The 57,671-nt window shown below is 37.9% G+C and carries 54 protein-coding genes and 1 other annotated feature; of the genes, 25 read left to right on the forward strand and 29 right to left on the reverse strand.

What is annotated here, in order from left to right; translation table 11 throughout:
- Positions 1–281 (forward strand): IS3 family transposase (locus BUQ87_RS08520; RefSeq protein WP_143182439.1); only part of this gene is annotated, 281 nt, incomplete at its 5' end.
- A 75-nt stretch (positions 282–356) separates the two neighbouring features.
- Here BUQ87_RS08520 and BUQ87_RS08525 read toward each other — a convergent pair.
- Positions 357–1,151, reverse strand: coding sequence for a hypothetical protein (locus BUQ87_RS08525; protein ID WP_038263218.1), 795 nt, complete (start codon positions 1,149–1,151; stop codon positions 357–359).
- Complete coding sequence (locus BUQ87_RS15670; RefSeq protein WP_278309048.1) at positions 1,151–1,273, reverse strand: hypothetical protein; 123 nt, start codon at positions 1,271–1,273, stop codon at positions 1,151–1,153. The genes BUQ87_RS08525 and BUQ87_RS15670 overlap by 1 nt, the downstream gene beginning before the upstream one ends.
- Before the next feature lie 653 nt (positions 1,274–1,926).
- Between BUQ87_RS15670 and BUQ87_RS08530 the strand changes: the two genes are divergently transcribed.
- The 3 genes from BUQ87_RS08530 (at position 1,927) to BUQ87_RS08545 (ending at position 6,344) form a co-directional block, all read left to right on the forward strand.
- A complete protein-coding gene (locus tag BUQ87_RS08530; RefSeq protein ID WP_038263215.1) occupies positions 1,927–3,474 on the forward strand; it encodes a caspase family protein in 1,548 nt (515 codons plus the stop codon).
- A 321-nt stretch (positions 3,475–3,795) separates the two neighbouring features.
- Positions 3,796–4,401 (forward strand): hypothetical protein, encoded by a 606-nt coding sequence (locus BUQ87_RS08535; RefSeq protein WP_038263212.1) that lies wholly within the window; start codon positions 3,796–3,798, stop codon positions 4,399–4,401.
- 977 nt (positions 4,402–5,378) lie between these two features.
- Positions 5,379–6,344: a DUF2971 domain-containing protein gene (locus BUQ87_RS08545; RefSeq protein ID WP_038263206.1), complete on the forward strand. Its 966-nt coding sequence runs from the start codon at positions 5,379–5,381 to the stop codon at positions 6,342–6,344.
- Between the two features lie 316 nt (positions 6,345–6,660).
- Here the strand turns inward: BUQ87_RS08545 and BUQ87_RS08550 are convergent, their stop codons facing one another.
- The 12 genes from BUQ87_RS08550 to BUQ87_RS08600 all read right to left on the reverse strand — a co-directional run bounded on the left by BUQ87_RS08550 (position 6,661) and on the right by BUQ87_RS08600 (position 15,470).
- A complete protein-coding gene (locus tag BUQ87_RS08550; RefSeq protein WP_038263202.1) occupies positions 6,661–7,125 on the reverse strand; it encodes a hypothetical protein in 465 nt (154 codons plus the stop codon).
- A 71-nt stretch (positions 7,126–7,196) separates the two neighbouring features.
- Positions 7,197–7,631 (reverse strand): DUF2703 domain-containing protein, encoded by a 435-nt coding sequence (locus BUQ87_RS08555; RefSeq protein WP_038263200.1) that lies wholly within the window; start codon positions 7,629–7,631, stop codon positions 7,197–7,199.
- A 104-nt stretch (positions 7,632–7,735) separates the two neighbouring features.
- Positions 7,736–8,797 (reverse strand): IS1595 family transposase, encoded by a 1,062-nt coding sequence (locus BUQ87_RS08560; protein ID WP_038263198.1) that lies wholly within the window; start codon positions 8,795–8,797, stop codon positions 7,736–7,738.
- Positions 8,798–8,885: 88 nt separating this feature from the next.
- The gene (locus BUQ87_RS15825; RefSeq protein WP_038263197.1) at positions 8,886–9,287 is read right to left on the reverse strand and encodes an HNH endonuclease; all 402 of its coding nucleotides are present in this window, start codon (positions 9,285–9,287) and stop codon (positions 8,886–8,888) included.
- Entirely contained in the window at positions 9,184–9,597 is a 414-nt protein-coding gene (locus tag BUQ87_RS15405) for a hypothetical protein (protein ID WP_207647186.1), read from the reverse strand. The genes BUQ87_RS15825 and BUQ87_RS15405 overlap by 104 nt, the downstream gene beginning before the upstream one ends.
- A 17-nt stretch (positions 9,598–9,614) precedes the next feature.
- Positions 9,615–10,634: a 3'-5' exonuclease gene (locus BUQ87_RS08570; RefSeq protein ID WP_074210080.1), complete on the reverse strand. Its 1,020-nt coding sequence runs from the start codon at positions 10,632–10,634 to the stop codon at positions 9,615–9,617.
- Positions 10,595–11,356, reverse strand: coding sequence for a UvrD-helicase domain-containing protein (locus BUQ87_RS08575; protein WP_074210081.1), 762 nt, complete (start codon positions 11,354–11,356; stop codon positions 10,595–10,597). The genes BUQ87_RS08570 and BUQ87_RS08575 overlap by 40 nt, the downstream gene beginning before the upstream one ends.
- A gap of 298 nt (positions 11,357–11,654) precedes the next feature.
- Positions 11,655–11,852, reverse strand: a complete 198-nt coding sequence (locus BUQ87_RS15410; protein ID WP_038263196.1) for an Nmad3 family putative nucleotide modification protein — start codon at positions 11,850–11,852, stop codon at positions 11,655–11,657.
- Positions 11,853–11,874: 22 nt separating this feature from the next.
- The gene (locus tag BUQ87_RS08585; protein ID WP_038263193.1) at positions 11,875–12,297 is read right to left on the reverse strand and encodes an HD domain-containing protein; all 423 of its coding nucleotides are present in this window, start codon (positions 12,295–12,297) and stop codon (positions 11,875–11,877) included.
- Positions 12,298–12,544: 247 nt separating this feature from the next.
- Positions 12,545–13,099, reverse strand: coding sequence for a 3'-5' exonuclease (locus tag BUQ87_RS08590; protein ID WP_038263190.1), 555 nt, complete (start codon positions 13,097–13,099; stop codon positions 12,545–12,547).
- A 471-nt stretch (positions 13,100–13,570) separates the two neighbouring features.
- A complete protein-coding gene (locus BUQ87_RS08595) occupies positions 13,571–14,380 on the reverse strand; it encodes a TIGR00266 family protein (RefSeq protein WP_038263188.1) in 810 nt (269 codons plus the stop codon).
- Positions 14,381–14,507: 127 nt separating this feature from the next.
- Positions 14,508–15,470, reverse strand: a complete 963-nt coding sequence (locus BUQ87_RS08600; RefSeq protein WP_038263185.1) for an HD-GYP domain-containing protein — start codon at positions 15,468–15,470, stop codon at positions 14,508–14,510.
- Between the two features lie 423 nt (positions 15,471–15,893).
- On the opposite strand from BUQ87_RS08600, the gene BUQ87_RS08605 reads away from it, so the two are divergent.
- The gene (locus BUQ87_RS08605; protein ID WP_038263182.1) at positions 15,894–16,991 is read left to right on the forward strand and encodes an NAD/NADP-dependent octopine/nopaline dehydrogenase family protein; all 1,098 of its coding nucleotides are present in this window, start codon (positions 15,894–15,896) and stop codon (positions 16,989–16,991) included.
- 134 nt (positions 16,992–17,125) lie between these two features.
- Here the strand turns inward: BUQ87_RS08605 and BUQ87_RS08610 are convergent, their stop codons facing one another.
- The 3 genes from BUQ87_RS08610 to BUQ87_RS08620 form a co-directional block, all read right to left on the reverse strand.
- The gene (locus tag BUQ87_RS08610; protein ID WP_038263180.1) at positions 17,126–19,138 is read right to left on the reverse strand and encodes a methyl-accepting chemotaxis protein; all 2,013 of its coding nucleotides are present in this window, start codon (positions 19,136–19,138) and stop codon (positions 17,126–17,128) included.
- A 610-nt stretch (positions 19,139–19,748) separates the two neighbouring features.
- On the reverse strand, positions 19,749–20,633 hold the full coding sequence (locus BUQ87_RS08615) for a ParB/RepB/Spo0J family partition protein (RefSeq protein WP_052636001.1): 885 nt from the start codon (positions 20,631–20,633) through the stop codon (positions 19,749–19,751).
- Entirely contained in the window at positions 20,623–21,597 is a 975-nt protein-coding gene (locus tag BUQ87_RS08620; RefSeq protein ID WP_077216482.1) for an AAA family ATPase, read from the reverse strand. The genes BUQ87_RS08615 and BUQ87_RS08620 overlap by 11 nt, the downstream gene beginning before the upstream one ends.
- A 277-nt stretch (positions 21,598–21,874) precedes the next feature.
- Between BUQ87_RS08620 and BUQ87_RS08630 the strand changes: the two genes are divergently transcribed.
- Positions 21,875–23,395 (forward strand): hypothetical protein, encoded by a 1,521-nt coding sequence (locus BUQ87_RS08630; protein WP_207647180.1) that lies wholly within the window; start codon positions 21,875–21,877, stop codon positions 23,393–23,395.
- Positions 23,396–24,223: 828 nt separating this feature from the next.
- The gene (locus BUQ87_RS08635) at positions 24,224–25,243 is read left to right on the forward strand and encodes a hypothetical protein (protein WP_038263174.1); all 1,020 of its coding nucleotides are present in this window, start codon (positions 24,224–24,226) and stop codon (positions 25,241–25,243) included.
- Here BUQ87_RS08635 and BUQ87_RS15180 read toward each other — a convergent pair.
- The 4 genes from BUQ87_RS15180 to ilvA all read right to left on the reverse strand — a co-directional run bounded on the left by BUQ87_RS15180 (position 25,226) and on the right by ilvA (position 28,253).
- Complete coding sequence (locus tag BUQ87_RS15180; protein WP_038263171.1) at positions 25,226–25,420, reverse strand: hypothetical protein; 195 nt, start codon at positions 25,418–25,420, stop codon at positions 25,226–25,228. The two genes, BUQ87_RS08635 and BUQ87_RS15180, sit on opposite strands and share 18 nt — an antisense overlap.
- 389 nt (positions 25,421–25,809) lie before the next feature.
- Entirely contained in the window at positions 25,810–26,151 is a 342-nt protein-coding gene (locus BUQ87_RS08645) for a rhodanese-like domain-containing protein (protein ID WP_038263169.1), read from the reverse strand.
- A gap of 41 nt (positions 26,152–26,192) precedes the next feature.
- Positions 26,193–26,687 carry a universal stress protein gene (locus tag BUQ87_RS08650; protein WP_052636000.1) on the reverse strand — a complete coding sequence of 165 codons (495 nt, stop codon included), beginning with the start codon at positions 26,685–26,687 and terminating at the stop codon, positions 26,193–26,195.
- 321 nt (positions 26,688–27,008) lie between these two features.
- Positions 27,009–28,253: a threonine ammonia-lyase gene (gene ilvA / locus BUQ87_RS08655; RefSeq protein ID WP_052635999.1), complete on the reverse strand. Its 1,245-nt coding sequence runs from the start codon at positions 28,251–28,253 to the stop codon at positions 27,009–27,011.
- An 81-nt stretch (positions 28,254–28,334) separates the two neighbouring features.
- Positions 28,335–28,569 (reverse strand) — a binding site (T-box leader).
- Positions 28,570–28,833: 264 nt separating this feature from the next.
- On the opposite strand from ilvA, the gene BUQ87_RS08660 reads away from it, so the two are divergent.
- The 15 genes from BUQ87_RS08660 (at position 28,834) to BUQ87_RS08730 (ending at position 49,037) form a co-directional block, all read left to right on the forward strand.
- Positions 28,834–31,008, forward strand: coding sequence for a sensor domain-containing diguanylate cyclase (locus BUQ87_RS08660; protein WP_159434294.1), 2,175 nt, complete (start codon positions 28,834–28,836; stop codon positions 31,006–31,008).
- A gap of 72 nt (positions 31,009–31,080) precedes the next feature.
- Positions 31,081–33,228: an SF1B family DNA helicase RecD2 gene (gene recD2, locus BUQ87_RS08665; protein ID WP_038263166.1), complete on the forward strand. Its 2,148-nt coding sequence runs from the start codon at positions 31,081–31,083 to the stop codon at positions 33,226–33,228.
- A 343-nt stretch (positions 33,229–33,571) separates the two neighbouring features.
- Entirely contained in the window at positions 33,572–35,311 is a 1,740-nt protein-coding gene (locus tag BUQ87_RS08670) for a methyl-accepting chemotaxis protein (RefSeq protein WP_038263163.1), read from the forward strand.
- Between the two features lie 727 nt (positions 35,312–36,038).
- Positions 36,039–36,713, forward strand: coding sequence for a GntR family transcriptional regulator (locus BUQ87_RS08675; protein WP_052635997.1), 675 nt, complete (start codon positions 36,039–36,041; stop codon positions 36,711–36,713).
- A gap of 127 nt (positions 36,714–36,840) precedes the next feature.
- Positions 36,841–38,019: a M24 family metallopeptidase gene (locus tag BUQ87_RS08680; protein ID WP_038263160.1), complete on the forward strand. Its 1,179-nt coding sequence runs from the start codon at positions 36,841–36,843 to the stop codon at positions 38,017–38,019.
- 415 nt (positions 38,020–38,434) lie between these two features.
- Positions 38,435–38,950, forward strand: a complete 516-nt coding sequence (locus BUQ87_RS08685) for a TRAP transporter small permease (protein ID WP_038263158.1) — start codon at positions 38,435–38,437, stop codon at positions 38,948–38,950.
- A gap of 13 nt (positions 38,951–38,963) precedes the next feature.
- The gene (locus BUQ87_RS08690; protein WP_038263157.1) at positions 38,964–40,244 is read left to right on the forward strand and encodes a TRAP transporter large permease; all 1,281 of its coding nucleotides are present in this window, start codon (positions 38,964–38,966) and stop codon (positions 40,242–40,244) included.
- Between the two features lie 43 nt (positions 40,245–40,287).
- Entirely contained in the window at positions 40,288–41,484 is a 1,197-nt protein-coding gene (locus tag BUQ87_RS08695) for a M20 metallopeptidase family protein (RefSeq protein WP_242943820.1), read from the forward strand.
- 51 nt (positions 41,485–41,535) lie between these two features.
- Positions 41,536–42,594, forward strand: coding sequence for a TRAP transporter substrate-binding protein (locus tag BUQ87_RS08700; protein ID WP_159434295.1), 1,059 nt, complete (start codon positions 41,536–41,538; stop codon positions 42,592–42,594).
- A gap of 94 nt (positions 42,595–42,688) precedes the next feature.
- Positions 42,689–44,584: an aldehyde ferredoxin oxidoreductase family protein gene (locus BUQ87_RS08705; RefSeq protein ID WP_038263152.1), complete on the forward strand. Its 1,896-nt coding sequence runs from the start codon at positions 42,689–42,691 to the stop codon at positions 44,582–44,584.
- A gap of 31 nt (positions 44,585–44,615) precedes the next feature.
- On the forward strand, positions 44,616–44,813 hold the full coding sequence (thiS, locus tag BUQ87_RS08710) for a sulfur carrier protein ThiS (RefSeq protein ID WP_038263148.1): 198 nt from the start codon (positions 44,616–44,618) through the stop codon (positions 44,811–44,813).
- Positions 44,814–44,869: 56 nt separating this feature from the next.
- Positions 44,870–46,096: a serine hydroxymethyltransferase gene (locus tag BUQ87_RS08715; protein ID WP_038263145.1), complete on the forward strand. Its 1,227-nt coding sequence runs from the start codon at positions 44,870–44,872 to the stop codon at positions 46,094–46,096.
- A gap of 95 nt (positions 46,097–46,191) precedes the next feature.
- Entirely contained in the window at positions 46,192–46,938 is a 747-nt protein-coding gene (locus BUQ87_RS08720) for a maleate cis-trans isomerase family protein (protein ID WP_052635996.1), read from the forward strand.
- 296 nt (positions 46,939–47,234) lie between these two features.
- On the forward strand, positions 47,235–48,125 hold the full coding sequence (locus tag BUQ87_RS08725) for a DMT family transporter (RefSeq protein WP_038263142.1): 891 nt from the start codon (positions 47,235–47,237) through the stop codon (positions 48,123–48,125).
- 363 nt (positions 48,126–48,488) lie between these two features.
- Positions 48,489–49,037 (forward strand): NADH peroxidase, encoded by a 549-nt coding sequence (locus BUQ87_RS08730; RefSeq protein WP_038263140.1) that lies wholly within the window; start codon positions 48,489–48,491, stop codon positions 49,035–49,037.
- Positions 49,038–49,336: 299 nt separating this feature from the next.
- On the opposite strand, the gene BUQ87_RS08735 is transcribed toward BUQ87_RS08730, so the two are convergent.
- The 8 genes from BUQ87_RS08735 to BUQ87_RS08770 form a co-directional block, all read right to left on the reverse strand.
- Positions 49,337–50,491, reverse strand: coding sequence for a tyrosine-type recombinase/integrase (locus tag BUQ87_RS08735; RefSeq protein WP_038263137.1), 1,155 nt, complete (start codon positions 50,489–50,491; stop codon positions 49,337–49,339).
- 18 nt (positions 50,492–50,509) lie between these two features.
- A complete protein-coding gene (locus BUQ87_RS08740) occupies positions 50,510–51,019 on the reverse strand; it encodes an ImmA/IrrE family metallo-endopeptidase (RefSeq protein WP_038263134.1) in 510 nt (169 codons plus the stop codon).
- A gap of 354 nt (positions 51,020–51,373) precedes the next feature.
- Positions 51,374–52,519: a DNA-processing protein DprA gene (gene dprA / locus BUQ87_RS08745; RefSeq protein WP_052635995.1), complete on the reverse strand. Its 1,146-nt coding sequence runs from the start codon at positions 52,517–52,519 to the stop codon at positions 51,374–51,376.
- Between the two features lie 36 nt (positions 52,520–52,555).
- On the reverse strand, positions 52,556–53,722 hold the full coding sequence (locus BUQ87_RS08750; RefSeq protein ID WP_038263131.1) for a phosphoribosyltransferase: 1,167 nt from the start codon (positions 53,720–53,722) through the stop codon (positions 52,556–52,558).
- A gap of 147 nt (positions 53,723–53,869) precedes the next feature.
- Positions 53,870–54,304: a hypothetical protein gene (locus tag BUQ87_RS08755; RefSeq protein WP_038263128.1), complete on the reverse strand. Its 435-nt coding sequence runs from the start codon at positions 54,302–54,304 to the stop codon at positions 53,870–53,872.
- A 91-nt stretch (positions 54,305–54,395) separates the two neighbouring features.
- Entirely contained in the window at positions 54,396–54,623 is a 228-nt protein-coding gene (locus tag BUQ87_RS08760; protein ID WP_207647181.1) for a hypothetical protein, read from the reverse strand.
- Between the two features lie 76 nt (positions 54,624–54,699).
- The gene (locus BUQ87_RS08765) at positions 54,700–55,902 is read right to left on the reverse strand and encodes a type I restriction enzyme HsdR N-terminal domain-containing protein (RefSeq protein WP_052635994.1); all 1,203 of its coding nucleotides are present in this window, start codon (positions 55,900–55,902) and stop codon (positions 54,700–54,702) included.
- 106 nt (positions 55,903–56,008) lie between these two features.
- Positions 56,009–56,356 carry a helix-turn-helix domain-containing protein gene (locus BUQ87_RS08770; protein WP_038263123.1) on the reverse strand — a complete coding sequence of 116 codons (348 nt, stop codon included), beginning with the start codon at positions 56,354–56,356 and terminating at the stop codon, positions 56,009–56,011.
- A gap of 170 nt (positions 56,357–56,526) precedes the next feature.
- Between BUQ87_RS08770 and BUQ87_RS08775 the strand changes: the two genes are divergently transcribed.
- The 3 genes from BUQ87_RS08775 (at position 56,527) to BUQ87_RS08785 (ending at position 57,642) form a co-directional block, all read left to right on the forward strand.
- Positions 56,527–56,718, forward strand: a complete 192-nt coding sequence (locus tag BUQ87_RS08775; protein ID WP_038263121.1) for a helix-turn-helix transcriptional regulator — start codon at positions 56,527–56,529, stop codon at positions 56,716–56,718.
- A gap of 37 nt (positions 56,719–56,755) precedes the next feature.
- Positions 56,756–57,055 carry a helix-turn-helix domain-containing protein gene (locus BUQ87_RS08780; protein ID WP_330391307.1) on the forward strand — a complete coding sequence of 100 codons (300 nt, stop codon included), beginning with the start codon at positions 56,756–56,758 and terminating at the stop codon, positions 57,053–57,055.
- Between the two features lie 143 nt (positions 57,056–57,198).
- Positions 57,199–57,642, forward strand: coding sequence for a helix-turn-helix domain-containing protein (locus BUQ87_RS08785; protein WP_038263119.1), 444 nt, complete (start codon positions 57,199–57,201; stop codon positions 57,640–57,642).
- Positions 57,643–57,671 lie beyond the last annotated feature (29 nt).

Consider the following 57,671-nt stretch of genomic DNA (forward strand, 5'->3'; position numbering starts at 1 on the left):
GAGGGTTCTCGTATACCAATAATGCTTTTAAAAGCAAGATTAAAAACGCAGGAATGATCCAAAGTATGTCACGTGTTGGCAAATGCATCGACAATGGTCCTATGGAAGGATTCTTTGGCATTCTAAAGTCTGAAATGTTCTATGGGAAAATCTTTAAATCGCTTGATGATTTAGTTGATAAAATCAAGGAATACATAGTATTTTACAATGAAAGACGATTTCAAAAAAGACTAAAGTGCTTAGCTCCGATAGAATATCGGAACAAAGCACTTATAGCATAAATTTTTATTTAATTATCTGTCTACTTGACAAGGGTCAGTTCAGAAGAGGTTCCTTTAATTCTCTTTTTGTTCTTTTTATTTTATAGTTTTAGATATTTTAGCAATTAGCTGTAATGGGATATCTTCATTAAATCCTGAGACAAAACTTATAACAACCATGGCAGCAACATTATCTTTAAATGCTCCTAGCATAAGATCGGATAGAATAATTGTGTAAATAAGAATTCCGCTTAAAGAAGATTGAATAAAAGCTATGAAACCTTGGCGAATGGGATAAACTGTAGTTAAATCAACATTTTTGTATATATTTCTCAAATGATACAAAAGACTTCCTAAAGCGCTAAATTCGACACAATATAAACCGTTTTTCAAAAGACTTTCTAAATTATTAAATTTAAAAGAAATTGAACCGTCTTTTGATAGTGTGACAAGTGGAAGTTTATCGAAATATGCTAAAAGGGTAAAAATAGTTAATAATCCTGTACATAATCCTGCGCTTGTAAGAAAGTTGAGTGAATCTTTTTTTATGGATATGCTTTTGGGTGGATTTGCAATTTTTTTCAAGATAGAGCAAGCTATTTCATCATATCCACGAATTTCTTTTACAACTGCATCTGCAATCCTTTGCCGGATAAAGCTATTTTCTTTTTTATTTTCGAAATTCAAAGCATCAATATCAGCTAAGAGTTGCTCGAACTCAGGTGAAAAGGTTATTCCTGAATCTTCACCTTCGTGAAATTGTGCATCTATATAGTCGCCCTCTGCAAAATATAATATGTAACGATTTTCAACATGATCAATGATTTCTTCGATTGTTCGGCCGCTAGTATCTTTGGCACCTTTTTTATATGCGTCGAAATTATAACTCATTATTCTTTATTGTCATCCGATCGTGTATTTTGGTCTTGTTTTTTCTTTTCTTTTTTCCTTTTCAATGAAAATTTCTCGATTTTCTCATGTTTAGACATTTTTTCGTTGTTGTTTTCTGACATTTAGTCCTCCGAAGTTTAATTATTTTTTGGCGGGTTTGAATTTTGAGGGGGCTTTTTCACTTCCACTTTTCTCTTAAGAGCTTTATCTTCTCTGTTGGAAATTGTTTTTTTTGAATAACTATTATTTTCTGACATTTTAAAATCTCCCTTCTTCAGAAATATTATTTCATATAGAAAATTATTTAAATTTTGCCCTAAGGTCAGGGTGAATCGTCACATTTAGTATATATAGTACTATATACTAAGTCAATCCTTTAATACAATTTTTATCCTTTTTTGGGCATGGTAACAAAAAATTTTGAAGCCTAATTCAAGGACTTTCTAATCCGCGATATATCACATTTACAGATGGTTTTAAATATACGAATGCAACCTATGATATACTTATATGGTAAATATACCAAATACCAAAACCGGAATATGATTCCAGTATGGGATACTATTATTAGCGATAATGCTTATGAAATGGGCTAGAGCAAGAAAGATGCATCCCGCGCGGCAAATGGATTTTATTTAAAGCAATAGGGGTGCATTCGGAAGAAGGCATGTAGATACTTGATCATAAGCCCTTTGAGTTTATGCGGAATAGCATGTAAATGAATAACTCAATAAAAGTAGGATTCAGTCAGTAGTTCGGTTAGGAGGACGAAAAGATGAATAAAAATAAAGCTTTTTTGGTGACGGTTAGTGAAAATGATTGTGGTCAACGCCCTTTGCCATTTTGCATAAATGATCTTAATACAATGGAATATGCAATTAGCAATGGATTGAATATTGAGGCTTCACAAATAAAAAAAATGGGTAGCACAGGTAGGGTTAGTCAACGAAAATTTGAAGATGGTTTTATAGAATTTTGCAAAGAAACAAACGAAGATGAAAATTTAATCCTATATTTTTCAGGCCATGGAGGCATAATCGAAGGAAAGCATAGGTTGCTATTTTCAGATGGTTTGATAGATACAGATTTAATTATTAGAGTTCTAGAAAATTCTAGGGCTAAATCAAAAATAGTAATTCTAGACTGTTGTTATGCAGGTGGTGTAGAAAATAACAGACAGATAGAATTAAAATTCGAGGACACCGTAAGAAATTTCAACGGAAGCGGGATAGCAATATTTGCATCTAGTTTATCGAATGAAGTTTCATATGGCCATCCAGAGAAAGGGGACATTAGCCTATTTACTCATTTTATTTCAAATGCAATTATGGATAAGTATATTATTCGTGAGGGAGTGAAAACACTCCGAGACATCAAAGAATTAACATTATTTTATCACCATGCTTGGATGACAAGGACAAATAATAAATACAAGCAACAACCTATATTCATGTCGAATATCGGGGGAACGATTCGCTTTAAGGTTGCAGAGTACACTCCGTATATTCCAGGAGATTATAACTTTGAATGTGATGACTATATCATTGTAACTGTTGAGCCCTCGCATTTCGGGATAACTAAAAGGTATGCCGTAAAAGTAATACTTAAAAAAGCATGCGAATTGAAAGAACTGTCTAGAATAACAAAGGACATTGTTAGTCGTGTTCGAGGCCTCGAAATCTATTCAAATGACAAATCAAAAAGAATTCTAAAAGGGAAAAAAGCTGAAATCGTATGGATTTATTTCGCTAGAGACGAAGTTGATCTAAATGGTAATTTCTTATGCAGAGCAACTTGGGTGGAGGATGGCCAAGATAAAGACCATTGGTATAGACTGAATGATGGAGCGCTGATTCAAGATGACATACACTTTAGCTTTAGCACATTTTACTCATCCCTTAAATCATTTATTGAAAATAATACTGGATCGGCGATAGAAGTTAAGAATGAGATTAAAAAAATCAGAGTAAACATGGTGAATGAATTCGAAAAAATTCTTAGCAACTTTGAAAAGTTTAATGCTGGAATTTATACTGAACTTAAATTCTGTGAACGAATAAAAAAATCTCTTGAGTTGATTGATAAAGAGTATTTCAAATCAACAGATTTAGATATTGCACCACTAGAAATTAAAGAATGGGACCAAGCACATCAAAACCTATTTGCCACTATCCATGATATTACATTGTATTGGGGCAAGAGTTCGAATAACACACGGTCTTTAGATAATAGAAAAAAATTAACCAAAATGCTGGAACAAAGATACCACAAGGATATATTTACTATTGGTGAAATTGAGAAATCACAACAATCAAGTCTTTAAAATAGTATACAGATGTATACCCGACCAGCTTAGGCTGGTCTTTTCTCATGGACATAGATAGTGTCCAAATACCACCAAATCGATTGTAGGAGCTGACTGTTTTTCGAGTTTAAAAAAATAAAGGCGAAATAATCATTCGGAAAACATAGTAAGGAGCAGGCTAACTATTAGCCTTTATTTATTAGATTATTAATACTTAAATACACAGCATATTACATTGTTGCTTTATCGCTGTTAAAAAAACAAACCCTTTCGTGCCAAAAATTGTACCCGGAAATTCGAAGTTGGAGTATACTGGTAAGAGTAAAGGGGGTAATAGGGGTGTTAAAGAAATGGAGTAATCGAGATTGGTTTTGGTTATGTGGAGTATTAATACTTGGTTGGATTGTAAGTCTGTCAATTAAATTAGCTGATAACGGGGAAATAATCAATTTGATATCTCTCGTAGGCAGCGGTGTTTCCATTGCTTTGGCAGTAGTAGCAATTATATACGCATTTAACCAATCTACTCAATCAAATATTCAGAATAAAAGTTTTGAAACAATGATTCGGGGAATTGAAAACGAACTAATAAGAGTGAATTCAACAAAACATGAGTTAATCAAACTAGAAAATGATGCAGATAAAAAAGAAAGTGAAGATTTATCGAAGGTTTTGGCTTTGATTGAAAAAAAAGAACTCGAACCAGCAAAAAAAGCTTTGGGAAATATCGAAAGTGAAAAAGAAATAAGAGAGCAAAGAAGAAAGGAACTTATAGATAAGATAGATAAAATGGATGAATCTTTTTTTCTTAAGACATCTCTAACTGCAACTCCTATGCAGTTTGAAAATTTGGCAAAAGGATTAGCGAAGGCAGCTGAACTTCTCGAGGGTATGAATGAAGAACAAAGAAAGTCCTTTTTTATGAAGTACAATGATAGGGTATAGTGTATATACATATACTGTGGGGTGCAATTAACCGGAAATTATTCTGCACAATGCTTTACTACGCGAATATCCTTAAGCTTCCGCAGGCGCGTAGCGGATATAAATGGCCTATACTGAAAGATGTCGTTGATTATCTTGGCATCCGGAAGGAGTTGAAAGAAAGGATGTTGGATATATGGGGCCGCGAGGCTATGTGCCATGATGCCCGTACCGATGTAATCGGAACACATCCGGCGTATTTAGAATGTTGTAAAAATCAAGTGCAATATTGATATATGATGGATCAAATGATTTATATGGGTACTTTTTCCCGTCAAACACATGGGTAATTTTTTTGATTTTCTACCCATGTGTTTGACGGGAAAAAGTAAAGATTTCAAAAAAATAAGACCATGTTTTTTAGCACGGTCTTATTTTTCATGTAAATACCTTATATGTTCTCATTTAACTATATCAGCGGTATCCGAAGAGACTGCTGCATCAAGATTTAAATACCTTAATTATATGTTTTCATTTGACTACATAATATACCTTTTTTTCGAAAAAATCAAGCTAGAATGACCACTTTTCCTCATACTCTTCTCTAATTTCATCTCGAATCGACTGGTGCTTAAAAAAATCAGTCCATGTCATAGTTCCGCTTTATTATTATGAAAAAATTATACTTATCATTAGATATATATCAGTAACTCCATATTGCTCATATCCGAGTAATGGGAAAATCGTATATTTCGCCTTTTATGTAAATATCCTTAAGATATATTTCCGCACTAGCTCTTTCCATAGCAGTTCTTATAGTTCCAGTGCTCATAGTTTTGCTCCATGTCGACATTTCTCCATACATTGTTTTTGACATTCAATTCACGCCCTAGAAAGATAAATATAGTAAAAATGGCATTTTATTGTAAGGGGTTCGGGAAAGTGGTATTATCGAATGTAGTGTATATTACTAATTTTTCAAAATATAGGAGGGGCATATGACTAGATATGAAGATTTTATGAAAAATGAAGAAATTAGAGAGTTTTGGAACAGCAACTTGAATAATCGTTGTATATGTTTGCCAAAAGGAAATTTATATCATTATACATCTGCTAATGTTCTAGCAAGTATCATGCAGAATCAAACTTTTTGGGTTACAAAATCAAACTTCATGAACGATTTATCGGAAATTGATTACGCTTCAAAATTATTTTTAGAAAGATTAGAATGCTCAAAATTGAATAAAGAAGATAGGCGAGAATTCAAAGAAAGTTTCGAAAGCGCGAGAGATAAAGGGCTGTTTGATAATATATATGTGTTCTGCTTATCGGGTAATCAAGATTCTTTACCTATGTGGAATTATTACGGTAAAAATGATGGTTATAATATAGGCGTATCACCTGAATTAGTGGCTGATCTTGCAAATTTAGAATATATAAAGAAAAAAACATTTAAAAATAGCAATTTTACCGAATCCGAAGGTAAAAAATGCGTAGAAATAAATACTCATGAAAAAGTAAGTTTTAAACATATCATTAAAGCTAACTATGTACTTTATGACAAAGATAAACAAATCAAAATATTTGATTTACTCTTGGAAGAAATCAATTTTTTAATAGAAAATGGAAAAGATGTAAAACAGATGCTAGATTTGCTTGTTGACTTTATACCTTTTATGAAGCATTCTAGTTATCATAATGAAGAAGAGTATAGGATTCTTATACAGTTAAAGCCGGCGGGGAGTAACCCTCTCAAATTGAATAAAATTCAAAAATATCGAGTTTTTAATGGTGCTTTAATTCCATATATATCCTTGAAACTTAATAACCCTGAATATTTTAAGAGTATAGGAATTGGTCCGTGTAATCTTAATAGTTTATCATTAGTAGGGATAGAAGATTTAGTAGCTACTTATCCGAGCAAACTAGAAATCGGGAAATCCAAAGTTCCTTCAAGGTTTTAGAATGTCTATATAGTATATAATTTATAACAAAAAGTATTTAAAAAGCCGGGGATTCCCCGGCTTCGCTATTTCACCTATAGTATTTTAGACATTCTTTTGAGTTCCCTTTCGCATTTCTGGCCACTTACCGCTCTGTCTTTCTGATTTATGCCTTATGTAAGCTTGCAGTGGATTATCATCGCCAGCTTTTCATTTTCTAGCGCAACTTCTAATACTTCATTCATCTTGTTTTGAGTTTTTCTGCAATGAGTTGCACAATAATATTACTATTGTGCGACATAAAAAAATTGCGACTCTAACCTTATATATATTTTCGCTACATTCGCAACCTTTTATATGATAATCCCGTACCTATAAGCAAAGAGGGAAACAAATTTGTAAGCAGTCCTAGTAAAGGTGTCTTAGGAATACCTAAAAGAAAATAAATCATAGTAAATGGAGTATGATAAGCATTGAATAGTATCCAATATATACTTAATTCTTCAGGTAGATTATGTGAAATTTTACCAGTCGCTAAAAAAGCATATGCCCATAACCCAGCTCCAATAATCACAATAATACTTCCAGTAAGAAAATCATATTTTTTATCTATATTAGTGTCTAAAAGCGTCCCCACATATACATAAGGGCTTATCAACACTATTGCTAAAGGGACTCTCATTACTATATTAGTAGTATATTTGCCAAGCGTAGGTGCAGTTCCAACAAATATTATTAAAATGATAAAAGAGACTCCTACAATAACTAAATGTAATAGTAGTGCTTTTACATTATTTTTCACTATTCAACCGCCCTCTAATTCGTAATATATTTCTATTGTGTAATTTTCTTATATAGAATATTGATTTTGTGTTAGCAACAATTATTACAATTACAGCTACATCCTGACTTTTCTTCTGTTTTTATCTCTTCAATGCCTAATATTTTATATGCTGCATGGCGAATGGCTTTTGCAGGAATATCTTCATATTCATTACCGTCATATGTTACTGTTCGGCAGTATGTCTTAGTTCCTAACAAAGTCGAGCAGGAATCACAATAATTCTCGGATACTTCTATATTCAGAATTTCTTCAATAGGAACTCCATTAAATAGAATACTGTTTGATTGTGTAGTTTGAGAATCATCCATCTTAGTTTCAATCAGTATAACTTCAATGCCTTTTGGATTTAAAGTTCTGTTCAATCTCTTTATTTCTTGAACCAGATTCTCACCTGTGTCATAACAACGGTCGCAAGTTTCCCCAGCGACAGCAAGGTGTTTCCATTCAATTTTAAGGATTTTCATTCATAATGCCCCCTCTTTAATTTATTGTATATTACTATTACGCCACCATCCTACCACATATAACAATAAACGGGAAGTAATTTGGAACGCATAATATATTACTATTAAGCATAAACAGGTCTTCTGTGCTTGAAATCTGCTATTTTAGTGTCTGAGCGAGCTGCACTGGAATGTACGATGAAATTTTTGCTTTTGATGGTATCCTTTTCATTCTTGAAAAATTGGAGCCACTTGAACCAGTAGAGGTAGTTCACGATATATTTTGTGGCAACACCTTTAAACCTAGCAATCCAGTTCTTAAGGCTGCTGTGGAACGCATTTATATGCTGTATGTGATATATACCCTCTTTATGCTTGCCTGACTTGATTTGCTGGTGCTCTATGCCAAGATTTTTAGCAAATTTTATGTAGCTTGGGTGAGAGTCCGTGCAAAGTATTGAGTCCTCTTCAATGCTGTCGTTAAACATTCTTTCAAGGTTGGAAGTCTTTATCCTGCCTTTGCAAGCAAGTTCAGCAAAGATGTTTCCAACGCGGTCAATCGCACAGACAACGCATACCAGCTCGTTAGATATTCCTCTTACATTTGACTGCTTTCCGCGCTTTCGGGACTTTCTAGGCATTTTAAAAGTGCTACTCTTCTTGTGATTACCCTTAAAGCTTTCTGCAAAATAAGTTTCATCCACTTCGACAATGCCGCCAACTATACCCTTCCCCATGAAAAGCCTTATGGCATCGAGTAGCTTATGCCTCCAGTAAAAAGCTGTAGGCAAGCTTATTCCGACATATTCAACGCATTTTCGTAGAGACAGGCCATTAATCATGCACTTCGCGTAGATGATCCATTTATTCATAGAACGCTTGCTTGAATATATTGGAGATCTTGTAAAGTCAGTAAAAGTTTTTTTGCAGTCGGGGTTCTTGCATATGTATCTTTGTCTGTATTCAAAAGAGTTACTTGGCTTATACTTGCCATTTCTTGATACTTCGTGGTGTCCGCAATGAGGGCAGACTTTCCCCTTTGAAAAACGGCTTTCCTTGATTTCATCGGCTACGCCGTCGATGTGGGCTCCAAAAGTAATCACTTGTTCAAAGAATTTGATTAATTTCTCTTTGTCCGAGGGACTTAGATTTTTGATATCGTCCATTACAGAAGCATATGAGGGCATAGTAAGAACTCCTTTCGAAACGAATATATGTTCTTATTATACCCTCACCCAACAAAAACTTCAAAAATATTAATTTTCAACAATAGTTTTAAACAGAGCCTATTTCATAATTCTTATAAGCATTGTCGTAGTCTCCTTTAATGAAATATATGTCGCCTAAAAAACCATACAATTCACCGTCTTCAGGATCGATTTCAATCTTTTCACTGCACAATTCAATTGCTTCTTCTAAATTCCCGCTTCTCATTAGCATTTCTATCTTTTCAAATGGGTGACTGTCAGCATTTGGAGTAATTACACCTTTAAGTCCGGTTTTTTCCATGTATTCATCCTTATCCTTATTGCCCATCAACATATTCAAGTATCTCTCAAGTAACTGCAAATTGTCAGGTTCTGAAAGCCCGCCTTTTGATATTGGTTTTATATGATCTATATGAAAGTCCCACCTTCTCTTGCTTTTGTATTTGTTTCCATTTACTATCTTTTTCATCCCACAACTTGCTAATATACTCTGCCTGTCCATATGGATCCATACGCTGGTAACAGATATATTCAGCTACTTTCTTAAGGTCATATTGATATTTTTCCTTGAATTCAATAAAAGCAGGCTTCTCTCCTTTGAATGCATAAAATCGAAGAATATCTTCAATGTCTTCCTTCCTATACCCGATTTCAATGTCAGCTTCGTCAAAATAATTGTCGAAAACATATTGAGTTAAATATTCTGTTTCATAATCGAGCAGATAATCTTTATCAGCTAGATTTTTTCTTCTGAATATTTCTTCTATATCATCTATCATGTTTTGATATATGCTTTTCAAATGACTATACACCATAACATCGCAAACTTTTTCAAGTGCTTGTTATAAGCTATAGACCTCGCTGTCATTTTAGGTTCTATGTCTTCTTTGACCATTTTCAGCAATATTTCCTTTGTCGCCATTATGTCATTCATTGCATTGTGGTCTGCTCTTGAGGATGTCTTGAAAGCCTTGCAAAGCATTTCGAGTCTGTGGTTTTCTAGCTTTGAATGAAATCTTCTTACGATATCAAGAGTATCAAAATAATCTGCAATCTGAGGTTCAGTCAATCCCAGCCTGCTCACCTGACTTTTCAATATATTCAAATCGTAGCCAATGTTGTGAGCAACCAACAGGGAATCTTTTATGAAGTCTAAAAAATCCTTCAGCACTGCATGGCTATCCTCCCCGTTCTTTTTCAGAAAATCGTCGCTGAATCCATGTACTATTTCCGAATCTCCCACTGGCATTTTGGGCTTTAGAAATCTTTCAAATTTTCCAACCTCATTCCCTGCTATGTCAATTTTCACAACTGCTATCTGAATTATTTCGTCCTTTAATGTGTCTAGTCCCGTTGCCTTGACATCAAATACTACCACATTTCCTTTATGCAAATTACTGACAAGAGGCTGGTACGGGTCCTTATAGCTGTGAGTATTCTCATCCACCATGTCAATAAGCCTTAACCCGAGATTGCTACTGGTCTCCTCGTCAAAAAAATCAATTGTTCTCCTTCCAATTCCGCCTGCAAACCTCAGCAAAATCCTTTTCAAGCTGTTGTTGTCGTATTTATTCGATATGAATTTCAAGTATGCCAAAATATCCTTTATCTCCTGTCTCCTAAAGAACTTAAATTCATCCACCAAGAAGAACGGAATCTGTTCTTTGCGTGATAGTTTAGAATTTCTATTATCAAATACTTCGCTTAATGCAATATTGACTCTGTTATTGCGTGTCAGCACGGCTATCTTGTGATCTTCGTCGGCTTTCAGTCTTTTTATCCTTTCAAATATATAGTCTGATAATAGTCCCCGCAAATCATCACATTGTTATTCGAAAAAAGTTTTGATATTATTTTATACTCCCTGGTGCTCGTGTCTTGTACCTCGTCTATGTGTATATATTTGTATCTATTGCTCCAAATACTCTTTGTATTATGGTCCTTCAGCAAATCGTATGCATTTATCAGCAAGTCATTGAAGTCCAGCGCATGTCTTTCGCTTAAAATTGAGTTGTACTCTTCTATAAGGATGTGACCTTCTCCCAATATAGAATTATATAATTCATAATCTATGCAGTAGTTCTCGTCCTTACAACAATCCTTTAGCTTGTCTCTGTGGTTTTTATCTAGACTAGTAATTATTCTTTTATAATCAGTTGTATCCAAATCAATGCATAAAGGCTTTATCAGGTCTATGATTTTTTGAATTGAAGCTGCACTAAAGCCATACCTAAGCTCCTCGATGATTTCCATGCAATCCTGCTCATCGAATATGATAAAATCAAACGACACATCCGACTTTTTCTTCCCCTCAGCTTTTATCACATCAAAACAGAAACTGTGAAATGTCCTAACTGTAATGTCCAACCCTTCTTTTCCCAACATTGATATTACCCTTTCCTTCATCTCCTTGCAGGCTCTGTTTGTAAATGTGAGACACAGTATTTCATCGGCATTAGCTTTGCTGGTGTCTATGATTTTTGCTATTCTCAATGCCAGAGTGTTTGTTTTTCCTGTGCCCGCTGAGGCTAACAACACTATGTTGTTCTTTATATCACTGACTACCTTCTTTTACTTAGAATTCAATGCGGCTAATTCTTCTTTAAGATTTTTCATATCTACATCCCATCTTTCTTTTTATTAAAATAATCTAGTCTACCTTTTCTAAAATATTCACTAAATACATATTCCATAAATACCCTTAGCTAGTTTATTCTAGCATTTTACAGCAAATTTCATAAAAAAGACACATACTAACAAGCATGCGTCTTTATACAATATTATAACTTCAAATAATACTTTCTGATTTTATCAGCCATCAATTTTATTCTCCGGGTTAAAAATTCTTCATAATTTTTCCTTCTATTTTTATATGTTTGTTAAAGAGATTTTCCACAACATCCAAATATGACTTTTCTCCGATTCTCAACTGTCCATATGTAATCCCTGCATTCTCATCTGGAATAGGCAATGAAAGTAACTTCCCGTTTGGAAATGCCGAATCAAATCCTTTTCGACTTAAAATTATTTTCATCTACTCAACTCCCTATCGTCACTCATAGAAGACTGTTTAAAATTCTGTCTGCAGCCTCTCTATATTTTTCGATTCTCGCTCTGTCTTTATTAGTCGGATTTTTAATTCTGCATAGATTCATATTGTCGTACAGATCTGCAAGCTTGATCTGGCATGCTATTTTGTTAATAATGACTCTGTCGATAAAATCATCATAGCTTTCTCCATCGCGCTTTGTTAGGCAGTCCAATACATTAATCACTTCTTCTGAGAATCCTTCCTTGCGGAGATTGTCAAATGTAATGTCAGAATCCTCAACTACATCGTGTAATACTGCACATATTCTTTCAAGTTCATCCTTCATTGACAGCATAACCCTTAAAGGGTGAAGTATATATGGCTCTCCCGCCTTGTCAACCTGTCCTGCGTGAGCTCTGTTTGCAATTTCTATTGCTTTATTCAACAAATCAAATCCTCCTCCTGTGAGCGTCACTAGTAACTCATTATCTTGCTATTTCTATGTTGATACCTTGACTCACCTTATAAGCAATGTCTCTCATATACTTTATACATTACCATTTTTATGATTTTTCTTTCTCTTGTTATTCGTTAACCCTTGGTACACCACATTTCGTTTTATCCGCTAACTATACAGTTCATATTATATTTGGCGTCTTCCATGAGGAACAAATCCTGCATTCAGTTTGTTAATCCTAGAATTCCTCTACCTGCAGCACGGATGTATCAAGCTCTGCTATCTTTAGGAAAAGTTGAGCAGTCACATAAGCGTCATCTCCGGCCCTGTGATGACTTTTTTGCTCTATGCCGAAATAATCACAGGCAACATCTAGCTTACAGCTCGAAGCATCGTATAGTCCTTTTCGCTTTAAGTTCCTCAATGCATTCAATGTACATATGTATTTCGAAACAGGCTTCATGTTGTTTGCATGGAGCGTTATGTTTAAGAACTTCATGTCAAACGAGGCGTTGTGAGCCACTAAGACACTGTCTGAGAGGTATTTGCGGAATTTGGGCAATATGTCCTCTATGACGGGTGCATTTGCGACATTAGCGTTTGTAATGCCTGTTATCTGCGTTATATAGTATGGAATTTCTTTTTTGGGGTGCACAAATCTGGAATAAGGGCGCAAAAGCACGCCGCCTTCTATTTTTGTCACACCTATCTCTATTATCTTGTCGCCTTTTTGAGGGCTAAGCCCTGTGGTTTCGAAATCCAATACGATGAATGTTTCAGTGCTTATGTTCATATTAAAAACCTCCTTATACTCAGCAGCAGTCTCGATTATCACAAAATAAAAGGAATCCCAAGTAACTTGAGTTTTATTTCAAAGAAAACATGCCCCTGCATTTTCTTTTAGGACATTTAAAAAATCTAGTTTACCTAAAAAGAGTTTGGGCACCGAGTGCCCAAACTCTTTTCCCTTAAACTAATACGACACTACTTTTTTCAAAATGTCATTTAAAGGCTTTAATGCCCCCTAACTGCCGCTTTTCATTTTTCCAGGCCATCCCTATTATGACTTCAAAAAAATAGTCTTAAAATCAAAATAAGGAGTTCAGTTTTTAGTGCTTTAGGAAGTTTCCCATAACAGTCCTTATGTCAAATCTCTGAAAATATGCTCAAATTTATTCAAACTAAAATCATATTGTATGATAAAAAACAAAACTGGGCACCGAGTGCCCAGTTTTATTTTTAGTTTCATCCGCATACTCCTGTATTAGTCTCCACTGAAAAACTTTCCTATTCCACCAAGCGTGTCCAAAACGCTTCCTTCATCTTTCGACTGTCCCCCGCCTGCTTTTCTTGAAGCTTCAAAGACCCTGTCCGCCATCCTGCTGAATGGAAGAGACTGTATCCAAACTTTTCCCGGACCTGAGACCGTCGCAAAGAAAAGCCCTTCTCCTCCAAAGAATGCGGTCTTCACTCCTCCTACAAACTGAACGTCATATGATACGTCCTTTGTAAACCCTACAAGGCAGCCGGTATCCACTCTAAGGCTCTCTCCATATGCAAGCTCCTTCTCTACTATTGTTCCACCCGCATGAAGAAACGCCAGCCCATCTCCTTCAAGCTTTTGCATTATAAAACCTTCGCCGCCAAAGAAGCCCACTCCTATTTTCTTTTGAAACTCAAGACCTACTGAAACTCCCTTTGCAGCACATAAAAAAGCGTCCTTTTGGCATATTATCTTTCCCTGGTACTGCGTAAGGTCTACCGGAATTATCTTTCCTGGATACGGGGCTCCAAATGATACATGTTGCTTTCCCTTTCCCTCATTTGTAAATACAGTCATGAAAAGACTCTCACCCGTTAGAACCCTTTTACCAGCCCCAAGAAGCTTGCCCATAAGGCCCCCCGCCTCTTTTCCAGATGCGTCTCCAAATATGGTCTGCATCTCTATTCCATTTTCCATATACATCATTCCGCCTGCCTCCGCTATTACGCTTTCCTGAGGGTCCAGCTCTATTTCCACAAACTGCATGTCGTCACCGTATATCTTGTAGTCTATCTCATGTGATGATGGCAATTATCCCAACTCCTTTCAAAATAATATATTCATAATATACATTTTAATTATACCTTTAACACTTACAGTCTAAACCTCTATCCCATCTCTGCCAGGTTGCAATTTCATTGTGCAGTAGTTTCTTTTACTATGCTGCTTCTATGAATATTGTAAGCTCCTCCATTAGATTGCAGTGTCCCTCTTTTGTCTTTACTATAGGCCTTGAAGGCATGTTCTTGTTCTGATTGCACACTATCCCTCTTTTGCCATTGCTCAGCCTTACTTCAGTCCCAGTCGGATATATATAAGTATTCTCCTTGAATATTTTTATTATCTTTTCGTCAAACCTCGACGGAGTCTGGGCAACAATTCTCTCCACCGCCTCGGAAGGCTTTATTCCCTGCATGGATGCCAGGTTGTCGTACTCGTTGCAAATGGCTATTATCTTTGAAAATTCATGTATGTCTTTTGACTGCGCCTTTTTAGGATATCCTCCTCCATCGCAGTGCTCATGGTGCTGAAGGGCCCCTATAGCAGTTATTGCCTTTATCGAATTTATTCCTCTAAGTACTTCAAACCCCTTCTCTGTGTGATCTTCACCGTCTGCTACTGCCTTTCCTATGTCATGGAAAAGAGCTCCTAGCGCAAGTTCACAGAGCTTTTCAAAATTATATCCGATATGAATCCCAACCAGGGTTGAGAGTATGGCAACATTCAGGCTGTGCACGCATATGGTGTTTTCAATATTTCTTATAGAATTTGCGTCTAGAACTGATTTTTCAGATATAGACATGCCCATTATTATTTCTCTTATAAGCCCTCTTATCTTTTCCTCACTAAAATATTTTTTTGATGCGGCTTGAGAAAATATGCTCTCCATCTCATTTAACACTTCAATTCTCTTTCTCATCTCTATTAGATCCTCTACGACTATATCTTCAGTCCCCAGTTCTTCAACATATACGCTGTTTATCCCCAGCTCCAGAAGCTTTTGCACTGAATATTTCGATATTGGCCTTCCTGTATTCAAAACTATCTGCCCATGCCTGTTATATACCGGCTTGGCTAATACCTTTCCTTCACATTTTTCCGAAAGTACTGCAAGTTTCATATCTGATGTCCCTCCTGTAGTCTGCGTTTCACAAATCTATTACATAGCCGATATACCTGTATTGTATATCTGGATATTTATATAGTGGATATTTTGCCCTGCTGATCTATATTCACAGTATCGCAATTGCATTTTTACACATAATACTCTACTATTATACCTCAACATTTCAAATAGTTTATAAGCCTCATTATATATTATACACTAAAAATCTTTTTCTATTTAGTAATTTAATAATAAGTACATTAACCGAATTATGCGTTTATTTGTCGAAAAAAGCATTTTCACTTTTAAAGTAATGGAGCTTAAAATAGGGTATATTTATAGTAAGACATATTCATAATGTTCCTCAGAAATTCACTTAGGCCTTATATCAATTCATCATTTAATTCAATCAACATATAGACAGGAGGATCTTTTAAATTGAAGAAAAAAATCACAATAATTGGCGGCGGTAATGGAGCCTATGCTGCTGCGGCAGATCTTGCGCTTTCAGGACATCAAATAACCCTATATGCCGATGAAGGTCATAAAAAAAATATTGAGCAGCTGCTGAGTTCAAAGACCATTCGTCTAAGCGGAGCCGGCAAAAATGGCCATGCAAAACTCCACAATGTCACCACTGATATTTCTGAGGCCCTGAGCGATGCAGACATAATAATGCCTGTGATTCCTGCATACTCTCAAAAGAATTTTGCGCTTGACATAGCCCCTCACATTAGACGTGGCCATAAAATCGTACTCACACCCGGAAGCAGTGGAGGAGCGCTTTTAGTGGCCAGGATGCTTCATGAAATGGGAAAGCTTGAAGGCGTCAAAATCGCAGAGATGCACACTCTTCCCTACGCGGCCAGAAAAACAGGACCTGAGGATGTAGAGATAATGCTTGAATGCAAAAAAATGTTTTTTGCCGCTTTCCCCGCAAAGTACAATCACGAAATGCATGCCCTTGTTTCTTCCGTTTATCCTGCTGTTGAACTTGTAAGCGACGTGCTTGAAAGCTCGCTTAACAATGGAAACCCCATATCGCATGTCGCCCCAGTGATACTCAATGCCGGGAAAATAGAATATTGCAATGGAGAGCACTATCACTACAAGGAGGGAATAACCCCTTCCGTTGCCCGCGTTGTTGAAAAGATAGATTTTGAAAGACAGCTCATATGCCGAAAACTTGGCTACAAAACAATACCAGTAAAGGAAAGGCTTCATTTGATGGGATATGTCCCCAAAAGAGACACCCTATATGAGAGCTACAGGGACAAAGTGTTCAATCCTCTTTTTAAGGGTCCTAAAGACCTCAAAAGCAGATATCTGACCGAGGATGTTCCCTACTCGATGGTCCTCTTTTCAAGCATAGCCTCCCAAATCGGCATAAGCACTCCTTTGATGGATTCCGTAATAACTCTTGCCTCCGCACTCAACGGTGAAGACTATTTCAAAATCGGCAGAAAGGTTGGAAGTATAGGAATTGAAGGAATGGGCATATCCCAGATAAAAAGATTCCTGCATGAAGGCTATTAGGCTCTTTGGACGTTAAAATGCGTATCTCCTGATTGGCCTTAATTCGCCAATCAGGAGATACGCATTTTAAAATTCATATTAATTTATGTTTCCTGTTCTCAAAGCCCTATTATCACACAATTTTATGTCTTTTTTTATATTTTGAATTTGTGAACAGAATTCTCCAGATTTCCCGACATTTCCTCCAGCTTCTTTGCATTTTCGGAAAGTTCCTCCATGCAGGCAAGCTGCTCTTCAGTCGATGCGGTAACCTCTTCTGATGCGGCCGACGACTCCTGGGCCGTGGCCGCTATCCCTTCCATCATGGTAACTATATCATCTTTCATATTAGACATTTCTGAGCTTTTGTCTCTTATGACCCTGTTTTTAGACTTTATTTCCTCCATGGACTCTGATATTTTTTCAAATATCTTGTCGGTTCTCTCAACTGCATTGTCCTGGTCGTGTATGGCATCTTTAGTATCAACAACGGCCTTTACAGCCATGTTGGTTTTTTCCTGTATGTCCTCTATCATTTTCTTTATGTTCAAAGCGGCATCGGCCGATTCTTCCGCAAGCTTTCTGACCTCCTGCGCGACAACCGCAAATCCCCTTCCATTTTCGCCGGCTCTTGCAGCCTCTATGTTGGCATTAAGTGCAAGCAGATTTGTCTGGTCCGATATTGCCGTTATCACATCGAGTATTTCGCTTATCCCCTTTGCATTTTGAGAGACCTCCATCACAACTTTGCTTACACTTTCATAAGAATCCTTGCTTATCTTGTTCTTCTGCGAGAGCTCCCTTACAACCTGAGTTCCTTCCGCCACAAGCTTTCCTGCACTTCGTGATATGTCATACATATCCTTTGACTCCCCATTTACCACTTCCATGACAAATGCCATCTGATCCATGCTCGTAGCTCCAAGCTGAGTGCTGATTGCCTGGTTTTCAGCCCCCCTTGAAATCTCCTCTATTGCATTTGCAATTTCAGTTGAAGATTGTACCGACTGAGCCGAAATGCTGCTTAACGATACTGCCGATTCATTTACCGATGAGGATGAGCTTAAAACTTCATTTATAAGCCCTTTCATATCATTTTTCAAAGCTTCTATTGAATGGGCAAGCTCACCAAATTCATCTTTCCTATTTGAAAACTTTTCACTCAGCTCCCCAGTGAAATCCCCGCTTGAGAAACGCCTTATATGGCCCACGCCTTCAAACAGTGGCTTTGAAATCATATGTGCTATTATCGCTGCTGCGCCTGATGCAAGCACAATCCCTATGATAAGACTTACAAGTGCCGATTTTTTTATACTGCCAGTGTCTTCAAGAAGCTCCATCTCATCCATTTGGCCTATTATCTTCCAACCCGTCTTCTTGCTTGTATGATACGCCACAAAATGTCTCTCCCCATCCATTATGTAATCCGAGTATCCCATTTCTGACGATTTTGCGTCATCCCAGAACTGGAGATTTGAAATGTCCTTACCTATTAGGCTTCTGTCCTGGCCTGCAATCAGAATTCCATTGGAATCCATTATGAATATGCTTCCCGTCTTTCCTATGCCAGTTAAATCCGTATACTCGCAAAGCTCTGAAAGCTCAAGGTCTATTGCCGCCACACCGCTCATATTGCCGTCATATCCATTTACAACCTTTGCCACAGTAACCACAAGCGTTCCGCTAGTCGCATCCACATATGGATCTGTCCAGACTGCGTCATTTGGATTCTCAAGTGCCTTTTTGTACCATGGCCTTGTCCTTGTATCCATTGCGCTCACATCTTCCTTTGGCCAAACATGCATATTTCCTTGACTATCTCCAAAATATGCCCCCATTATGCTCTTATTGTTTTCCTGAATTCCCGAAAACAATCTGTAAGCCTCTTCCTCGCTGAAACTCTTTAACTCCTTGCTGTTTGCCATTTGAACCACGCCCAGCTCCATGTTCTTTAGAAACTGGTCGACATATCTTTCGCTTTCCTGTATAGTCTGCATTGAGCTCACTTCGATATTCTCCTCCAATATATTGAAGGCAGTCCAATACGAATAGTAGCCAAATGCTGCCAAAGGAATTATAACTGCTGCCAGTATCATTGCCACGAGCTTTCTTTTTATGCTTGAGCTTCTCTTTTGACCTTTTACTGAATTTCTATTGGAAATTCTCATCCCATATACACCCCCTATTAATATTTTTTATATTTATACAGCACCATTATATTATAGTGCCAAACTCCATACTTTCTCAACAATTTATATGGTATATCAAAAAAAAATTTAATGAAAATTATTTCTGCCGCGAAATTGATAAGATTTTCTACATAGCCTGTGAAAAATGATACTTTATAACCCTTGTAAAATCAATATGTTTCTTCTAAATTTAATGTTTTTTTAATATTTGATTATATTTGTTAATATATGCTGATCAAGCCTTTTATTTTACATTACTATCACTTTAAGACTTATGTTAACAATTGATTGTTAATATCTCATTATGTTTTTGTTATTTTATAGTTATGTAATTTATGTGAATAGTAAATCCATTCTTTTCAATTAAGCTCTTCATGCAAAAAAAACTGGGCACCTGGTGCCCAAAACACCAACTGCCCAATTTTTTTGCATGGATTAATTTTTTGAAATACTCCACTCTTCATCATATCTATTATTTTAGTCACATATAACTATTTCCTATTAAATAATATTACTGATTTGCATGTTCTTATTTCAGTAAAACGCCAGCAATCTTCAAATATTCCGCTACATTTAATGTTTTAGCTATCTATTTTGAGTTCTCGTGATAATTCTTTATTATCTCCTTTATCTGGTTTTGAAGGCTCTTTGGAACTTTCATGGTAACCATTTCCTCTTCCTTTTCCACTTCAAATATCTTTTCAATGTCGTCTTTGTTCATTCCCGATTTGAGCTTTGATATCCTCTTGTAGTCAAGCATCCCCCTAAAGTTCTGGAACATCCACATTTGGATTTCAGGATCAAACAGAGCCAACTTCACACCCGACTTTATTGTAATCCTGCTCTCGTCAAGCATTCCCTTGAACTCCTCTGTAAGAGAGTTGAGCTTGTAGTAGTTTTCAACCTGTCTTCCCTTAAGCCCATAGTCCTCGCAGATTATGTCCCTTTTCCTCTTTTTCCTGCTTGATATGTCCCTGTCCACTATGGCGTATTTTTTAAGTATTGACTTTGCCTTTTCCATAGCGGTCAGTTCACGCTGAACCCAGTTTGTATCTATTATTATCTCCTGAGCCTGCTCCTTAGTTATCTCGTCCTTCGCCTTTATAAATGCCGGTATTTTGAGATACTTTGAATCTCCCGTCTGCTCGTATATCTTCCTGTGTGCTTCAAGCCTGTTGTGACCTGAAAGCACCATGTACCTGAGCCCCTCTTCAGTCTCCCATACTATTATTGGGTTTAAAAGCCCATTTTCCATTATGGACATTATGAGCTGTTCCATTTTATTGTCGTTTAGGGGCTTGTAAAAATTCCAATCGCTTGGTGCGTTTATGAGAAGGTCTATGCTAAGTTCGTGTATGTTAAGGTCTCCCTCTATCTGCCTTATCCTCATATTGTCCTTTTGGGGAGATGCCTTTTTAGTGGCGGACAGGAATTCATTTACTAGTCCCTTGTTTATTCTGCTTTTACTTGACAATTTTCGCTACCTCCTCCGCAAAGCTTTTGAATTGCTTGTTGGCCCTTGCATTTTTCTTGAAAACGTCAAGCGGCTGCCTGTCCCACTGCGCCTTTTTTATATTTGTATCTATTGATATATAACTTTTAAAGACTATATCCCCAAAAGTTTCTTTAAGCACCTCCTGCGCATCCTCAGTGATGCTCTCCCTCTTGTCCACCTTGTTCATAAGCACTCCCGCAAGGCTAAGCCCCGTGTTGAATGTCTTTATTTCCTCTATATAGTCCCTTATGGTGTTTAGTCCTATTATTCCAAAGCTCGAAAGCTCAACCGGTATCACCACATAATTCGACGCATTGAGTATGTTGAAATTAAGTATTCCAAGCGTCGGGTTGGTGTCGAATATTATGAAGTCATATATGCCCGCATCTACAACAGGCATTAGTATTTTTTTCATTATGCTCTCTCTCATTACCTTTGTGAAAAGCTTCATTTCTATAAGTGCCATGTCAAAGTCCGATATTATAATGTCTATATTTTCATATTCAGTCTTTTGGATGTACTCGTCAAGACCTCTCTCGTTTACTATCGCATGATTAAGGCTCTTGTACGGGTCTATGCTCATGCCGAATGAGTATGAAAGGTTAAACTGAGCGTCCCCGTCTATGAAAAGTATCCTGTATCCCTTGTCGGCAAGCGCATATCCAAGACCTGACACCACAGATGTCTTTCCAGACCCCCCCTTGTTGTTTGCAATGGATATGACCTTTGTTTCCCTGTAGTCGTCTATGTATATGTCTTCAACCTCCAGGCCAAGCGAGTTTGCTATTTTTTCGATGTTTTCCTTTCCAGACTCGCTTCTTCCAGTCTCAAGCGCCTTTATAAGGCTGAGGCTTATCCCGCTGGCATTTGCAAGATCCTGCTGAGTGAACTCCACCTCAAGCCTTCTTTTCCTTATTTTTTCAAAAAGTACCTTCCCCTTCATTTAAAGACCCCCTATATACATTTTTTAACTTATTTTTCAAGTATACCATAGTTATAACTTTTTTAAAACTCAAAGTTATAACTTTTACGCATATTTTGTTGTTTGCTTTAAACTTAATACCCCTTTCATATACATGTCAACTAATTTTCCAATGCTCACATAGCATTTAGCCCTATTTTTCAAAATGGTTCCACAATGTGCCCCGCTTGTGCTATATTAGTATTTAAGATTAATAATCTCTTTATAGAGGGAGAGAAGATAAATGCAAAATAATGAAATGATATTTTTTAACCTTATGGACACAATAAACAAGGAAGAATACGAGCCCCTCAGTTACTTCCTTTGGGAAAATTTCCCACACAAAAACTGCAGTGCCGTATATAATGAAATCTCAGACAAGCTTTCACTTGGAAGCGTAAAGAGCAAGACTGAAATTGCAAGCGCCCAGAAGGAAAACATACTGAGGCTCATAAATACATCCCTATACATCATTGAAAACATAATTCCTGAAATAAACAAGCCAACGTATAAAAAGGATAAGGAATTAAAGGCAGCCCTCAAAAAAATAAATACATACAAGAAGAAGTGGGCGCAGTCTGTAGATGATTATTTCAAGAAGAACAACGCAAAAAAATATATACTCAAGGAGTATTTAAGCAAAAAGCCCGACCTTTATCTGAATGAGTTCAAGGAGCTCAGAAGCCTTCACATAAAAGACTGGATGAAAAACAAAAAGCAGTACCTTTCTTCATTTTATTATGTTGACGACCTCGTAAAATCCCAAAAGAACCTGATATTCCAGTCAGAGCTCACTTATATAGTGCTCAACGAGATAGTTAAAAACAAAGTGGACATAGAAGTCAATACTAGTGAGCTTCAGGACGATCCAAGCATAAACATAAAGGAAACCGAGGCCGGACAAATACCTAACTGGCTTCTTTTAGACGGGCTTTTCAGGGTGAGCCCTATAGAGGTATTTAAGCATGAGAACATCATAGAGCTCGAGGACGGAAAGACAACGCTTGTATTTGACAAGAATATTAAAAACAACCTTTCAATAACTGTTCCAAATCAGTCTCAGAATGAATTTTTAAATACCAATTTCGACTCATCTAAAGACCCTATATCACTCGGCCGCTTTGAACTCGCCGTGCTCATAGGAGTTCTCCAAATAGGAAGGGACCAGCTCAAGTCTTCAAACAAGATAGCTTTTTCATTCAACCAACTTTTGAACCTTTGGAACTCGAGCAATTCCGGAAAGCTTTACAACAAGATAAAAAAGGCACTGTTTTATCTCTCAATGAACATGTACACTGTCCAGCTTGCAAACAACATCACCAGAAATTTCTATATCATAAACGCCATAGAAAAGCCCACATTCAATTCTTCGGGCGAACAGGAGTGGATAGTTGAAATAGACAGCAGGCTGAGAGAGCAAATTCTGGAGAAGAACTACACGGAGCTTTATTCAGAGGAGATATCATCACTCAAATACGAGCTTTCACCTATACTTTACAAGACCTTCGTAATAGACCTTGTTGAGATAATGTCAAACAACAAGAAGAAAAAGAAAAACGTATCTTCTATTGAAAAGGAGTATACACTAAGGGAGCTTTCGACCAGGTCATTCCTTGAAGGAAAGCCCAATATAAGAAAAAAGAAACTCAAAAACTCACTGGACGATATAATGGAGAAAAAAGACAGCATACTCCAGTCATATGAAATAAAGGAAAACGGCAACGTATACAAGATGTATTTCAACCAGTTTCCTCTCAGAAAAGAAATCGATTCAAAATAATCCAAAAAAAGGCGCACAAATTAATGTGCGCTTTTTTTATGCATATAAAGCCCTATTCCAAAACTCATTTCATCCAAATAGGTCCATACTGCAGGCTTTTTTCACATTTTGCAAAATTTTTCAAAGTTTTTGTATAGGTTTTTCCTTTCTGATGAATATATATATGTGAAAGGTATTTTGTGCTGTTTCAAATGGGCTTTAATCAAAAAAATTTGATTACGACCTAATTATTCCGGTCACGACCCAAAAATTCCGATCGCGACCCAAAAATTCCGATCGCGACCCAATTATTCCGGCTTCGACCCAAAAATTCCGGTCGCGACCCGAAAGTTCCATTTTTTTTGCATACCGGTTTGATTACGACCCGAAAATTCCGTTTTTTTTGAGTACCTTTAAAGCTCTTTTTATTTTACAAGTAGCAAAAACATTGAATTTTGGGAGTTTATTTTTTTAAAGTTTGGTCGCGACCCAAAAATTCCGTTTTTGCAAAAAAGACGGCTTTTTTGCGTATCAGTTTGGTTACGACCCAAAAATTCCGTTTCCATTTTGGACAAAATCAGCAGCATATCCACCTGGATATACTGCAAACTCTTAAAAATAGCTTTGTATTACCTTAAATACATGTGTTTTTTGATTGCGACCCAAAAATTCCGGTCGCGACCCAAAAATTCCGATTACGACCCAAAAATTCCGTTTCCATTTTATGTAATAAATTTTCATTTATCCTTGAATTTTTTTATAATATATATTGTCAGACTATATATTGGTATCAGTTTATTCAAAATCGATTATATAAAGCGCCATGCAAAGGGAAAGGAGGTCCGTACAATGTCAAATAAGGCTTCAATTTCACACGCTCTAGACGTATTGGAATGCAAGGATCATCACAAGCTCATAGACGTATTCAACATGCTGTGCCTATTGTCATCACAACTTAAAAGGGACTGGTACCTGGAATCCTTGGACGGCCCATGCTCAATGGACAAAGAGCACATATTCATAATAAGAACTGCCAAAAGCTCAGTCTGCTCGCTTGCAAAGATGGTTGTAGAAGAATCCGAATACATGCACAGAAGCACAGTCACACAATGCCTTAACAAACTCATAGATATGGACATTCTAAGATACAATGACATGTACATGGGATGGGAAATCGTCTCAATGGAAGACGCATTTGAAAGCTCCGTGCAGTACCTTGGAAGCAGCTCTGGATATATGGAACTTAGAAAACTCTTTTTTACAAGGGACTTTTATGAAATGTCAGTTACTATGAAAAAGATAATATATTACTGCTGCATACTCATGAGCACCAAGGGCTTTAAGAGCATGCAAAGCTTCATAATAAACCTCAAGAATGAAAATAGCAAGTGGATATCGTTTTTAAACACAGACAACCTGTACTACATAAAGTCAGTAATTATAAAACTCATTGGGGAAAATCATATTTTAAGGAAGATAGAACAAAAGCAGTATTCGCACAGAAAAGGGCTTAAACCCAAAAACAGGTTTCTATTCATACTAAAGCCACTTGATGCTTTGAAATCCACGCTCAAGGACAGCATTGAATCGTTCAAGAGCAGATTCGACAGGCTGACCTCGAAATACGCGAAGCTCTACGACTATATATGCTCAGTTCGTGAAAGCCTAATTGAACCTGCAAAGTCCCGAGCCGACAAAAACATAATATACAATCTTTTGGATCTGCTTAAGCATTCTTCCAAATCAACTGTAGATGCTGTAATAGATGGTGTTTTCACAAAGCTCCATTCCGGAAGCATAGACCATCCTGCCGCATATATAAGGAAAATACTCCGCTCGAATGTAATAAATTTACATCTCATGAAATAGGGCAAGCTTTTTTGTTATGCCCTTTTTTAAGAACCCTAATATCCATAACGCCGCAATGGCGTTTTTTTTTGCCTCTTTTGAAAAAGCATACCTTTTTATTAAAAGAAATCTCAATACATGTGCAAAACTCACGTGGTTTTTGTGGATATTCTGTTGATAACCTTGTTTTTCATCCACAATCCCAGCTTCATTAAAAAAAATATTTTGTCCTGTACTTTTTAATTTGTCCTGCTGTTTTTAATATTTTTAATGTCTGACCTTTAATTTTAAATTTATCACTGTTTTTTTCTATAAGTTTTAAAAATCAGCCCCTTGTGACCAATATATTTTTTGAGAATACCTTAAGAGTTTTGCATGGTAAGGCTTCTGGCTTCCCATATGAATTTTAGTTTTTTATTAATATTTGTTATATATTAATATCTGTTTTGTACTAATCCTTTTTCAAAAAAATAAAAAAACTCCAAAGACTGAATGGAGTTTTAACTGAAATATATCAATTACAGTTAGTAGTATTTATATTTTGTTCTACGTGAAACTCATTCTTCATACAGAAGAATTTATTAGCCTCATTTAAGCTCATTTGCACGTATGTGTTTTAAAAGTTCAAACCAGCCTTCATTCATTCCTCTCTTTAAATAAAAAACCCTGTCCTTATTATCTACTAAGGCCAATATCTCTATTGAATCACTTTCAAAGTCAGACACTATTATTATGGGCATTGGACCTTCATTTTGAATCTGTGCTATTTTAGATTCTATTTCCTGTCTTGATACGTGAATAGCATTGCATATGTGATAATCTTCAAACTCTGACTTTGATCGCATGTCGAGTATCTTACAGTCTTTTTTTGAAGATATCATTGTAAAGAGTTCGCTTGATGTTATAAATTCTCTTTCTAAAAATTTCATATGACCACCTCTACATAATTAATAATGCGCTTGATTTACAATCAATATTTCCTTGCCATATTCAAGTCAATCACCTTGCAAAACTCATGCTTTATTATGAGTACAGGCTTGCTTGAATAGTGAACGACCTTGTTTGTTACGCTGCCGAGCAGGAATTTTTTGCTTGAAGACATTCCATGAGAACACATTATTATGATATCGAAATTTTCTTTTTCTGCAATGTCGATTATCTTTTCAGCAGGGTTTCCGATCTCAACTCTTGGATGGAGAATTATGCCGCTTCCCCTTAAAAATTTCTTTATGCTGCTTATTACATGCATGCCAGGTTTTTTATTTATTATGGGTATATTCTTGATGTTTTTGATGTCAAACTGTGTTTCAAAAATGTTTTGAATTGGAAGGGATGAATATCTGTCTTGAACATGAAGTATGGTTATTTCAGCGTCAAAAGCTAGGGCTATCTCCTCCACTATGCCCAAGAATTTCATCCTGCATTCAGAGCCGTCAACCGGCAGCAATATGTTTTTAATCTCCAAAAAAATACCTCCCCTCCAAACTTATATGAACCTATGCTATTGAAGGACGCATCGGTTTTTGGGTTTGTATATGAATATTATACCCAAATGAGTGCCCTATTAAGTTGAATAATTTATATTTTTATTACCATCTAGATTCATTGTTTGGGAAGGGAAAAACAAGATGGCAAAGCAGATTTCAACTGGCTTTGCCACATTTAGGACTAAATTATAATTTAATATGAAATGATTTGGGTTTTGTATGTCAAACTTCCTCTAATAAGTTTTTGGGTACTTGCCGAGCATACGGGAAGTTGAACTCGACTTATTGCATTACTTATATTAATGTATTTTGGTTATCCTGTAGCCGTTTTTCTCAAGGGCTGAAACTATCGAATCAACATGGTGCTTTCCGCTTGTCTCTACTGTGACCTCAAGGTTTACCTGGGAAAGCCTGTCGAATGATTTGAACTGGTTGTGGTCAAGCTTTATTACATTTGCATTTTGTTTTGTAAGTATGTCTGATATCTTCGAGAGCTCTCCCGGAGTGTCTGGAAGCTGCACGGCAAAGCAGAATATTCTTGACCTGCTTACAAGGCCCCTGTTTATCATTGAAGACACGGTGACAACGTCTATGTTTCCTCCGGATATCACGCAGGCCACGTTCTTACCTTTGGCCCTTATCTTTTTTAGTGCTGCAACGGGAAGTATGCCTGCATTTTCAGCAACTATCTTGTGTTTTTCAAGAAGCAGAAGGAAACTTTCCATAAGCTCGAAGTCAGACACTGTGACTATCTCGTCTACAAGGCTTTGAACTATGGAGAATGTCTTTTCTCCAGGAGTCTTCACCGCAACACCGTCAGCTACAGTGCTTACCTTTGGAAGGCTTGCAAGCCTTCCTCCTTCGACCGAGGTTTTCATGGATTTTGCACCTTCAGGCTCAACACCTATTATCTTCACTGAAGGTTTTAGGAATTTGGCTGCAAGGGCTATTCCACTTATAAGCCCTCCTCCACCTATAGGAGCTACTATATAGTCTATGTCTTCAAGCTGGTCCACTATTTCAAGCCCTATCGTCCCCTGACCTGTTATTACGTCCATATCGTCAAAAGGATGTATGAATGTAAATCCATTTTCGCGCTCGAGCCTTTTGGCCTCTGCATAGGCATCGTCGTAGCAGTCGCCGCAAAGAACCACATTTGCGCCGTATCCCCTTGTAGATTCAACCTTTATGAGTGGAGTTGTCCTTGGCATTACTATTGTAGACTCAACCCCAAGCATCTGAGCTGCATAGGCAACACCCTGAGCGTGGTTTCCAGCAGAAGAGGCCACTAGCCCTTTTTTCTTTTCTTCATATGAAAGCTGGCTTATCTTGTTGAATGCACCCCTTATTTTGAATGCGCCTGTTGTTTGAAGGTTTTCAGGTTTTAAGAAGACATTGCAGTTGTATTCCTCGCTCAGCGGTCTGCTTTTTATGAGGTTTGTATTTTCAAGAACTGAAGAGATTCTGTTTTGAGCCATTCTCATGTCTTCAAGTGTTACGTGTATTCCTAGATCCGAATTTGAAAAAAAAGTGCTACTTGTCATTTAAATCATTCCTCCTGATAATATATAGTTTGCAGACATGCATGTCTGCCGTAAAAAAATAAAAAGCCTGCCCAAGACAAAGTCAAGGGCAGGCTGTAATTCCCGCGGTACCACCTTAATTACCCCATAAACATGGGGTATCTCATTTTGGTTCAATTAAACCTCAAGTCTGTATCGGGACTTCCCGGCATTTCTTACTCTATTTCAGAAATGCTGCTCCGGAGTGATTTGTCAAATAATACTGCTGCCAGTTTCCACCACCCACTGGCTCTCTATGAGCAAAAATTAAAAGACCTGTCTCCGTCGATGCGTATAGCGGTATTTATTTTTTGATTATTCTGAATTTTAGCATCTTTGAAAGCTCCTGTCAACAATATAAAAAATATTTTTTGGGCACCGAGTGCCCAAAATGTATAAAATAAAGTTTAAACAGGGCAGTTAAGTAGTGGCTGAAGCAATTCATTTGGGTATCAATTTAAAAGGCTGTTTGATTGGAAGACATGGAAAAGGAGGTGTATCGTATATGATTTTTATAAGGCGGAGATTTAAATATTTAAGCCGAGAGCTTGCAAATACATATATGACCTATCCATTAATAATACAAAAAAAAGCGATACAGATTTTGAATGTCAATGCGGGAATAATAGCTATATCGCTAGTGCTTTTTGCACTTAAGATATGGAGTATAAACAGTTATTCATTTAGTTTGCATGACAATGCAGCCAGTGTTGCACAGCTATTCATTGTCATAATTTTATCGGCACTTTCTATAAATTATATATTCAAGGAGGAGCCTGAAAAAGCTGTATACATGCTTTTTGCAAGCATGGCATCAATATTTTTTAAGGACATTGCTTCGGGAGTATTGGATAAAATGGACATTATGACAATTGAATTTTATGACACGATGTTTGTCCTTGCATCCATAATGATAATAATGTCATTTCTGGCAATGAAGAAGGAACAGCTAACTATAACGTCAATTGCAGCAATACTAATCCTCGTGATAGACTATTCTATCTACTCTCAGATCAGGGGTGTAGAAATGGATTTTGCCCATATGGGCATTATGGTAGTTGAGTTTATACTCTTTTGCATTTTTTCATATATGAGCTTCACTATATACGAAAAATCAATTACAAGCATAATACAGGCGGGCGAGATATCTACAAAAAAATATAATGCTCTTTTTGAGAGCATGTCTGATGGGTTTGTATACTGCCAGCTTGTATTTGACGACTATGGAGAGCCGTCTGATGCGCTGATAATGGAGATCAACACTTCATTTGAAAAAATAGTCGGAATAAAACCGGGAACATGCAAGAGGGAAATGCTTTCAAAATTATATGGAGAGCTTTTCATAAAGGACGAGTCGTGGATTCAAAAGCTTTATGATGTGGCGTTCAATGGGAGAGAGATAAAGGTTCGAAAGAAGCTTAAAGACAGGTGGCTGTCTGTACACAGCTTCAGTCCTGTAAGGGGTTATTTTGTAATAATGTTGAGGGATGTAACAGATAGCGTGCTTGCAAGTGAAAAGCTCAAGGAATCTGAGCAGCTTTACAGAAACCTCATAGAAAATTCACCGGATGCCGTTGTAATGACTGATATGCAAGGGAATATTTTAATGGCGTCTCCAGTGAGTGAGGCCATACTCGGATATGAATGTGAAGCGATTGAAGGCAAGGATATATCAAATGTAATAGATGAACGTGAAAGGGCAGTTTTTTTGAAATCAATTCAAAATTTGCTTTGTGAAAAGTCAATTGTGACAAAAGAATATACCGGGGTAAAATGTGATGGCAGCAGGGTCAATTTGGACATAAACATGAATCTTATAAAAAATGCCGGAGGAAGAATAGTAAAGATGCTATTTTTCATAAGAGATTCGAGCGAAAGGAAGAAGGCGGAAAGGACATTCAAAAAGATTTTTCACTCGCACAGCTCAATGATGTATCTTATGGACATGGGTAAAAAGGAGATAGTAGATGCCAACAGGTCTGCAGTAGTTTTTTATGGATACCAATTGGTGGGCATGAGCATATACGACATAGCGGCAGATGAGAGGCAAAAGCTTGATATGGATATGCAGAATGTGGTTCAAAGAGGAAGCATGAATTTTGAAGAAAAACATATCATATCGGATGATACCATAAGGGACATGAAAGTGAGCATGTCCATGGCCCATGTGGAAGGCAAAAAATATGCATTTGCCATATTGAATGATATAACGGAGGAGAAAAAGGCAAAGGAGATGCTTGAAAAACTTTCCGTTACAGACAGGCTCACAGGAATATACAACAGGCTTAAGTTTGACAGGGACCTGGAATTTGAGATTTCATTTGCAAGAGAGAATGGCTATGAATTCTCTCTTATAATGATAGACATAGACCATTTTAAAAGGGTAAACGACACATATGGACATGACGTGGGCGACATAGTCCTGCAGCAGCTTGTGGAAGTTGTCAAAATGCAGATAAGGGATACAGATATATTTGCGAGGTGGGGGGGGGAGGAGTTTATAGTAATGGCCAGAATGTCAGGTGTTTCAAAAGCCCACAGCCTCGCAGAAAGAATAAGGGAGAGCGTGCAAAATTCAGAGTTTAAAATAGTAGGGCATATAACGTGCAGCATAGGAGTGTCATCATATATGGACGGTGATACAGAAAAGAGCATAGCAAAAAGAGCGGATGAGGCGCTTTATGCGGCCAAAGAGGGCGGAAGAAACAGGGTTGTAGACCAGCAAATGCATCATTAGGGCTGCAATGGGGTGCAATCTCTGGTATTATTAATACTAAGAAGATATTATTATATATGAACGGATGATGGTATGGATACGCTTAGTGGAATAGTTGAGAGAATAACATATGAGAATGAGGAAAATGGCTTTAGCGTTATAAAGATAAAGTCAAAGGTATCGCACGACCTTATCACCATTGTGGGCAACATGGCGGGGGTAAGCGTGGGCTGCGTATTGAAGCTCAAGGGGTTTTGGAAGACAAACGGCAATTACGGAAGGCAGTTTACAGTGGTTGAATATGAGGAGTCTGTTCCAGCTACTGTAAAGGGCATAGAAAAATATCTCGGAAGCGGGCTTATAAAGGGCATAGGTCCCGTGAATGCAAAGCGCATAGTCTCAAGATTTGGCGAGAAGACAATAGACATAATAGAAAACGAATCGCATAGGCTATGTGAGATAGACGGCATAGGTAAAAAAAGAGTTGATATGATAAAGAAGGCCTGGGAAGAGCAAAAGGACATAAAAAACATAATGCTTTTTTTGCAGGGGCACGGTGTATCAACTTCTTATGCGGTTAAAATATACAAGCAGTACGGGAATGAGAGCATAGAAATAGTGAGTGAAAATCCGTACAGGCTTGCAGGGGACATCTGGGGGATTGGATTCAAGACGGCCGACAGCATAGCCAGGAACATGGGGTTTGCTCAGGACTCCATTGAAAGGTGCAAGGCGGGGATAGTATATGTTCTCAATGAAAAGTCGAATGAGGGCCATTGCTTCCTATACTCCGAAGAGCTTCTTAAAAGCGCTATGGAAATACTGGAAATACAGGAAGATATAATACTTCAAGGGCTTCGAGTAATGAGAGAGGAGGAGCTTCTTGTTGTGGAGGAAGATGCCGTATACGTGCCAGCGCTTTACTACAGTGAAAAGGGGGCAGTCGGAAGGATTGACGACATAACAAGGGGCAACAGCCCATATGATGGAAAGGATATATCGGTAATAATAGAGACCATACAGTGCAAAGAAAATATAAAATACGACAGAGTGCAGATTGACGCAATAAACACTGCAATAAAATCAAAGTTCATGGTGCTTACGGGGGGGCCTGGAACTGGAAAGACGACCACCACCAATGCCATAATAAAGATATTTGAGAGCATGGGGGCCAGGGTGTCTCTTGCAGCTCCAACAGGAAGGGCAGCAAAGAGGATGAGCGAGACCTCGGGAAGAGAGTCAAAGACGATACACAGGCTGCTTGAATTCAAACCGCCTGCGGGATACCAAAGGAACCAGGACAACAGGCTGGATTGCGATGTTTTGGTGATAGACGAGGCGTCGATGATAGATATTGTAATGCTCAACACGCTTTTAAAGGCCGTGCGGGACGAATGCGTGGTAATATTTGTGGGGGACGTGGACCAGCTTCCTTCCGTGGGGCCGGGAAAGGTACTTTCCGACATAATAGATTCGGATATGGTTTCCGTGGTAAAGCTTCAGAGGATATTCAGGCAGGCGATGGGAAGCAGTATAATAACAAATGCCCACAGGATAAACAAGGGTGAATATCCAAAGCTTTCAAACGGGAAGGGTTCCGATTTTTTCTTCATAGAGGAGGAAAATCCGGATGCAGTTGTAGAGCAGATAAAGGGGCTTTGTTCAAAAAGGCTTCCAAAATACTATAATATCGACAAGGTAAGCGACATACAGGTGATATGCCCAATGCAAAGGGGAAGCACGGGGACTCACAATTTCAACCACGTGCTTCAGGAAATACTGAACCCTTCAAAAATATCCATAAGCTATGGGGGAACCGAGTACAGGACGCATGACAAGGTGATGCAGATAAAAAACAATTACGACAAGAATGTATTCAATGGTGACATAGGAAGGATAAAGTCCATAGACACAGAAAGCAAATCCCTTGTGATAACATTTGATGACAGGGATGTCGAATACGACATATCGGACATGAGCGAAGTGATGCTTGCGTATGCGACAACTGTTCACAAGAGCCAGGGAAGCGAGTACAAGGTAGTAGTTTCACCGGTGACAACGCAGCACTTCATGATGTTACAGCGAAACCTAATATACACCTGTATAACTAGGGCAAAGAAGATACTCGTGCTTGTAGGAAGCAAAAAGGCAGTCGCAATGGCAGTCAAAAACAACAAGATAGTCCAGAGGAATACAAGGCTCAAGGAAAAACTCGTGGATGTAAAAAGCAGCAGTATGTAAAAAATATAAATCATAATTGCGACTGAATGCCATTATGGACTGAAAAGTTCATGGACTATAAAAAGAGAGTCTGAAGGTAAAGGCTTTCGGGCTGCTTGACAAGGCTTAAAATGATGAGATAAAGTCCTTAAGACAAAAGGGCTTTTATTTTTTTGGTCATGAGTAATAAGATCGATTAAATCGAAAAGGCAGAATATAAAATTCATTTTAAATTTTAAGGAAAAGTTAAGGCGAATACTGGTTATGGTATGCTTGGAGATGGTATAATTTTTATTGGTGGCAAAATACATCGAAAAACATCGAAAAGAGTCGGAAATATTAAAAAGAAGGGGATGATTGTAACTTGAATAAGCTAACAGAGGCTATTAAGTTTTCAGGGAGCATAAAGAGACAGTTTTCCATAATAACGGTGATTATGATAATGCTGACATCTATATCGCTTTCGTTTATGGCTTACAACAGGTCGAGCTCAATGCTTGTGGAGAATCTTGGTAAAAGGGCGCTTTCAATAGCAAGGGGATCAGCGCAGGAAATTGACATACATGAACACGAAAGCATAAAGTCAAAAGATGATATGGAAAGCGAGTCTTACATAAAAATAAGGGAAAAGCTCATGGAAATCAAGAACGTGAGCGGAATAAAATTCATATATACTGTCAGAAGAGACAGTAGCGGCAGGTTCATATACGTGGTAGATGCGTCGGGGGAAGCCTCTTCGGAAGTAGGCAAATATGAGGACGGCTATGACGAAATCTTTTCAAGGGTATACAGCTCAAATGACGGATATGTGGAAGCAAAAATAGACGTAACAAGTGAAGATGGGGCTCTTGTTACAGCGTATTATCCGCTTAAGGACAGCACAGGAAGCACGGTTGGCATACTCGGCGTCGACTACGGGGTTGACGATGAGTACAATTCGATAAAAAATCTCAAGTATTCAATGATACTGTTTTCTATTTTAATTGCAGGGGTGGCTTCAGCATTGGCGGCGGCCTTTTCTCTAAAGATAGCGGGCCCTATAACTAAAGTTGCCAGCGCAGCGGAAAAAGTGTCAAAATACGACGTATCGATTGACAGGATTGACGACAGCCAGGGCGGCGAGGTTGGGACTTTGGCATCGAGCATAAACGTCATGGTCGAGAATATGAGGGGTCTTCTTTCGAATATTAAGGACACCACATCCAATCTTTCTAATATAAGTGATACAATAGAGGATTCGTGTGGTAGTGTAAATGATTCAAGTGTCGAGATAGCAGCTTCAATAGAAGAGATAGCGGCAGGGGTTTCAAGCCAGGCTTCTGACGCTAGGAAAAGCGTTGATATGGGGGAAGAGCTTGCGGGTAGAATAGATGGCATTCAAATGGGTCTTGAAACGGCAGCTGAAAATGCAAAGGTAATGAAGGAAAACAATGAGACGGGAAAAGATTCCATATTAAAGATGGAAGAAAAGTTTTTTGAAAACAAGCAGGCCAGCGAGGAAATCTCAAAGAGCATTGAAAGACTTAGCGAGAGCTCAAAATATGCAGGAAGCATAGTCGACGCCATAAGAAAAATCGCATCGCAGACAAATCTTCTTGCGCTTAACGCTTCAATAGAGGCTGCAAGGGCGGGAGAGCATGGCAAGGGATTTGCAGTGGTAGCACAGGAAGTTGGAGCACTTGCAGGGCAGTCTGAAGAGTCAGTAGGACAGATAGAAGAAATAATAACAAATATGCTTTCGGTGATAGAATATACGGCTGTGAGGATGGAAAAATCACAGGAGAGCTTCGATTCTATGGATGAATACGTTAAGAACACGAGCAGTTCGTTCGAGTCTATAAGTACATCTGCGGACGAGCTGATAAGCCAGATTTCGATTTTGGGAAAAGACATAGAAATGGTTTCAAGCGCAAAGGATACAGTAATAGAGTCTATAGTGAATACAAGCAGGGTTTCTGAGGAGTCGTCGGCAGCAATAGAGGAGATGAGTGCTGCGACAGAGCAGCAGTCCTATATGATGGAGGACATAGCAAGCAAGGCTTATGAGCTAAACGACATTGTAAAAAAACTTTCAACAGAAATGGACAGGTTTAAGCTTGAATAAATAGGAGCTTTTGCAAAACAAAAAATCCGGCACTTGCCGGATTTTTTGTTTTTAGGGTATTTCCAGAATGTCCATACATTTGTATCAATAATAAATCAGAAATAGAAGAATTTTAAAAATATAGGCTCATTAACACGCAAATAGATTGTTGTTAAAATTAAAACCAGCAATTATTAAAAAAGAATCATAAATATACAAAAAATATGTTTAAAAAAAGAATTCCAGGGAAACTATAAATATAGTTTCTTAATGTGAAAAGATTATATATTAAAAAGGGTCACCTGAATTAATGTATACTAAATGCAAAGCTGAAAACGTAAATTTGAACTTCGGAGAAGAACACCATAAAAATTGTGTAGAAAACTGAAAATTATATTGATTTTTTGAAACTTTATGTATATAATTAGCTTAAGAAAATCAATTGTCGACAGTAGACATTAAAAACAATGTTCAGCAGATACAAGCCTGGAGTGTGGGGATGATTATTCGAGATGAAATTTTTCAACACATTAAAAATATACCAAGGAGGATGTATTTGAGTGAACATTTTTTTAAAGCCACCAACTGTCGACAGTAGACAAAATATGCGGTTAAAAAAATATCATAAAAATGATTAGAGTTAAACTGATGAGTTTTCAGAGAGCAAGTATGCTGAAAACTTATCTGAATAATTTGAAATTGAATTGTAGCCTGTATTGTGCAGTAAACTTCAAAGGGTGGTGAATCTATGGCTGGTGCGGTATTGGAAGATAGATTCAAAAGAGAAAATCTATCTGAAATAGTAATAGAATATATAAAGGAACAGATAATAACAGGAAGATATGAAGAGGGGGATCATATTCCTGAAACCGAAATAGCAAATGAACTTGGAATAAGCAGGGCTCCTGTTAGAGAGGGCATAAGAGAGCTTCAGAATATGGGCATAATAGAGTTTGTCCCAAGGAAAGGGAACTATGTATCCGCTTTTACAGATGAAGACAAGAAGGAGATATTCGACATAAGGCTTCTTCTTGAAGGAGACATGATAGAACTAATAATCAAGGAAAATAAGCTAAGTGAAAAGGATTTCAAGCACCTTACAAAGATAGTGGACGAAATGCTTCAAATAAGCATGAAAGATAAGGATATGATGGAAAAGGCTGTTGCACTCAGTAGAAAGGATATTGAATTCCACAAGTACATCTGGGAAAGATCAGGGAGCAACAGAAGGGCTCAAATACTTGAACAGCTCCACTTCCAACTTCAAATGGCTATGATATATGACACAAAGCTAAGCGGAGACCTTCAGATGACGGCAAAGGAGCACTATGAAATAATAGAATACCTAAAGGCCGGAGACATACAAAGCTGCAAGACTGCATTGAGAGGACACATTGTCTCTTATAGGGATGGTGTTTTCTAATAGATCAATTTATAGTTTTTTCATAAGGTGGTTTGGAATCCTGCATATTCAGCAGGGCATTATTTTAAAAATAGGATTTCAAAAACGAATGAAAAGATTAATATTTAAAGATTAAGGGGGAAAGAAAATGGAAAGGATTCTAAATTTCAGCAGAGAAGAATATGTTGAAAGAGTTAAAAAAACAAAGGAATCCATGAGTCACAAGGGAATTGATGCACTTATCGTAACAGATCCTGCAAACATAAATTACCTTACAGGATTTGACGGATGGTCATTTTACGTTCACCAGGGACTTGTAGTGATGCTTGGAGAAGAAGAGCCAGTATGGTTTGGAAGAGGTCAGGATGCCAATGCGGCAAGACTTACAAGCTGGCTTTCGGATGACCACATAAGGGCATACACAGATGACTATGTACAGTCTCTTGTGAAGCATCCTATGGAATTTGTGGCAGACATAATCAAGGAAAAGGGATATGACAATAAAATAATTGCAACTGAAATGGATGCATACTATTATACGGCAAAATGCCAGGAAAGCCTTCAAAAGAGCCTTCCAAACGCCAAGTTTGCAGACGGAAACCTAATTGTGAACTGGGTGAAAATAATAAAATCTGATGCAGAAGTGGAATTTATGAGAAGAGCCGCAAAAATTGCTGAAAAGGCGATGACTACGGCTGTTGATTCCATAGCCGAAGGAGTAAGGCAGTGCGATGCCGCTGCAAATGTATACCATGCGCAGATAAGTGGAACAAAGGAGTATGGTGGAGACTATTGCTCTATAATACCACTTATGCCTGCAGGAGTCAGAACTTCAACTCCTCACCTGAGCTGGACAGACGAGCCCTATAAGAATGGGGATACTGTAATACTAGAGCTTTGCGGTAACTATAAAAGATACCACTGCCCGCTTTCAAGAACGCTTACAGTTGGGGATGCTCCTCAAAAGGTGAAAGACCTTGCAAGTGTGGTTATAGAGGGGCTTACAATTACCCTTGAGAGCATTAAACCTGGAATGACATGTGAAGAGGCTGAAAGGGTATGGGCAAAGAGCATAGCAAAAAGCGGATTCATAAAGGATTCTAGAATAGGATATTCAACGGGTCTTAACTATCCGCCTGACTGGGGCGAGCATACAGCAAGCTTCAGACCTGGAGACAAGACCATGCTAAGGCCTAACATGACTTTCCACATGATACCTGGAATATGGCTTGACGACTGCGGAGTGGATATGAGTGAATCATTCAGAATCACAGAAAACGGATGCGAGACATTCACAAGCATTCCTAGAAAACTATTTGAAAAATAAAAAAATGACCCCTGTGTTAGGGGTCCAATGAATTAAGAAGCAATGACTAACTGCCGCTAATCAAACATCAATAATCGCCACTCAATAAATTGCCAATAAAATAACTTTCGCCAAAAGATATTTTATTAGAATATCGAAAAAGTTTCAAGTATTTTCTTAAAGATTTAAAAAATATTAAGGTTTGACTTTTAATATTGAAAAATTCAATTGAATGGGCAGGGTTCATAGTTGTATGTACATATGTGAAAAGCAAAGCCCCCTTTGAACAGCTTGGCTTTCATCAAAAGATCATTAATTTGATGTGCATCATTATATCAGATTATGAAATCTTGTCCATTTGACCCATATTGAAAATAAAAGATTGCTTTTCAAGAAAATGTATTTAATGTGAGTATGAGAGTGAAGGAGGTTCGAAATGAAAACCGAAAAGAAAATTACTGGTGCACTCTCCAAAGTTGAAGAAGCCATACTTAGCTATTCTGTAATAATAATGGCTTTAATACTTATAGGAAACGTTGTAAGTAGATCAGTGTTCAACATGAGCTGGACATTTGCAGAGGAGATAGGGCAGGCTCTTACAATAATAATGACATTTGCAGGGATAGGCTATGGAGCGAGAAAGGCAAGGCACATAAGCATGTCGGCGATATTCGACATCGTGCCGACCAACATAAAGAAAATATTCATGTATGTAATATCTTCGGTCACTTCGGCATCAATGTTTTATCTTGCATACCTGGGACTCAGATACGTTCAAAAGGTCCACATGCTTGGAAGGGTTACCCCTGCGCTTAGGATACCCATGTATCTCATATATATGATAGTTCCCATAGGTTTTGCGCTTGGAGGAATTCAGTATGCTTTGAACTTTATAAAAAACGTGAAGGAAAAAGATGTATTTTTGTCTACGGAAAGAGGCCTTAGGGATTAGGAGGTGAAGCCTTGTGGTAACTACTTTGATGATAATAATGGTTGTGCTTTTGCTTTTAGGTTTTCCTATGATGGTGCCTATGATAATGGCTCCTCTAGTGGTAATAATAATGTACTTCCCAAATATGGACCCGTCGATGATGACACAGCAGCTTATTGCCGGAATACAGACATTTGTGCTTCTGGCGGTGCCGATGTTCATATTTGCAGCAGATATAATGTGTGCAGGCCAAACTGCAAACAGGCTTTTGGATTTTGTTGAAACGTTTGTCGGACACATACACGGCGGACTTGCAATAACAACTGCGGCGGCATGTACACTGTTTGGATCGATTTCAGGATCTACTCAGGCGACGGTTGTTGCGATAGGAAAGCCTATGAGAGAGAAGCTTTTGGAAACGGGATACAGCGATGAGGATGTAATGGCTCTTATAATAAATGCCAGTGACATAGCGCTGCTTATACCTCCGAGCATAGGTATGATAATGTATGCCGTTGTAACCGGGGCGTCTGTAGGAGAACTGTTCATAGCAGGTATAGGGCCTGGTCTTCTAATACTTCTTGTATTTTCGCTGTACAACTACTTTATAGCAAAGAAAAAGAAGTATCCTAAAAGACCAAAGGCGACATGGGGCGAAAGAGGAAAGGCGACAAAAAGAGCCTTGCTTCCATTTGGATTCCCAGCAATAATAATAGGCGGTATATATACAGGTGTATTCAGCCCTACAGAGGCTGCGGCTGCATCGGTTCTATATGCAGCAATACTTGAAATAGTAATATTCAAGACTGTAAAGATTTCAGACCTTCCGAGGATAGCACTTTCAACAGGACTTGTAACAGCAGCGGTTTTCATACTGGTTGCAGGAGGACAGGCGTTCTCATGGACAATATCTTACGCCAAGATACCTCAGATGATAACCGCAAGCGTACTTGGAACTGACCCGTCAGCTATGAAGATACTGATAAACGTTACACTATTCTACTTCGTGGGATGCATGTTTGTCGATCCTATAGTCGTAATAATAATACTTACGCCTATATTCTACCCTATAGCCATAAATGCAGGAATAGACCCTATACACCTTGGAGTTCTTATAACACTTCAGGCGGCGATAGGCTCAGCAACGCCACCGTTTGGATGCGACATATTCACGGCGTGTGCGGTGTTTGACAAACCGTACCTTAAAGTAATAAGAAACACCCCGCCATATATATTCATGCTGGTGTCAGTTGCAATAGCAATGATGTTCTTCCCTGAAATCGCCCTTTCGGTAAGGGACATAGCACTCAAGTAGAAATATTTTAAAATAACACACTTACAGAGAAGGTGGGAATGGTATGATTGACTCTTTAATGGACATAAAAAAAGAAGTTGAAAAGCTAAATGACGAGATTATAGAGCTTAGAAGAGATTTCCACATGCATCCGGAGCTTGGATATGAGGAGTTCAGGACATCTGGGATAGTCAGGGAATATCTTGAAAATCTAGGGATTGAAACCCGCATAGTAAATGAAACAGGGGTTGTGGGTCTTTTAAAAGGGGGACATCCTGGGAAGACTGTTCTTTTAAGGGCCGACATGGACGCTTTGCCACAGCAGGAAAAAACGGATGTGGACTACAAGTCAAAGGAAGAAGGCAAAATGCATGCATGCGGTCATGACGGGCATACTGCCATGCTGATGATTGCGGCAAAAATACTTTCGAAAAGCAGCGAAAAGATAAACGGAAACATCAAATTTGTTTTCCAGCCAAATGAAGAATCGGCAGGGGCTCTTAACATGATAAATGAGGGCATAATGGAAAACCCTAAAGTGGACGCAGCTTTTGCAACTCACCTTTGGACCCCCATAGAAAGCGGGAAGATAGGGGCATCGGCGGGGCCTGTGATGGCGGCAGACGAGGAGTTCGAACTTACCATATTCGGAAAGGCCGGACATACATCGGCTCCGCACAAGGGTTTGGATCCAATACTTGTTGCGACAAATGTTGTACAGGGACTGCAGTCTTTGGAAACCAGAGAGACCGACCCTTTAAAGCCTATAACAATAATGGTTGGAAGGATACATGGAGGAACAGGCAGAAACATAATACCTGAAAAAGTCCAGCTTTCCGGAACAATAAGATTCCTGTTTGAAAATGAAGCAGAGGAAAAGGCAATTCTACTTGAAAAGTTTGAAAGGCTTGTAAAGGGAATATGCGATGCAATGGGCACGGGCTATGAGCTGGAATACATCCCGAGCAATCCGTCTCTAATGAATGACCATGAAATGGCTCAGATAGCGAAAAAGTCTGCACAAAAAACTCTCGGAGAAGCATGTCTTGTAGACTACAGGTGCATGGGGGGAGAAGACTTTGCAGAGTTCACACACAGAGTTCCAAGCGTCCTTTACTTCATAGGGACTGGAAATAAAGATAAAAAGACAGACTATCCTCACCACCACCCAATGTTCAATATTGATGAGGATACGCTTCAAACGGGTGTTGAGATGCATGTTAGAACGGCTCTTGAATACCTTAACGGATGCAATGAGTAATATTGCATCCGAAAACAGTGTCGACAGTAGACAAATATGAGGAGGGTAATTATGAAAAAGAGAATGTTTAGCCTAATATTAGCTGTGTCAATGATTGCTGCACTACTTACGGGATGCGGAGGAAGCTCAGGCGGAGGAGAGCAGACCGCTGACGGAGAGCAGACCTACAACTGGAGATTCGCTCACGAAGAGCCTGTGGGAAGCATACAGGACCAGTATGTTCACAAGTTTGTCGAAACACTTTCAGAAAAATCTGGAGGAAGAATAAATGTTGAAGTCTACCCTGTTGGACAGATAGGGGATGCGACTCAGCAGACTGAGCTTCTTCAAAACGGAGGAATAGAGTTTGCAATGGTTTCACCAGGAAATACAGGAACAATAGTTCCGGAAAACCAGCTTTTCTCACTTCACTTCCTTTTCTCTGACGACATGGAAAAGAACAAGGAGATATTCAAGACAAGCAAGGCTTTAAATGAAATGCTTTCAGCTAAATACCTTGAGAAGAACATAAAGGTGCTTTCTTACTGGCCTGAAGGATTCATGCAGTGGACGAGCAGCAAAAAACTTGAAAAGCCTTCTGACTTTAAAGGATTCAAAATGAGAACAATGCCATCACCAATGATAGTTGCGGCATACGAGGCTTACGGTGCCAACCCTACGCCTGTTCCATACATGGAGGTTTACAGCGGACTTCAGCTTAAGATGATAGAAGGACAGGAAAATCCACTTTCGGCTATAGAAGAGATGAAGTTCTGCGAGGTTCAGGATTACCTTACTCTTTCAGATGCAAGCCTTTATGTGACTACAACATCTGTAAACCCTCAGTTCTTTGACGGACTTCCTGAAGACATACAAAACATAATACTGGAAACTGCAGCTGAGATGGAAGACTATGGATTCCAGATACAGGCGGAGTTAAACGGTGGAGCACTTGAGCAGATAAAAGCTACTACCGACGTAGAGGTTATGACTCTTACTCCAGAGCAAAGGGAAGAATTCAAAAAGGCAAGCATGAGTGCAAGAGACAAGTATGTTGGAATGGTTGGAGAAAAAGGAAAAGAGATACTTGACGCCCTTGTAAGCGAGATAGAGGCGATAGAAAGCAAATAAGCAAAAATAAATCCATTTATATATGTGGGAAAGGCCGGCTTTTAGCCGGCCACACATATAATACACGAATAGCATATGAAAAGGAGGAATATGTATGAGACTATTTCCAGATGCAAGCATACTGGACATAGACCTGGGTACGAAAAAAGTTGAAAAAAGAACGCTGCCAGGTGAAACATATAGACAATATCCGGGAGGTTCAATACTTGGTTTGTATCTTTTAATGAAGGAAATGGACCCAAAGGTCGATCCGCTTTCTCCGGATAATATGCTTATATTTTCGGTATCGGCCCTTACGGGGCTTCCGATAAGCGGAATAAGCAGGATGGTCGTAACGACAAAGAGCCCTCTGACTGGAACCATAGGTGACAGCCAGGCGGGAGGTTTTTTCCCGGTCCACATGAAGGGGAACGGATATGATTCAATAGTTATAAGGGGAAAGGCGGATTCGCCGGTATACATCTATATAGACGGGGACGACATACAGATAAGAGACGCTTCAAACATATGGGGAAAAGTCACAGGAGATGCCGAGGAAGCCATAAGGGCGGATCTTGGCGAGAAAAATGTTGAAATAGCACAGATAGGCCCGGGTGGAGAAAATCTTGTAAACTACGCATGCATAATCAACATGTGCAACAGGGCCAATGGAAGAAATGGAACAGGCGCCGTGATGGGCTCTAAAAACCTCAAGGCGATAGTCGTAAAGAAGAAAAATGGACAAAAGGCATACGATGCACAAGATTTCAAGGAACTTTCAGGATCGGTGAAGACAAAACTTGAAAACAACCCTTCTGTCGCCGGTCTCGGGAAGTATGGAACTGCGGGAGATGTAGAAAGCTTTAGCGACGAGGGATTTTTGCCTACGAACAACTGGACAAAGGGTCATTTCCCGGAAGGCGCAAAGAGCACTACAGGGGAGACAATGTACAACACAATACTCAAGGAAAGGGACACATGCTTTGCATGTGCGGTAAGGTGCAAGCGTGTAGTGGAAGTGCCGGGGCTTGTAGACCCTCTATACGGTGGACCTGAATATGAAACTGCGGCAACGTTTGGTTCGTACTGCGGAGTTTCAAGTCTGGAGGCGGTATGCCTTGCAAACCAGCTTTGCAACATGTATGGGCTTGATACCATATCATGCGGTGCAACAATAGCATTTGCAATGGAATGCTACGAAAAGGGACTTATAACAAAAGAAGATACGGACGGAATAGAGCTTGAATTCGGAAACGCCGATGTTCTTGCGCCGCTGATTGAAAAGATAGCAAAGCGTGAAGGATTTGGAGAGCTGCTGGCACTTGGAAGCAAAATAGCTTCTGAAAAAATAGGAAATGGAGCGCAGGACCTTTTCATGGGAGTCAAAGGGCAGGAGTTTCCAGCACATATGCCCCAGTACAAGCCTGCTGTGGGAATGGTGTATGCAGTCAATCCTTTTGGGGCGGACCACCAATCGAGCGAGCACGATCCATTCCTTGTAATGCCTGCTGACAGCCAGGAAAGAATAAATGTTGCAAAAATAGGGATGGTCAAGGGATATGACAATCCATTTGAAATAGATGACGAAAAGGTCAGGTTTGCATTTGACAGCCAGTGCTATTTCTCAATGCTGGATTCGCTGTGCCTTTGCCAGTTTGTATGGGGACCTTCGTGGGAGCTTTATGGACCGTCTGAGCTTGTAAACCTTTGTAGAAGTGGAATTGGATGGGACACTTCTGTATTTGAGCTGATGAGAATAGGCGAGAGAAGGATTAATATGATGAGGCGCTTCAATGCCATGGCAGGGTTTACGAAAGCTGATGACAAGCTGCCAAAGAGAATGTTTGAGCCAATGCCAGCGGGGCCGTCAGAGGGAGTTCAGCTTGACGAGAAAAAATTCAATGAAGCGCTTGAGCTGTACTATGCATATGCAGGCTGGGACAGTGAGACTGGAAATCCTACTGACACAATACTTAGAAAACTTTCGCTGGGATGGCTTTTAAAGCAGTAAAAAATATACAAATATCTCGGGAGGCGGTTTCGTGGAAATCATCCTGAACGGAGAAAAAAAGCAGTTGGAAGGAAATATTACAGTGACGGGGCTGCTGGGCAGCCTGGGCATGAACAGGTGCGTTGCCGTGTTCATAAACGGCAGGCAGCTTTTGATGGCCGAATATGAAACAACACATATCAACGAGTTTGACAAGGTCAGGATATTCAGGCCGCTGTCCGGAGGCTAATGAATGTGCTTGCGGGTTATGCGGATAATACAAAAAACAATTTGGAGGGATAGGCGATGTTCAAAAGCATAAAAGATATTGACGAGATACTAAAAAAACACGATGACTACAGATCGAGATGTCTAAATTTGATAGCGTCTGAAAACTATTCGAGCGAAAAGGTCAGAAGTTATTTGGGAACCGACTTCAACAACAGATACGGATGCTACACTACAATGGACATGGATGACAGAGAATATGCCGGAAACAAGTATATAAATGAGTTTGAAAAGAAAATGCATGAACTTGTGAGCAGCGTATTTGGAGGAAAATATGTGGATCTAAGACCGATAGGAGGCCATATGGCGGGAATGTCGGTAGTTCTTGGAATACTTGAGCCGGGAGACCTTGTAATAGAGGTAAGCCTTGCAGATTGGGGCCATGGTCTTGTAGGGCCTATGTGCCAGATCAGACAGTTTGATGAGACAATAAACGTTGAGTACATGAAGTTTGACAAAAATGGTGCGGTTGACACGCAGGCGCTAGAGGAAATGGCAGTAAGGCTAAAGCCTAAAATGATAATATTCGGTGGATCGGGAACTCTTTTCGAAGAGCCTGTAAAAAAGCTAAGAAAAATCGCTGATGAGAACGACATAGTCATAGCATATGACGCTTCGCACGTTACAGGGCTTATTGCAGGAGGGGTGTTCTTCAATCCTCTGGAAGAAGGCGCAGACATAATGTTTGGAAGTACTCACAAGTCATTTCCAGGACCACAGGGTGGATTCGTGGTTTCAGACAGAAAGGACCTTATGGAAAAAGTGGGAAATGCCCTTGCACCATCGCTTGTGACAAGTCACCACTTGAACCGTCTTCCAGCATTTGCTGTTTCGCTTCTTGAAATCAAGGAATTCGGAAATGATTATGCTGCTCAGGTTGTCAAAAACTCAAAGGCTCTTGCAGAGGCCATGGCTGCTGAAGGATTCAACGTAAAGGGGAAGGAAAGAGGATATACTCAGACTCACCTGATACTTGTGAATCTGGGAGAGTACGTAAAAGAATCACCTGGAAAATTCCTTGAAGAGGCAGGAATACTTTGCTCTGACGACTTCTCAGGAGAAATGCCTGAGGTAAGGATAGGAACCCCTGAGGCTACAAGAAGGGGAATGAAAGAAGAAGAGATGAAAGAGATTGCAAAGCTTTTCAAAAGGGCCCTCATAGACAAGGAAGACATTGAAAGCCTTAAAAAGGATGTGGAGGCTCTTGCACTCAAGTTTAACGGTTACGAATACGCATTCAAATAAAAAACATTTCAAGTTTCAAACATAGTTAATATAAAAATGTACCATGTGCAGAAATAAGCATATGGTACATTTTTAAAATAAAGGGGGATGAAAACATGAATGGCAAAGGAATATTCAATGAAGACATGTATGGGAGCAGGGCGAAAATAGGACTTGTATACATAGCTTCGTCATGGGTTATGGAGCCCGAGTTTTACGAAATGTCTCCAAACGGGGTCATAACATGCACAAGCAGGGTAGCACTTCCGGATGATGTGAGCGCAGATAGTGTTGCAGAGGTTGGAAGAAGGGCTGTGGATGCCGCGGCTGTTCTTGCAGAGGCTCCGCTCGATGTTATAACACTTGGATGCACAAGCGGAAGCTTCATAAAAGGCGCGGGATACGACAGGCAGCTCATTGAAAACATGAAGAAGGCGAGCGGTGGCATACCGTGCAGCACCACTAGCTCAGCTTTCATAAGGGCTCTTGAGGCTATAGGGGCCAAGAAGATAGCTGTACTGACGCCATATGTGGAAGAGGTCAATGACAAGGCGAAGAGCTTTTTGAACGACATGGGCTACGAGGTGACAAACTTCATAGGAATGGGACTCATAAAAGACCACGACATAGACAATGTGCCCCTTGAAAAGGTGTATGAGCTTGCAAAAAAAGCAAATACAGATGATGCGGACGCCCTTTTCATAGCTTGCACGGGCCTCAAGACCATCCCTATAATAGAGGCTCTTGAAAAAGAGCTCGAAAAGCCTGTGATAACAGCTATACAGGCGACGTTCTGGGACTGCCTGAGAATCGCAGGAGTTGAGGACAAGATAAAGGGATATGGGGTACTTTTTGACTACTAGAGCGGCCGAAGAATTCAAAATAGGCAGCTGCAAGGGTATGGCAATATAAATAGACTATAAGTTGGACTACTCTTGAAAGTGTAAATAGCGGGGATTAAGCAATCGAGATTGGGTCAGGATTATAGCGGTGCAGATGGAAGAGACTGCGGCATAGACTGAAGAGGTTTTCGCCAGCATGGAGGAGTATGCATCGTCCATTGAAAATTTAAGTGCATTTTCCGAAAAGCTAAGCCTTATGGCACATTCCCTTGAAGATGAGATAGGGATGTTTAAGACGAAAGAGTAGGAGGGGGTACATGAAAAAGAATCCATATACCTACATAGTTCTTGCGGGGATATTCTGGAGTACCCAGGGAACCCTAGGAAAGCTTCTTGGAAATGGGTTGACTCCTTTTCAAATTGCATTTTCAAGGGTGTTCATAGGATTTGTGCTCATACTTGCACTAACTCTTGTAAATCACAGGGATGAGATTAAAATAGACGGCGAAGGAATGTTCAAAATAGCTGCAATGGGCATATTCTGCCAGGGAGTCAACAGCATCTGTTTTTTCTACAGCGTGTCAAAGATATCAGTAGCTGCTGCGACTGCGCTGATGTATACAGGCCCCATATTTGCCGTTATAGTGTCGAGGTTTGTATTTTCTGAAAAGATAACGAAACTTAAGGGAATAGCCCTTGTGGTTTCAAGCGTATCATGTTTTTTGGTGGTTACAAAGGGGGATATAGGTGTTTTTTATGGGAGCATGGCAGGAATACTTGCGGGGACATGTTCGGGATTTGCTTTTGGAGTGAACGGGATAATAGGAAAGCTTCTCATGAGAAGATACAATAGCTGGGTGGTGTTGATGTATGCATTTGGATTTGCATCCCTTTTTATGCTTCCGTTTTGCAGCCCTGTTGAACTGTTAGGCAAGTTTTCAAACTTCAATCTGATGGCGGGGGTGACCTTGCTTGGGATTACGACTTCATTTTTAGCTTTTGGAAGCTATTTTATGGGAATAGACAAGGGAGCCCTTCCGTCAAAAGCCGGCATAGTAAGCACGATAGAGATTGCAATAGCGGTTATGTTGGCGTATATAGTGTTCAGGGAGCCTATTGGAGTTATAAGGTTGCTAGGAATTGTAGGGATATTCGCCGGAATGTATATACTCTATCTCGATAGCAGGAATATGAGCATTGAAGTTTAGAGGGAATGACAGAAGAAATTTAAAAAAGGCAGGGGGATCTGTCTGGAAAAAATAAAAAGGGATATTGTTTGGGCACCGAGTACCCAAACAATATCCCTTTTGTGTAAGTGTTGAGGAGTAGAGTTTAAACTGAATCTCATATAGAAGACAATAGGGATTGACAAAAAGAACATGGATGATTTCTGCAGATACGTGAGAGGGGGAATACAAGAAGCTTATAGAAAGTATACCATTTTTATAAAGTTTTTTTACAAAACGGTTGACAAAGAAGACGAAAAGTAATATCATAATATTGTAATCGTTACAAAATAAAAAACATTACAAACAAATAAAAACACAATAGTTTAGGGAGGAATACATATCATGAAAAAATTCATTTGTTCAGTATGCGGATACACTTACGAGGGAAGCGAAGCGCCAGAAAAATGTCCACAGTGCGGAGTTGCAAAAGACAAGTTCAACGAAAAGGTTGAAGGCGAAGAAATAGTTTGGGCCGATGAGCATAAGATAGGAGTGGCTGAGGGACTTGACCCAGAAGTTGTTCAGGGGCTTAGAGACAATTTCATGGGAGAGTGTACAGAAGTTGGAATGTACCTTGCAATGAGCAGACAGGCAGACAGAGAAGGGTATCCTGAAATAGCTGAAGCTTACAAGAGAATAGCTTTCGAAGAGGCTGAGCATGCTGCTAAATTTGCAGAGCTTCTGGGAGAAGTTGTCGGAGCAGACACAAGAAAGAACCTTCAGCTTAGAGTGGATGCAGAGCACGGAGCTTGCCAGGGCAAAAAAGACCTTGCGACACTTGCTAAGAAACTAAACTACGACGCTATACATGACACAGTTCATGAAATGTGTAAAGATGAGGCAAGACATGGTTCAGCATTTGCAGGACTTCTTAAGAGATATTTCGGATAGTATTTTCAATGGTTTCAGCGGTCGCAAGTTGTTGCTATCACTGAGGTAGAGCGAATCAGACGTGAAACGAAAACATTTTAGTATAACTTAACATAACACAGAATATTATATAATATTTGCATCGACCGTAGGCAAATCGTAGGCAAAACTCAATTTTAGAGCGATTTTCCTTGCCTACGGGCCATTTTGCCTACGAAAATCGCGACAGCCTTTGAACTCAGTGAGTTCAAGGCATGTCGTTTTTTTTGACTTTTTTGAACTGTACATAAAAAAGTACAATTCGGCTTTTTTGGCATAGATCATATTTCAAGTTTCGAATTCAACAATTTTGAGGCTTCATCACTCATTGAATTTGTAAGATGAGTGTACAGTTTCAATGTGAATTCCAGTTTGGCATGCCCCAGGCGCATTTGAATGTATTTTGGATTGAGGCCGCCCTCAAGAAGAATTGTAGCGTGGGTGTGCCTGAGGTTATGATACTTGAAGTCTATGCTCAGTTCTTTTTTTGCGATTCTTGATATGACTTTGTGGCTGTACGTGTTGAGCATCTCGCCGTTTTCTTTGACGTTCATAAAATCGTCTACGATTATTAATTCACCAGATTCTTCGTCCTTTACCACATTTCTTTTATACATTTTTCCAAAATGCGACTTGTTCTGTTCGACTTTTTCCATATGGGCAAGTAAGTAATTCCTGAACTTATCGCTGAACTTAATGGTCCTATAGCTGTTTTGAGTTTTCAAGGTAGTGAAGCACCAGATATTATCATATCTTTGAAGCTGCCTTTCAATTTTAACAGTGTTGTTTTCAAAATCAAAATCCGACCATCTAAGGCCATAGCATTCCCCGGCTCTTACCCCAAGATTGATTCCAAGCTGGAAAGGCATGTGAAGGTTTGTTGACAGCAGCCGGTCGCTTAGTATTTTCAGCTCTTCATTTGTATAAACCTTAATGGCGCTATTGTTAGTTTGTTTTTTGGGAGCCTTGATATTATCCATTGGATTGAATTTTATTCTGTTCATGCGAAGCGCATATTTGAATATGACGACAAGCAGATTGTACATGCTCTTGATATATTCAGGGCTGAGAGTTTCTTTCTTGGAGCTGAGAAAAGTCTGCAGCTGTTCAGCACTTATGCTAACAATCGGCTTATTTTCAAAAGCAGATAGGTGATTTTTATACAGGGATTTATATCTTTTGATAGTTGAATATTTTCTTGAAAGTTCTGCTTCATTTTTTATGAAATGATTGAATATAAAACCAAAAGGAACATCAGATTCAATAAAAACCAGGCCTGAAGATTTGTATTCGGCAAGTGCCAGCAAAAGTGCACTGTTAGCTTCTTTCTTTGTCCTCCCTCCAACACGCTCAATACGTTTCCTTTTCCCGTCAGGGCTGGAAAGCTCGAAGCTGTAGTACCACTTGTCGCCACGCTTTCTTACGTAACCGTCCATAATAAGCACATCCTTTCTTTATTTTATTTTTTCATATATGAACAGTGAGGGGAGATTTGACAGGATAAGGCTTCTTTTACTGTCAATATCCCATGTGAGCCTTTCTTTTGACATGAATTCAAACTTTTGATAAATGAATTTTTCCGTGACAAAGAAATAATCAGCCATTTCAGAAATGGACAGTACGGATTTGTCCTTTATTATATCCAGCAGATCCTGGGTGGAAATTAGAAAATTCACGGCCCATTTCAAGGCCAAAAGCTCCTTCTTATTTATAATCAGCCTTTCAGAGTAGCACATATATTTTCGAGGAGTTATATCACCTATAGTAGTTCTATAGTGTCCTATTTCTTCAGCTAGGACGGTCCTGTAAAGTCTGTGGTCGCCTTTGATGGACTCATTGATTAATATTATGTAATACTCGCCATCGAAGCTGTAATAGCCTAATACAGCCTCAGAAAGGGGCACGAATTCCTTTATTATATTGCATTGTGTGAGAATCTCTTCGAGTTGGAATGTTTCAATCATAATTATCCCTCCAAATAGCAAAAAGAACAAATGTTTGGAAAGTATTATAGCATGGAATGTATGTTCTGAAAAGAGAACAGAGAAAATTTGTTAGAAATGACAGAATTGCAGAAAAAATATATGAATTTAACATTGGGTAATGGTTAGGGGATTGTTTAGAAAAAGAATGAATGATATATGAAACATGACCTTTTGAGTCAGAAGAAGTGTGCTATAACTACGTTCGACTCGTATAGAGAATAAGACAAGTCTCAAGATTATTAAAAACGTGATATTTGGCAGGAAAATGAATAGATGCAAGATTGAAAAGATACTTTTGCTTTGCAAAAGGCATGTATGCCTTTTGCAAAAAATTTATGTTTTTTGAGAATTAATAACAGATAAAATAAAAGCATTGAATAAATCTTTTGACGATAAATTCTGTTTGTTTAGAATTTGTTTATACTTTTCATAAAGTTCTCTATCTACCGTTATAGTAGCTGTTTTTTTCTCTGAAATCTTACTTTCATGAATTTTATTTATATCGGGATCTAAAGTATTAAGAATATTGTATGTCGAAATTGTTTTTAATTGTTGAATTTTAGCTTTGTCTTTCTTGACTTTATATCCAGTTAAAATAATTGCCTTTTCATATCTATTTTTGCCTTGGATTGCAACTGCCTTTTTTTCATTAAGTAGCTTTAGAAGACCCTCAGTTTGAGGTTTTGCCATATCAGGCAAAGGACAAAACACAGGTCTTTCTTGCGAAATGGCAAAATTTACAGTATGCATGCTTCCACTTTTAGCTTTGGTTTCAAAAACAACAACACCTTTAGATAACCCACTTACAATTCGATTTCTATTTACAAAGTGATGCTTTTCTGGTGGAGTACCTATCGGATATTCTGATACTAGCAACCCATTAGATTGTAAAATGGTATCTGCAAGGTCTTTATTAGATTTAGGATATATCATATCAAGGCCGTGTGCTAGTACTGCAATTGTTGTTCCATTGTTTTTAAGGCATGTTGTATGAGAAACAGTATCAATTCCCTCTGCCAAACCGCTTACAATTGTAAAATCTTCATTCACCCATTTAGGGATAAGTGATTCTACTGCTGACACTCCAAAAGGTGTAGGAGTTCTAGTTCCAACACAGGCGAGTGCTTTTATATGTTTTTTATAAAAACCGCGACCTTTGAAATATAAAATTGTTGGAGCATCTGCTAATTTTTTAAGGTTTTGAGGATAAGATTTTTGGTGTATGCATACAAATTTTATTTTATTTTTTTTATTTTTTTTGATTATATTCTTTGCTTTTTTGAGATATTCTTGCATTAGAACTAAATCAGATAATTTACTTGAATATTTATCTAAGTTTATATTTTTTGATAACTGGATACTTAGATAATGTCCCGAAAAAATCTCATGTACTTCTTCAAAAGTACAATTCAATGCTATATAATTTAATGTCATGTTGTCGAGACCAAGTTCCTTTAATGCTATTAAATATAATTCCATAGAAAACCTCCTGTAGGAGTAGTATAACTTTTAAAATTACTGTCCTAAATTAAATATATCATATAAATTGGATATTTCATCCTTTGCTTCTATAAAGTTTTTAGGGGTAACAATTTCTTTCCTGTTTAGTTTATATTTGTATCCAGGAGAAAAAACATCCCCCATTATATCATATTCTTGATACTTATAGCTAGAGCAAAAACTTCCTAGCGTTACAAGAACGATATTACCAACACCTTGACTTCTAAGAAGGTTTCTAAGAGATTCAAAGGTATTTCCATGAGTAAGATAGTCGTCAAAAATTATTATATTTCTATTTTTAAGTTTTTTCTTATATATTTTATTTATACAAATTGTATCAAAATGAGAGATGCATCCATTTTGTATACGGGTATTAGAGTTCATATTCTGGCTCTTGCTATTTAAAGTGTGACGTATAAACATATTTGGAAAGTCTTTAAAAGCTTCAGAACGTGGATTTTGTTTTCCCATCATACAACGAGCAACTTCTTTAAAATAAAGCATATATCTATTTAAGTCTTGCCCTGAAGAAGGCGCTATACACCAGTCGTCTAATGTACTGAATAGAGGGTTGTTATTTGAAATTGTTGCAAGAAAATGATAAAGTAAAATTTCAAAATAGGTTCTGTTTTTCTGCTTCTTTTTTAAAATTCGCTCGAAATTTTCAACTAAATCTTTTTCTGCTAAATTTTTTGCATAAGCTTTATGACGTGCATCCATAATAGAAAAAACACGTGTTTCATCGGGAAGTATCATTTTTGTAAAGAAGTGGTTTTGATTATTTAAAGTTTTTGCGAACTTATAAAATATATCAGGGTTATCTATAGGTATTCCGTATTTTTTTGCATCATCATCCTGAACAGTCCAAGTTGGAGATAGAAACAATAATTTGTTACGCGCTGCAAACCTCATATCAACAGTTTTATTTCCAAGTACCGCAAAATAAGATTTTTCTTTATCTTCTATAAAATTATTCACAATATGCCTATTAGCATAGGCAAAATTGCTACTGGGTTCTAGCTGTAAATTATCTTTTAATTTTGAAAGTCTAGTTTCATCATGAGAAGTTATTAGAACTTTGTTTTCATCAGTAGTCGTAAGTTCTTTTATGGTGTTTATCATTTCTTCTTTGTATTTTAGATTTTCAATACAGTCAGCAGACAAAATAAATATTTTTTTCATTTTTATAAATCACTCCTTATATAATAGGGATAAGCATAATTCTTATCCCTTGTTTGTACACAAATTAAGTTTTGACTATGTCGATTTATTTTCCAATAATAGAAAAGCTAAATTTTAGAACTTTGTATAAGTTACAAGTTTGTTTAACTATTTTTCACATAAGATTTTACATCCATGTCCGCCATTAGCACATTGTTTAAATCTTTGAGCAAACTCGTTAAGAGATATAACATGTTCTAGATGTACTGTGTTTCCGGTAAGATTGCATCCATAATTAGCAGCTTGGTCATTGCCTACTCTTATAGAATGTGGACATTTCTTGGTATTTTGAGTTTTAATTATAGATTTTGTTTGAGAAACAAAATATGGACAGGTTTTATGTGTATCAGGCTTATGAATGTTATCACAGTAATTAAGGATGTGACTATAATTCCCACAATCAGAAACTGCATTGAATATTATAGGTTTTTTATTGAAAAGTTCAGCTTGTTTAGCATTAGAGCTGTTGCAAACATATACATATTTTTTAGAGGCAAATCCTTTCTGTACAAGAAATTTTTCAAAATAAGGGCAGTTAGACATATTAAACATCTCCTTTTGTATTTTTTTATATTAATGAAAAATAATGTCAATAAATGTCGAAAATAAAAAGCTGTTATCATGACAGCATTTTTTATTTAGCTAGTTTAAGTTGTCTTTTTATTATAAAAACATTTTCTTCGGTTTCGCGCATTTTGTGTTTTATGAACTTAATATCCCTTGAAATATCAATTTGTCGATCTGCATTAGGAGCTTTTATATCGTCGATTTTATTTATGACATCAACTTTATTGTCGATAAGCTCCAGTAGTTTTGTGTTTTTAGATACTTGTATTTCAACAGATTTCAATATCTTCATCAAACAATCCCTTGGCATTAAGGTTGTGATATGCTTTGTAATGGATTTGTATGAAAAAACAATTGAAATGCTGATTTACTTATTTTGAAAAAAATTCTTCGTAGAATTCATCAAAATTGTTCATTTCAACAACTAATTTAGGAAAATTTTTAAATGATACCCCGCTAATGCTGCTTTGAAGAGAATATGATATACTTTGATTTTTCCTGCTTGTTCTTTTCAAAAATCTCGCATTTATAAAGCCATTTTCATTTACAATAGGATTGTTTTTTACAAAGGGAGCTATATCATTTGCAGGTGTGCAGTATAAAGATATATCTTCTTCATCGTTTTCATCCAATTCACCTAAAAAGTGTCCAATTAAAAAACCTTTGATATTTTTATTATCTGTATAAATAGCAGATACAAAAAAGTCACTTGTGGGATTTCCTTTTTCAACACAATAATCATCTTTGGATGTTTGCAGTATCATTTCAAACTTACTTCTGTCAGGGATGAATATCTCGTGATTTAAAGGTTCTATGTATTTGAATCGTCCAAGGCTGAGAAGCTGGTTTTCTGAATATTTAAGAACGACTTGCTGCTTTCGCTCTTCTTCATACTCATCGCCCTTTTTTATTATTGCTCTTTCTACAGCAACCGAAATAAGTCGACTGAAGTCTTCATCTTCCATACCCTTAAATTCATCTGCAAGAAAATCTTTTATTTCATCCGGATTACCAAGAAGCTCATAAATCCCTTTATACATTTTATTTATCAACCTGTTTTCACGGGCTATGAGCCTCATATCCCTATTGTTATACTTATTTTTCATAAATATCGTTAGAGTTTCAATGTCATCTATAGAATAATCCATTAGATTGAAAGAGAAAAATGGATAGGGATACATCTTATCTGACTCTTTAAGCCCTGTGAAAAAATAATAGTCTGTGCCGTTTGTCAATAGGCCATATTCAACGCAGACAGAATTGTCATAGTATCTTTTCATTTGATCAATGTCTCTGGATATATTTTTGCCATATGGCTTGGCTTCGACATATATGCAGTCCCTGCCGTTAGCATTTATGCAATAGTCTACCTTAAGCATATTAGAAGCATTTTCAGGAGAGTGTTCAGCCTTTACTTCGTTTGGATTTTTAGTATCATAACCTAATATTTTTATAAAAGGTAGAATCAAAGTTTGCTTTGTTATTTCTTCGTTACTAAAATTTTTTTTATTGTCTTCAGCAAATTCTTGTAACTTTTTCAATTCTTTTTGAAGGATTATTACAGGGTTAATCATACACAGTCTCCTCCTTGAAAACATTACATTTATGAAAAATAATGTCAATAAATGTCGAAAATAAAAAGCTGTCATGATAACAGCATTTTTATTTATTTTATTATGACTACTTTTTCAAAGTCCCATCAGGATGGTATTTCATCTTTAGTAGCCTTATATACTCTTCGACTTTCTCTATATCCTCATCAGATAGTCCCTCAGCATCAAGATTATGGTACGCCTTGGTAATCGGTTTATCTGTAGAGCATGGTTTACGCTGGTCGGTTCTTCCAAGAAGGTAGTCAGTGGAGACATTAAAGTAATCGGCAAGGAGTGTTAGTTTTTCATAATCTGGTTGTTTACCTTTTGTTTCGTAACCAGCAACTGTTGCTCTTCCAATCCCAAGAATATCTGCTATATCTTGTTGAGTTAATCCTTTTTCATTTCTTAAGGTTTTTAATCGTTCTGAAAACATCTACAAAAACACCCCCTCCTATCTTACTATTTTAGATTAAAATGTGTCTAAAATAAACCAATGTGTCTAATATGAACTTTTTTTAGAAAAAGTATTGACGTAGTGTCTTTAAGGCACTAATATATAGTTATAGGAAATGTTCCGAAAAGACACGAAAAGGGGCGATATCTTTGAGGGAGAAGCTTAGAAAAATTAGGAAAGAAAAAAAATTAACGCAACAACAAATAGCTGATATGATAGGTATATCAAGGGCAGCGTATACAAACATAGAATTGGGAAAGAAAAATCCATCTTTAAAAATAGTAATAAAAATAAAGAAAATTTTAAACTATGAAAGAGATGATATTTTTTTAAATCCATAGTGTCTAAAAGGAACAACACGAAAAGGAGCTGACAATAGTGAACAGTAAAAAAGCAAAAGGGGAATCTGTTAACGAGTTAAATATTTTAGAGAAAATCATGGAATCTATATCTGAACCATACCCGATGCCAAGTGACTACTTATATACTGTGTCTGAGACGGCAAAGATCCTAAGAATGAATCCAAATGCTGTATATGATCTGATTAAAAAAAATCTTCTTTCAGCAACTAGGCTTGGAAGAATCAAGGTCAGGAAAAAGGAAATTGAAAAATTTATGGAACGCATAGACGGAAAGGATCTTTCAGATTTAGATAACGTAAAAGAATTGAAGCTATAAGAGAAAATATGTATATGAAAAGAGCTCCCAAGAGGGAGCCGATAGAAAAGTTTTGAAGTGGAATGGATTTTTGATGGAAAGAAAGGTGAAAAGGGGTGAGTTTTCTTATACTTAAATTTTACATTTGAGAGGAGATGAAGTGAATGTCTAAATCATGCAGGAACATATATAAAACTTCCAGAGTTAATGCAGGATTTACACAAGAACAGGCAGCGGAGATTCTAACCGTAAGCGTGAGGTCGCTTGCAGACTATGAAACCGGCAAAAGGATTCCTAGTGATGAGGTTGTATGCGCAATGGTAAGAACATATGATGCAAAACACCTTGCCTACATGCACCTTAAAGAAAACACTCTTGTCGGCAGGACATATCTTCCGGACGTTGAATTTTCGGACATTGCAAAATCAGTCCTGAAGCTCCAAAAGGAAATATCAGACATGCGAAAGGTCAATGATAGCATGATTGAAATAGCTTGTGACGGAATTATCGACGAGCATGAGGAAGAAGAATGGAAAGGCATAGCAAAAGAGATTGGAGACGTAGCAGGCGCGGCGATGGCTTTAATGTTTTTGAGTAACTTGGCCTGAAATAAAAAATTTTAGCCCTGGAATGTCAA

It is taken from the genome of Peptoclostridium litorale DSM 5388, from assembly GCF_900141635.1.
Classification (GTDB): domain Bacteria; phylum Bacillota; class Clostridia; order Peptostreptococcales; family Peptostreptococcaceae; genus Peptoclostridium; species Peptoclostridium litorale.

What these genes read in the sequence shown, in the direction of transcription:
- BUQ87_RS08610 (WP_038263180.1), bottom strand. Translation starts at nt 19,138, where the DNA reads ATGAGAATTTCCAATAGAAATTCAGTAAAAGGTCAAAAGAGAAGCTCA.
- BUQ87_RS08545 (WP_038263206.1), top strand. Translation starts at nt 5,379, where the DNA reads ATGACTAGATATGAAGATTTTATGAAAAATGAAGAAATTAGAGAGTTT.
- BUQ87_RS08630 (WP_207647180.1), top strand. Translation starts at nt 21,875, where the DNA reads ATGATATTTTTTAACCTTATGGACACAATAAACAAGGAAGAATACGAG.
- BUQ87_RS08530 (WP_038263215.1), top strand. Translation starts at nt 1,927, where the DNA reads ATGAATAAAAATAAAGCTTTTTTGGTGACGGTTAGTGAAAATGATTGT.
- ilvA (WP_052635999.1), bottom strand. Translation starts at nt 28,253, where the DNA reads ATGACAAGTAGCACTTTTTTTTCAAATTCGGATCTAGGAATACACGTA.
- BUQ87_RS15670 (WP_278309048.1), bottom strand. Translation starts at nt 1,273, where the DNA reads ATGTCAGAAAACAACAACGAAAAAATGTCTAAACATGAGAAAATCGAG.
- BUQ87_RS08620 (WP_077216482.1), bottom strand. Translation starts at nt 21,597, where the DNA reads ATGAAGGGGAAGGTACTTTTTGAAAAAATAAGGAAAAGAAGGCTTGAG.
- recD2 (WP_038263166.1), top strand. Translation starts at nt 31,081, where the DNA reads ATGGATACGCTTAGTGGAATAGTTGAGAGAATAACATATGAGAATGAG.
- BUQ87_RS08525 (WP_038263218.1), bottom strand. Translation starts at nt 1,151, where the DNA reads ATGAGTTATAATTTCGACGCATATAAAAAAGGTGCCAAAGATACTAGC.
- BUQ87_RS08560 (WP_038263198.1), bottom strand. Translation starts at nt 8,797, where the DNA reads ATGCCCTCATATGCTTCTGTAATGGACGATATCAAAAATCTAAGTCCC.
- BUQ87_RS15410 (WP_038263196.1), bottom strand. Translation starts at nt 11,852, where the DNA reads ATGAAAATAATTTTAAGTCGAAAAGGATTTGATTCGGCATTTCCAAAC.
- BUQ87_RS08635 (WP_038263174.1), top strand. Translation starts at nt 24,224, where the DNA reads ATGTCAAATAAGGCTTCAATTTCACACGCTCTAGACGTATTGGAATGC.
- BUQ87_RS08645 (WP_038263169.1), bottom strand. Translation starts at nt 26,151, where the DNA reads ATGAAATTTTTAGAAAGAGAATTTATAACATCAAGCGAACTCTTTACA.
- BUQ87_RS08750 (WP_038263131.1), bottom strand. Translation starts at nt 53,722, where the DNA reads ATGAAAAAAATATTTATTTTGTCTGCTGACTGTATTGAAAATCTAAAA.
- BUQ87_RS08735 (WP_038263137.1), bottom strand. Translation starts at nt 50,491, where the DNA reads ATGGACGGTTACGTAAGAAAGCGTGGCGACAAGTGGTACTACAGCTTC.
- BUQ87_RS08765 (WP_052635994.1), bottom strand. Translation starts at nt 55,902, where the DNA reads ATGATTAACCCTGTAATAATCCTTCAAAAAGAATTGAAAAAGTTACAA.
- BUQ87_RS08685 (WP_038263158.1), top strand. Translation starts at nt 38,435, where the DNA reads ATGAAAACCGAAAAGAAAATTACTGGTGCACTCTCCAAAGTTGAAGAA.
- BUQ87_RS08695 (WP_242943820.1), top strand. Translation starts at nt 40,288, where the DNA reads ATGATTGACTCTTTAATGGACATAAAAAAAGAAGTTGAAAAGCTAAAT.
- BUQ87_RS08675 (WP_052635997.1), top strand. Translation starts at nt 36,039, where the DNA reads ATGGCTGGTGCGGTATTGGAAGATAGATTCAAAAGAGAAAATCTATCT.
- BUQ87_RS08590 (WP_038263190.1), bottom strand. Translation starts at nt 13,099, where the DNA reads ATGAACATAAGCACTGAAACATTCATCGTATTGGATTTCGAAACCACA.
- BUQ87_RS08730 (WP_038263140.1), top strand. Translation starts at nt 48,489, where the DNA reads ATGAAAAAATTCATTTGTTCAGTATGCGGATACACTTACGAGGGAAGC.
- BUQ87_RS08725 (WP_038263142.1), top strand. Translation starts at nt 47,235, where the DNA reads ATGAAAAAGAATCCATATACCTACATAGTTCTTGCGGGGATATTCTGG.
- BUQ87_RS08660 (WP_159434294.1), top strand. Translation starts at nt 28,834, where the DNA reads ATGACCTATCCATTAATAATACAAAAAAAAGCGATACAGATTTTGAAT.
- BUQ87_RS08705 (WP_038263152.1), top strand. Translation starts at nt 42,689, where the DNA reads ATGAGACTATTTCCAGATGCAAGCATACTGGACATAGACCTGGGTACG.
- BUQ87_RS08555 (WP_038263200.1), bottom strand. Translation starts at nt 7,631, where the DNA reads ATGAAAATCCTTAAAATTGAATGGAAACACCTTGCTGTCGCTGGGGAA.
- BUQ87_RS15405 (WP_207647186.1), bottom strand. Translation starts at nt 9,597, where the DNA reads ATGATAGATGATATAGAAGAAATATTCAGAAGAAAAAATCTAGCTGAT.
- BUQ87_RS08785 (WP_038263119.1), top strand. Translation starts at nt 57,199, where the DNA reads ATGTCTAAATCATGCAGGAACATATATAAAACTTCCAGAGTTAATGCA.
- BUQ87_RS08770 (WP_038263123.1), bottom strand. Translation starts at nt 56,356, where the DNA reads ATGTTTTCAGAACGATTAAAAACCTTAAGAAATGAAAAAGGATTAACT.
- BUQ87_RS08680 (WP_038263160.1), top strand. Translation starts at nt 36,841, where the DNA reads ATGGAAAGGATTCTAAATTTCAGCAGAGAAGAATATGTTGAAAGAGTT.
- BUQ87_RS08740 (WP_038263134.1), bottom strand. Translation starts at nt 51,019, where the DNA reads ATGATTGAAACATTCCAACTCGAAGAGATTCTCACACAATGCAATATA.
- BUQ87_RS15825 (WP_038263197.1), bottom strand. Translation starts at nt 9,287, where the DNA reads ATGAAAAAGATAGTAAATGGAAACAAATACAAAAGCAAGAGAAGGTGG.
- BUQ87_RS08755 (WP_038263128.1), bottom strand. Translation starts at nt 54,304, where the DNA reads ATGTCTAACTGCCCTTATTTTGAAAAATTTCTTGTACAGAAAGGATTT.
- BUQ87_RS08600 (WP_038263185.1), bottom strand. Translation starts at nt 15,470, where the DNA reads ATGAAACTTGCAGTACTTTCGGAAAAATGTGAAGGAAAGGTATTAGCC.
- BUQ87_RS08700 (WP_159434295.1), top strand. Translation starts at nt 41,536, where the DNA reads ATGAAAAAGAGAATGTTTAGCCTAATATTAGCTGTGTCAATGATTGCT.
- BUQ87_RS08715 (WP_038263145.1), top strand. Translation starts at nt 44,870, where the DNA reads ATGTTCAAAAGCATAAAAGATATTGACGAGATACTAAAAAAACACGAT.
- BUQ87_RS08720 (WP_052635996.1), top strand. Translation starts at nt 46,192, where the DNA reads ATGAATGGCAAAGGAATATTCAATGAAGACATGTATGGGAGCAGGGCG.
- dprA (WP_052635995.1), bottom strand. Translation starts at nt 52,519, where the DNA reads ATGGAATTATATTTAATAGCATTAAAGGAACTTGGTCTCGACAACATG.